Source organism: Pseudomonas rhizoryzae, from assembly GCF_005250615.1.
GTDB lineage: Bacteria > Pseudomonadota > Gammaproteobacteria > Pseudomonadales > Pseudomonadaceae > Chryseomonas > Chryseomonas rhizoryzae.
In genome coordinates, this window is sequence record NZ_SULM01000005.1 from 339,215 (window position 1) to 392,796 (window position 53,582).

Below are 53,582 nucleotides of genomic sequence, written 5' to 3' on the forward strand. Positions count from 1 at the left end.
CCTGGTACACCGGCAGGAAGCGGTGCGGCATCGGCATGTGGAGCTTCAGCACCGAGGGGTCGCGGCGGTAGGTCACCATCCGGGCGGTGCCGCCGGCTCCAGCGGAGTTCAGGCCGCGCAGAGCGCGGATGGTCAGCGGTCGGCCGGTGCTGGCGGTGTAGACGTTGTTCTGCAGCAGCCAGTTGAGGATGGTCTGGGTCGACAGCTCCGTTACCATGCGGGTGCTGATCGCGCTCCAGCGATCGTAGGGCAGCAACAGAGTGTCGGCGATGACGGTGAATAGCGTGCCCTGGGCCTGACCAACCAATGCGTTGTTCACGTCCTGGAGGATCTTGTCCGAGGTAGTGTTCAGCCAGTTACCGTTGGTAGCCGTACCGGCAACGACGTTCGGAGCGTTGGTTACCCCGTAGAAGCCCTTTTCGACATCGCCGTATAGAGCGACACGGTCAACCATTTCCTCGTTCGCGCGTCGGGCGGCTTTGGCGTCCTCGGCGTCGAGGTTGTAGCCCACCATCTGTGCCTGGCTGATCTCCTCGAGACCGTAGCCGTAACCAATAGCCGCCGTATGGACTTGAGTCTCGAATTTCGAGAGCTCGGTTCCGGCGCGCGGGATATCGTCTGCGTTGCCATTGATCCAACCGGCCTTACCGTACTTGTCCGAAGAGAAGTAGGTGACCGTTTTTGCCCAAGGCGCGGCTGAGGTATCCACCGGCACCAGGCCAGGATATTGGATGTCGGGATAGACGATCTCGTTGACCTGGCGCTCAATGTGCGCGGTCTGCGAGATCACGAACGCCAGGGCGGCCTGGGCGTCCAGTAGCTGAGTAGGGCGCATGTTCGTTCCTTACTTGATGAAGATGTTGGCGACGGCGCCGGCCGCGCCGCTGGTGTCCCAGCGTGCGTTCGGAACAGTGATGCCACCGGTGTTGCTGAACGTGCCGGTGGTGGTGACGGTGACCGGATCACCTGCCGCCACCGCAACGGCGGCGGTGACGCTGATCGGGCCAGTGAGCAGGATCCGCGCGGATTCGTACTGGACGTAGCCGTTGGGGCCACTGGCCGAGCGGTCCAGGACGGTGACGCCCACGAACTTGGCCGCGGTGTCACCACTGGCGAAGGCGCGAACGGCCTTGTCGGCAGTGCCCTGGAACACCGGCACGCCAAACGCAAGGCCGGCAGCGTCCTGGACGGTGCGGGACACCAGGTCGGCGTGAGTCATGTCCGGGATGTGGCCCGGTACGCTGGCGCGGATGTTCTCGGAATAGCTGGTCTGAATGGCGGGCATTACTTGGCACCTCCTTTCCAGGCATCAGCCAGGCGGGTCTCGTAGGCTGCCTGGCCGTTGTCGTTGGGATTCTTGATCTGGCCGTCCTGCGTCTTCAGGTGCTGACGCACCGGATCGCTGGAGTCCTCGACCAGGATGTCGAAGCGGGCGGTGATGTAGTCGGCGCTCTTGCCGGCCACAGCGGCGTCGCCCAGTTTGGCCACCACGACAGCCTTGCGGATCTCGTCGTCGCTCTTGCCGCTGTAGTCGGCGTCGGCGATGGACCTGGCCTTGCCGATCAGGTCGCCGCGCGCCTGGACGCGAGCATCGATCTGGGCGTCGGTGAGCAGTTGCCCCTTCAGCTTCTCGATCTCGTTGTCCTTGCCCGCCAACTCGCGGTCCTTGCCGGCGATGGCCGCGTTATGGGCGTCGGTCAGCGTCTTCACGTTGGCGCCCGCATCGGCCAGCTGCTTGGTCAGCTTTTCGATGGCCTGGGCGCCTTGGTCGGTGGTCAGCACGGACAGGCCATCGACCAAGACCGTGCGCAGAGAATCAGCCATGGGATGGCCTCCGTTGTGAGTGGGGTGCGCAGGGGTATTCGTACCGGGGCTGCGCTGGTCCCCGATCCGTAGTTGCTCGCCACCTCGCGCCCGATCCACGAGCGCCAGGTGATTCATCCGCATGCTTTCCACGCGGGCATCGTAGGGTTCGCCCTCGGGGGTGAATCCGTCCTCGAAGACGACGATGGCCTCTAGGCCCATGGAGAGCTCGCGGCGCCCGTTCTCGACGTCCTGGATCGCCGCGGCGTCCATGACAACCATCGGGACACGGACGAATTCGCCATCGCGCAGCACCTCGGCGCCGGTCTGGCCCACGGCGAGTTGCTTCCAGTTGGTGGCATTCACGTCGCCGTGGTGGCCGTTAGTCATCGGGCGGTAGGCGTAGGAGCGCATCGCGTCCTCGGCGAACACGGCCTCGGGCGGGCGGTACAGCCGGACAACGGGCATCTCAGGCTTGCCCACCTCGGTGCCGAGGTAGTCCTGGATGCCAGTGCGCGCTACCCGGGCCTCGGCCACGAGGTAGCCGTCAGTGGTTCGGCGGACAGCCGAAACCGACACGGAGTCGTGCAGGAGCATGGTTTGGTCCTTGGCGCTGGGCGCCTCTTCAGGGGGTGATTTCGGGCTCGGTATCGCCCTGGCCGCCTGGGTCCGGATCGCCCTCGCCGCCCTCCTCGTCTGGCAGCGCTGCGCCGTACTCCTCCATGGCCGCCTCCAGACCGGGCAGGACGCTGTTCTCCACCAGGGCATTCTCAGCGGCTCGCGACAGCGCAGCGTCCGGGAACAGCGCGGCGTCCCTGATTACCTTGATGGTGTCCGCCACGGTCTTGCCGATGGTGGCGCGCTCCGGCGCCGTGGGCTGCCAGAGGCTGTTCCAGATGTAGTGGATCTCGGCGGGGCGGCTGCCCAGCGCGGAGCGGATCAGGCACTCGTCGAGCACGGCCATGGCGGGGCCGGCGTCCAGCTCCTGGCCGGCCTGGATACGGTCGTAGTAGTTGCGGAGGTCGTTGTCCCCGGTGGCGTTCATGCCGGCGGGCGACTGGCCGAGCAAGCGCGTGGCAGGGATGTCTGCGGCGCCGGCCACGGCCTGGAGGAAGCGGTCCATGATGTCGGGGAGCGTGCCGAAGTTCGCCGTCTTGGACTGGTAGTCCTCCATGGAATCCAGCATCAGGGCGCCATTGATGCCCTTCGCCATGGCCGCCAGCCGGAGGCGCTCGAGCAGCTGCTGCTCGTACCGCGGGTCCTGAAGGCTCTGCATCAGGTCCGGGATCTTGATGATGTCGACCTTGGACTCGAACACCAGGCTTGCGACGTTGGCCATCGTGCCATCGCTCTGCTTGATCGCCTCCATGATGGCGGTGAGCACCGAGTCGCTCCAGCCGAAGGCCTCGCCCTGCACCATCTCGGGATCGGCATGCTCGGCACCCTGGAACACTACCAGCCGCGAGGGGTGGATAACGACATCCGAGCCAGCCAGCCGGTAGGCCTCGGGTTTGCCGAACAGCGGGGACATGACGTCCCGTTCTATCTCGGTGGCCTGCAGCTGGCGCCGGCTCATGACCGTCAGGTAACGCACGCCGCCCTTGCCGATGCGGTCCGGCCGCAGCTCGGTCGACGTGTCCCGGTCGCCGGTACCGATGAACACCGCGGCTCCACCGAACAGGCGACCCCGGATCATGGCGGTACGGATGCGCGCCACCAGGGCCAGGCGCTTCTCCTCGGCCTCGATGGCCTGGATCTGCTCCTTCGAGGCTTGCCACCCGCGCCAACGCCGGCAGGCGTCGAGCGCGGGGATGTCGACGATCTTCCTGGGCAGCCAGCTGCCGCGGTAGGCGGCGAGCAGCTGCTCGTCCGTCATGATCGGGAGTGCGTAGCCGGAGTGCGCAGCCTTGTCCCGCTCGGTGCCGAGGTTGGCCACGAGATTGACCAGCTTGTCGGTGAGGAACTGTTTGACACCCATCATGCGACGCCTGCGAGGGAATACTTCGTGATCGGGTATTCCTTGTGAATGAAGTAGCCGCCGGCATCGGGCCGGTGGTCGTTGCCTTGCTTCTTGTCGGGCTCGCCGTTCTCGGCCCAGACCTGCTGTTCCAGGTCGTCGGCATAGGTCGGGCACCGGTCCGCGTTCACGCGATAGCGCCGCTCGCCCGCTGCGTTGCGGAACATGGCGTTCATGGCGTTGATGCGGTCCTTGACCGGGGGGTTAGCGCCTGGCGCTACCACGATGAATCCGGCCTGCTTCAGCAGAGAGATGTCTGTCTCGCTGGCGCGCACCGACTTGCGCGAGTCACCGCTGGCGTCCGGGTAGATCCGGATCTGGCGGGTGTTGCGGTATTCGGTCCCGGTATAGAGCCAGTACCGCTCCTTGATCTTCTGGATCATGTCCGGCGTGTCGTAGCCGTTGATGATCTCGTCGACGGCGTGCGGCAGCCCCAGGCGCTTGACGTGGACGATGGCCGACATCTTGCCGACGTTGAAGTCCATCCCCACGAACAGCGGCTCCCCGGCCTGGATGGTCTCCTGGCTGCCGTTGAGCTTGCGGTCATAGGCGGTGTAGATCGTGCCCGAGGTCAGGTTCACGAACTGGCCATCGAGGTAGGCCATGATCAGCTGCTCGGGGTAGGACTCCATCAGCGAGGGGATGTAGTCGTCCGGCAGGTTGAGTTCGTTGTCGAAGGTGCTGGCCTGCACCAGGCCGTACATGCCGGCCATCGCCGGCTTCTCGCGCAGCTGCTTGACGAACTGCTGATAGACGAACTTGAAGCCCTCGGGGGTCGTGGTGACGTCCACCCCGTTTTTTAGCCCGTCCACCTTGTAGCGCATCCGCGCGATGATCTTGCGCCAGGCCTGCTGGGCCTTGGCCGCCGGCAATACGTCCAGCTCGTCCACCAGGGCATGGCCGACCTTGAAGCCGACGATGGTCTGGGGCTTCTCCATGGACCGGCAGATCGCGGTGCTGCGGTACTGGCCGCCGCTGTAGAACTCCACCTCCTTGTCGCTCTCCTTCGTCCGGACCTTGAGGCCCCAGTCGAAGGCGACTTCCTCGATGGTCGGGAAAAAGATGTCCCGGATCTGCGGGTAGGTCGGGGCGAAGTAGCCAGAGTTGATCCGCGGCCACTCCCAGACGTGTTTGCACAGCGCGGCGCAGCCCACCCAGGTCTTCCCCGAACCGAACCCCGCCACGAACCCGCGAAATTTGTGGCGCAGCTGCAGGAACCGCGCCTGGGGCACGTTAAGCGTCGGCATCGCGCACCCTCGCATCCACCACCTCGACCTGCACGCGGGTCGGCGGCAGATCGTCGTGCGGCATCTCGGCCTTGGTCTGGCGGTTGACGTAGACGTCGCCCACCTCCTTGGCCGCCTGCTCCAGCAGTTGGGCGGTCAGCGCCAGATTCCGCATGCTCTCCGCCTTCTCGGCCATGCGGCCCAGGGTGCGGAGACGGTGCGCGCGGTTGGCGATCGGGATGTCGGCGGTCTCCTCGCGGAACCGCTTCCGGGTGTCCTCGAACAGGACCCTCCAGCGCTTGGCCAGGTCCCGCCCGGCGTACTTCGTGGGGTCGTGGCTTTCGCACTGCTGGCGGCTGACCTCGATCCCGAATTCCTCTTTGACGGCTGCTGCCACCTGGGAGGGCGTGTCGAAACAGGCCAGGGCCTGAACGATGAAGGCTTTCACATCGTTGCTCAGGGTGGCCATGGTTCTACTTCCGTCAAGGGTCTGTCAGAGGTCAAGCCGACTTGAGCAGACAGGTTCCGCAGGCCCTCGCAATGTTGATCTTCTCCACCTCGGGACGACTGTTCGCGGCTTCCACCAGGCGCTGCACGTCTGGGCTGGCGCCATAGCGACGCACCACGCCGACGAACTCCTCGACGTCATGGCCGCGCAGCTTGAGCTTCGGCATGCCGTCCCGGGTGAATGCGGGAGCGCCGAAGCCATCCAGCTCCTGGGCAATGTGGTACAGCTCGTGCTCGACCAGGGCGCAGAACTCGGCGTCGCTGCATTCGGCGCAGTAGTCGGCGGCCAGGGTGATGATGAAGTCCGGGATGTCTCCGAACCACTCCACCATCTGCTGCTCTGCCCTCGCCTTCTGCCAGCCACCAGCGCGGAACGCGACCTGCTCAGCCTGGCCCAGTACCAGGCGGCTCGCCTTGACGAATCCCGTCCTGGCCCAGAGGAAACCGATGTCCGCATCGAGCAGGTGGATGTGGTCCTCGTTGCGCAGTCTCCCTCCCTCGCGGACGAAGGTGTCCATGGCCCAGTCGCGCAGCTCGGGCGCCGGGACAATCTCCGGCCAGTGCGCGGTGGGTGGCAACGGGCGGCGGACAGCTGTCACTGCGCTACCTCACAGATATTGCTGAAGCACCGCCAGCACGTCGCTATTGCGTGGGGCGGTGATGCTGTTGATATTGTCCCAGTCGTTGGCCTGGTACTCGCTCCACCACCAGAGGTAGACGTCACTACCACTCGCCAAGGCGTAGGCGATGCCGTTGGCCAGGGCGGCGACGGCATTGGGCGTTGGAACGTTGCTGTTCCCTACCCGCTTGCTCGCGGGAGCACCCATCTCGCCGAAGGCATGCTTGAACCCTGCCGCCTTGCACGCCGCGATCACGCCCTTCATGCGATCGATGGCCTGGATCGGGTCGATGGTGCTGTCGTCCTCGGCATAGTCGCCGCCGGCGTCCGCATCGAAGTAGCAGTGGGTGTGGATCTCCAACAGCTTCGACGGGTCCTTGAGCGTGAACAGCGCCTGGCCGTAGCTCGCGAAATCGCGCGTGGTGGCCCAGGGGTACGGCTCCACGGCAATGGCGCAGGTCTGGTCTACTTGGCGGATGGCGTCGATGCAGAGCTGATACTCCCGAACGATCACCATCGGGTCGGCCAGGTTGATCGGCTCGTTCATCAGGTCGTAGCCGTAGAGCGCGGCGCGGGCCTGGGGGTCGGCGGAAACGAACCGAGCGAGCTTGGCATACATGTTGGCCAGCGAGCCCTGGGGCACCTTGGCGGAACCCAATTGGTCGCGCTGGTCAGCCCGCGCGCCGGAGGCATAGCCGCCGTAGTCATGGGCACCGCATACCAGCGCGGTGATGCCGTACTTGCCGTACAACTTCAGCGCCTGGAGCAGCAGTGCGCCATAGGTAGGGTCGATATCACCGCCCAGGGTCCGGACGATCCGCGGCCAGAGCAGCGAGATGCGCACACGGGTGACGCCCTTGGACGCAAGCAGCTTGATGTCCACCTCGCTCGCGAAGCCGAAGTCGGTGCCCTGCTTGCCGGGTAGCACGTAACCGCCACCAGACTGACCGTGGTTGACGCCTATCACCGCCTTGGCCAGCCCCTTCAGCGAACCCTTGGCCTTGACCTGGAGCTTCTTCACCAGCTCCACGGCTGCCGGAGCCTCCACGGACGGGGGTGGCGTGGGCGATGTCTCCGCCTTGGCGTAGCGGTCCCGAACCGTGGCGGCCTTGCCGACCACCTTGCCCGGGTTCGCGATGTTCTGATCGGTGGTCACCTTCAGCACCGGATCACGGCCCGCCAGGGGCTGCACCTCGTCGACCTCGAGCACGTTAACGGCCTGGCCGGTGGCGAGCTGCACCACGACCTGGCCGGCGACAATGAGCGAACTCAGGGGCAGCAGCAGCGACTTGTCGTAGGCGTTGATCACCTCGGTGGTCAGCGGCAGGCTAGCGGCCGGCGTCTCGGGCTCGGGATCTGGAGCCGGATCGGTTGTCCCCGGCTGTGCTGCGGTAATCGCGGCATCAGCCACGGCCTGGGCGTACTTCAGAATCGCAGCGTCCAGCTCAGCGCGGGCTGCGGCAACGGTATCGGTCATGGTGCTCTCCGGGATATTGGGCGCCGGAATGCACAGCTCGGGCCGCAGGGATGTGATTTACCTTCTGATGCGGCGGCGCTCTGTCCGGCCATCCCAGCGCTCGAAGCCGGCCGGCCAAATCTTGGCGACGTTTCCGCCTGCGCGCATAACCAGGGCCAGGCTGAGCCCGTAGAACGCTGTGTTGTACCAGGACACCACCGGGATACGCTCCTCGATCAATATCCGGGCAACAATACTCATGAACTGCATGCCGGTCGTGGCGCATAGCGCGAACGCGATGACGGACACACCGAGTCGGTAGCGTGAGTTCTCATCGGGCCGGTAGACGAAGCCGATCATGGTGAAGATGCCGGCGCAGAAAAGCGCCTGCAGGATTGCGGCCATGGGTCAGCCCCCTTTGCCGAAGCGAATACTGAGCACCCAGCGCAGGAAGCGCGGCATAGTGCCCGTTTCAACCCATTCGACCAGGCCAGCGAGGAAGACCACGCACACCGCACCGCAGGCCATGGCCACAAGGCCGGTCGTTCTGGTCCATTCCTGACCGATAGCCTCGGCCGCTGCAAAGTAGCCGCCGATCCAGCCCACGAACAGGTAGCCCACACGCCGGAAGAACGGCATGTCCTTGGCGAATACCACGTAGAAGAAGGCGCCACCGAAGGCTCCCACCAGCGCAGCCAAGTCCAGATCGGGGAACACGGCACCCAGGCCCAGGCTGGCAGCAACGCCGGCCAGCCCGATGCTCGCGGATGACGGTTCGCCCATTTCGATACTCCAGAAACGAAAAAACCCGGCGCTTTGGCCGGGTTCGGGGTTTTGGGTGCTGCTTCACACAATGGACAAACCTTAAGGCCAGCCGCACATTTCAGTCAAGCGGCAATTTTCATGTCCCTCAGCAGTCTCGCGACTGGTGCCAGTGCCATCGCATCCAAGTCGTTGCAGGCAGCGAAACAGGCTTGGACGAACTCATCCCATTCCCGGTCCCAGTTTCGAGCATCCAGCTCCACCCCGTAGGTGTATTCCAGATACGTCCGGAAGGCCTCGGGCGTCGGCAGCGGATCGGGCGCCGCGCTCTGGCCACCCTGGTGCTGGCGACGGTACCGGTAGAGCACGGCCATGGCGACAAACTCCGCCTTGGCGTATTTCTTGGCGTACATCTTGGGCCCGCGCAGGTACGCCATCTGGAACACTGACCACTCCGCCACCTCGCGCCATAGGTCGTTGTTCTCCGGGTGGTAGAGGTGGTTCCCGAAGGCGAACAGGTCGGCCGGCAGCCGCTCGATGACCGAACGGATGTGCGCGCCGAAAGTATCGTTGACCAGGCCAGCCACGCCGCGCACACGCTCGGACGCCTGGATGCTGGTGCCGAGCAGCCAGAGCGACTCGCAGTGCCTGGCCGTTCCGTCGCCGGGAGTGTAGTAGGCGGCGTGCCAAATTTCTCGAGCTGATCCAAGGCGCATCAGGCCGTTCTCCTCTGGCCGTAGATGGCCAACATCAGGTCTTCGGGGTGTGGCAACAGCAGTTCGAGGTGCTCGGCGCAGTAGCGGTCGAGCAAGTCGAGGTATTCGGTCATCTGGGCCTGGGTGAACCCGCTGGTCTTGGCTCGGCCGACCTTGAACTCGCCACCGGCCGGCCCGGGCATGGCCACCTTGCGGACCTCGCAGGGCCACAGGCGCGCCACCAGGATCTCGTGCCACTCCTGGGCGCTGGCGAACTGGCCGAAGCTGTCGGCCAGGTGCTTCTGGATCGCGTTGTTCCACATCCAGAGCAGACGGTTCTGGGCATCGCTGCGCTGGCTGCGGATCTCAGTGATGGCGATCTTGCGAGGCTTGGTCAGGTCCAGACCGGCGAGGAATGACATCAGGCGCTCACGGTCGGCGGGCGTGCGGATCACGTGGTCAGTCATGACTGTGGTCCTCCACGTGGCCCAGCCAGTCGCAGACGGGTGACTTCCTGAATCCGCCGCTCAGATAGCGGTCGTGGTTGACCAGCTTTCTCGTCATCTCCTTGAGCCAGTAGCGGCGACAAGGAGCGTGCATCTGTGCTGCCCGGACCATGCGGATTGCGTCTACCTCGTCCAGGCAGGACTTGGCGAAACGGCTATTGAGGCCTGCCATCACTTCTCACCCCCTCGCCCTGGCTGTGCGGATAGGTCCCCTCGTAGCGGAAACTGCTCCACGAGGAAACGATCGTAGTGCTCGGCGTGCATACCTGCGGGATGCGCTTCGCCCCAGGCTTTCAGCTTTTGAATCGCCGCTTCCCGCTCTTCGATAGAGGCATCGTCAGCCCACCATCCTGGATGGGTGGCTCGATAGGCGCTGAGCTCGGTCGCCCAGTTCTCAGCTAGGTGCTGATCGAGGAACACGGCAAGTGCGTCGGAAGATTCGTGGTCTACAACCCCGATCACCACAAAAGCTTCCCGCCCACGCTCGTCATGGCCGACGCGGGGACGGTGGACGAGGGGCTGGATGGCGATCTCTCTGTTGTGGTTGTAGGACTCTGTGCCGATCCAGGCATAGCCCCGGCTAGCACCGTCTAGAGCTCCGTTTTTGTAGGCTTGGCGCAGCGCGTCGGCGAACTGGTCTTCGGTGAGATTGATCACGGCCGCTTCCTCCGCAGCTTCTGCTGGCAGCGCTGGCAATGCGGCCAGTTGCCCGCCCCGAACATGGGGATGCGTTCACTGGTAACGGCCTCAACCCCGCACAACGCTTTCCAATGCCGAACCCGACCATGCCCTTCCGGCCCGATTTGGTCGGCCTGGGTCTGCTTGAAGTAATGGGCGCAGTGCCAGGTGCCGGGCGCCTTGAGCCACCCCTTGTCGAGATCGGTGGGGCCGCCGCCCATGGTCACGCCTCTAGCGGTCAGCTCATCGAAACGGCCCTCGTCGACCATACGCATGTACTCGCCGAAGTCATGGCTCTTGGTCATGCCGCCACCTCCGTCATCAGCGGCACGATCCGCACCCGCACGCACGGCGTCTCGGCGTAACGCTTGCGCACGATGGCATCCACCACCTGGACGTCATCCCGCCAGACCACCCCGTTCAGGCCGTCGTAGATCGCCTTGATCACGTTGTCCATGTCGGGCTTCGTGGTCGGGAACACCTGGCCGGCCACGGCCTGGGCCTTCCACTTTTTCGACTTGGATTGAGGGATCGGCAGCAGGATCTGCAGCTCGACCATCACCGGGTGCGGGATCAGGTCGCGGCCAGCCATGGCGATCTCACCGGCCCTGGCGATGCTCTCCTCGTAGGCTTCGGTGCGCGCCGGGGTGATGTGCGCCGTGTAGGTGCCTAGCTGCCCAGTCGACTTGTCGCGTCGCTTGCGCGTTACCGCGCGTGGACGCCCCTTGCCGATGGGCTTGCCCGGCACCACGAACTCCACCACGGCGAACTCACGCATGATCCTGCTCCTTGGCCTTCTGGCGTTCGGGAGCGAAGTCGCCACCCAGCGGTATCAGCTTGTACTCACAGATAGGGCCATAGGCGGCGCCACCGTCGTAGAAGGTCTGTAATGGCTCATCACCGCAGACCTCAATCACCCAGATCGTCCCCCCCACTGGATTACTGAATGCAAGACCCTCCCAGGTGTATTCCGCAGGACTGCCGAGGCTTTCAATCAGCCGCACCATCCGCCCCAAGTTCGCTTGGCAACTTTGATTGGCGATGAGCGCCAAGGCGCCAGGAAAGAAATGCGCGCTCATGCCGGTATCTCCTCGGCTTTAGGCTGAACAACAGCGAAGTCACCGCGCAGCGGCATCAGGCGTCGCTCAGGCGCGGCGGCTGAGTACCCCTCGGGCAGGTCGTGATGAGCAAACTCCCATAGCGGCGAAGCGATCACGCGCTCCACCCTGTCTGCACACAGGATCTCCTCACCTGCGGGAAGAAGCCGAACGAGGGTGACGATTGAGCCAGCCACGACTGGGCCGACGTCTACCAGCAAGATGGCGAGGTCATTACGCTGAAATTCACGCATGGCTGTCTCTCCGGATGCCCATCTTCGCCAGCAGCATCGCCCTCGCCTGCTTCGGGTAGTTCGGGATGCCCTGGATCTCCATCAGCCTCCGCGCCTCCTGGTGGCTGTGCGCGAACTGCACCTGCATCGGCGACTTGTGCTCATGCTCCAGGCCGAAGGGGATCTCGTCCTCAAGCGGCTTGCCCATCACGGCGCGAGCACGCACCACGGCGAAGTTCCTCGCAAACACCTTGCGCATCGCCTTGTCGTCCAGGCGGGTCGTCTGCAGGTCGAACGTCCCCGTCAGCTTGGCCGCCACCTCGACGATCTTGTGCTTGTAGACCCCGCGCAGTGCCTGCTCCCAGGCTTCTTCCTCGGTGGGCAGGCCTGGCACCTGGAGGCACAGCGCCCGGAAAACCGGCGCCGGCGGCGGCCAGTCGAATTCGTCGCCCTTGTCCACCAGCAGGTTCAGACCGTTCGCCAGCTGCTGCCCGTTGAGGCCTGCCAGCACGGTCGCCCAGGCGCTGTCCTGATCAGCTTTCACGCCAAAACTCGACGTCCAGCGGTGGCCGTACATCTCCGCCATCTTCAGCCACAGCCGGTCCAGCAGCTGCTCGGGCAGCTTCTCGATCTGCGATGGCTGCTCGGACCTTGTCGACGGCTGAGAGAGGGCCTTGTCGACCAGTTGGGCCGCCGTGGGAGCGGTTCTGAGCGGCTTCTGCTTGGGCAGTTCGTCCGGGATTCGATTGGGCATGGCGGTTACCTCGGATGATTTTCTGGGCAAGCTCGTGCTCCCACTGGCCCTGGGACTGGAACTTGTCCGGGCGGTTGATCCAGTAGGAGCGGAACTCGAGGAGCTGGTCGGGGTGGACGGTGGTGTTCCCTAGGCCGTTGCGCATCGCCGTGGCCTTCCAGCCCCTGGCCGATGGCTCCCAGCCGTCATGCATGGCGAATCGGTCGTCAGCGCTCGTGCGCGAAGACGAAGAAGTAGGAAGATTCGGAGGAAGACCGGAGGTAGGCCCCACCTCTGGCCCCACCTGCGGAAAACCTAAGGCCCCACCTTCTCCATCTATCTCGCCAGAGGCCGCGTCGTTGCTGTGTTCTGGCGGAGTTTCGCTGGCCCCACCTCTGGCCCCACCTGGTGCCAACCTCTGGCCCCACCTCTCCGAGACGGATTGATCGTAGGAAGCCTGAGGCAGGGCGAAGACGAAGGGCCCAAGGGAAGGCATGGGGTCCAGAAGGCCGAGCTTCGCCAGGGTCTCCAGCGAGTAACGGACTTCCTTTCGGGTGGCCTGGTGTGCAGGCCGACCCGGTGACGCGGGGTTGCTGAGTACCTCGCGCAGCATCTGCTCACTTATGCGCCTGGATACCCCGGTGATGCCGGTCTGGTAGTCCATGTGCATACGAATCGAGGCGTACACCTTGAGCAGGTGGTGTGGAGCATCGAACAGCGCTCCCCACTCATCGTCGTTGATCTGGAATGCGGGCACAGCTCAATCCCAGCCCAGGGGTCCCGGGCGTTTCTTCTCGGCCTTCAGCCCCAGCTCTGCCAGGGTTTCGAGCGAGCGCAGATATTCGGCGTTGACCACCACCGCAGAAACCGGGACGACTTGCAGCCCCAGGAGCGCAAGCACCTTGCTCCAGCGCTCGATCTCGCCTTCCTTCCAGCGCGACACGGTCGATTCGGACAAGCCGATTGCGTCCGCGACGGTCTTCTGGCCCACCGACAGAAGTCGCTGCAAGACCAGGGACTCGATCTCCCGTGCCCTTGCAGATGGGTCTTGGCTTAATGCGGGTGTGCTCATGGTCAGGCCGCCGGTTGATTCACTTCCGGCTCGACGAAGCGCTCGGGGTACAGGATGTGGATCTCAGTGAGATCACCCTCGAATACCCCGCACAGCTTCTCGGCCAAGCCAGCGGATGGCCGCTGAACACCTCTTTCCACTCGGGACAAATTCCCGGTATCGATCGCCTCACCCGCAGCGCGAAGTCGATCAACCACATCTGCCAGTCTCCAGCCCTTCTGGACCCTGGCCTTTTTCAACGGAGTCATGGGATGACCTCTTGCCTGGACGTTGTTAATTTGCAGTCTGCGCAGTACGCAGATTATTTGCAAGCCAAATCTGCGCAGGACGCTTTGCGCGATACGCAGCAAAGGCCGAACAATTCCGGCATGGAAATAGGTGAGATCATCCGCCAGGCCCGGAAAAAACAAGGCCTGACCTTAGAGCAGCTCGCGCACCAGGTCGGAACCGATACTGGAAACCTGTCGCGCCTGGAGCGCGGCAAACAGGGGGCAAGCCAAGAGCTGCTGTCGAAGCTGCTCGGGGCGCTGGGTCTGTCCCTGGGCGCAATGGACGCGGACCAATCCAACGTCGGCCCGCCCGTGCCCATTACCTCCCCCTTCCGGCAGATCCCGATAGTCGGCATCGCGCAGCTTGGCGCCGAGGGCTATTGGACAGCCCTAAGCCCGAGCGAGGGCCACATCAACTTCCCAACCCATGACAAGGACGCTTACGCCCTTCGGCTGCGCGGCGACTCGATGTCCCCGGCTATCCGCTCTGGGTGGGTGGCGATCATTGAGCCGAACGGAGATCTAGTGCCAGGCGAATACGTCTACATCAAGCTTCACGGCGTCCACGACGAGGGCGAGAGCATGGTAAAGGAGCTGCTGCGTGCCGATGACTATGAGGTGAGCCTGATGTCGGTGAACGATGCCTTCGGGCGCAGGACAATCCCCTGGGAGCAAATCCAGCATTGCTACCCGGTGGGTGCCATCGTGCCGCCCAGCAAGATCGTGCAGTAGCAACCACGGGACAGGAGGTGCGCATGAACGCAATTCGATTCTGGAGAGACGTCTGGCATGGCAGGCCTGGCGCAAGGCCCATTGCCTGGTGCATCGCGGCATTTACTGCGGCTTCCGCTGCTTGCCAGATGGTCGGATGCCTGGACTAGGAGGATGGATGAGCGACGAAAAACGTTTTCTTGCCCTAACGGCAAGCGCAGCTGCTATGGGGACCGTGCTTAGCTCTATTGTGTCCTGTCAAATTACAGTGGCTACAAAAGTACTCAAGCTTATGCCGGAAAAGGAATTCGACGAGGCAAGGGAAGAAGTCATGTCTGAACTCAGAAACTCAATCGAGCAGATGTCTGACGTATATAAGTCTCTCGGCAGACTAAAGGAGCTGCTCGAGGAAGAAGAAAATGGATCCGATTAAGATCCCGGACTTCGCATCCAAGTCCCTTGACGTCCTATCGCGCAGAGTTGATAAGCTTGAATCCATGAGTCAGCCTCATGCTGAATTTGGCGGTGGCGGCGGAAAAGGTGGTGGCGAGATGGACGGAAGAATTAGAGCTCTCGAATCTGGAATGACTGACGTCAAGGTGGCGCTTGGCAAGATAGAGACGCGCCTGGACTTCATCGAGCGAAACATGATCACCAAAGGGCAGCTGGCCATCTATGCCTTGCTGACAGTCCTATCCATTGCAGCGGGCGGTTGGTGGATCGTTCAGCAGTACCTGGCACCCATCCTGAGAGCGATTCCGAAATAGCCTCAGCCTTCCACTAAAAGCCCGGCCCCGCGCCGGGCTTCCTGTTTCTACCGCCCGCCCCTCTAACCACGCAGCCCGTCACGTTCTCCGCCTAACTCTAATCCAGCGGCTAGAATGACGGCTCTATGACATGGAGGTGCATTGTGAAAACGATTCGATTGACTGTGGCAGCCTTGGCGCTGGCCGCCCTTGGTGGGTGTGTTGCGGTTCAGCCGCAAGCCAGATCCCTATTCCCAGCTGCTGAGTACAGCTACCTGCCGAAGACGGGCACTGGTAGCGTCCGCGGTCAGGTTTTCATGAGGACCGTGGGAGGTGACGTAAAGTATGGTGCCGGCTCGAACGTTGAGCTCACTCCGGTTACCTCGTACACCGAGGAGTGGTACAACGCGAGCTTTGTGCGAAAGGTACCGATAGCTGCTCCGGACAGCCGCCTACTGAGCTACATCCGGAACAAGCGCGCAGACGGTACGGGTAGCTTCAAATTCACCGACCTGCCCCCTGGCGAGTACTTCGTGGTTTCCGAGGTGCGCTGGCAGGCCCCCACGCAGTTTGGACTTGCGCCTCAGGGTGGTTTCATTGCCACCAGGGTCACAGTGGAAAACGATAAAGAAAGCGAAGTCATCGTCACCCAGTAATGTAATCGCCAGCAAAGCCCGCCTAGCGCGGGCTTTTTTGTGCCCGGAACCTTGCCGCTTCGCTTGGACTCAAATACTGTACATTTGAACAGTGTCACAGTAGGAGGTGTTCCGTGCCCCGTAGCAATGCCCAGGTCGTCAAGAAACAGGTTCAGGTGTCTAGCTATGAGCGTCTGTGCCACCGCATCAATGCTCATATCGCCGAGCCGCACGCGCAGATCGAGCACCGTTGCCGGGTCGAGCGCATGGACACAGACCATGACGACGACTGGGAGCGGGTGGTGGACGAGATGCGGGAGGTGGATGGCCTCTCTGTCGAGCGCAAGGACGATGGCTATGAATTCACCTGGAAGCGCATGCCCACGGAAGACTGACCCCGAGTGATACATGAAGCCCGCCGCGAGCGGGCTTTTTCATGCCCGGCAAAAAATCTAATCCCGACCAATCTGCGCTTGACGCAGATTCGTTTTCTGCGCATAGTGCAAACCATGAACTGCGCAAGACGCAGATTCGGGTAGCTCCACCGCCCCTGCTCTTTACCAATTCGACGCAACAAAGAAACCACAGACCGCATTGCCTCTACGGCGACCGGCAATCAGACAGGCCCGAAAGCCTGCCCACGCGAAGGCGACCCTGAGGGGCGACCGGGACGGCTGATTGAGGGCACCTGGCCCGCTCCGCGAGAGCGACCCGTATGCAATGCGCAGCAACACCGATTCGAATTAGCGCGCCTAGCCTCGGCAAAGGGCGCGCCGGACCTCTCGCCGTGTGCCTACACCACATCGGGCACCGGGGCTGTACGCGGCGAGTTGTAAGGCCCGATGACCATGGCGAAACGAACACGATGCCCACGGCGCCATGACCAGGGAAGCCCCAAGCCACCCAACCTGAAAGCCTTAGCTGCAGACATCGGCGGCGTGGCACCCAACGACATTGATGAGCATGCGGTCGCGCTAGAGCCCAGCAGGTGCGCGCGGCGGGAAAGCATCACTTCAGCACCTGGGCGACCGGGTGCTGCGGGATGACAACCAGGAGGCTCCATGAACAGAACCCTTTTCATCACGCACCGCGGCGAGCGGACAGTCTTCGAAGACGCAGACCTGGCCGCCTGCATCAGCGAGGCGAACAGGCTCAACACCGAGCGCGGATATCACGCTGGCGTGCATGTCGTTGAACGCCAAGACGGCCATCGGATGACGGCGGCTGAGTGCCGAGCAGCCTGAGCAGTTTTCCTCGCTGTCCTTGGCAACAGGGCCAGACGGGAAAACACCACCACAGCCCTGGAGGGCACTGAAATGACTGATCGACTGACTCAACTCGCCGCCTCCCTCACCGAAGCCCAGGAGCCTTTCAAGGTGGGCGACAAAGTGGTCTGGAAAGACGGGCTCAAACACAAGCGTTCGGAGGGGCCCTTCATTATTACCGAGGTTCTTCCTAAGACCATTTTCGCTGAAGGCGTAAGCGCTGGAAGCCCTTACTTCAGGGAGCCGATGACCGTCAAAGCTGCCTTCTTCGATAACGACGAAGACCTGGTGGAATGCCACTTCGACGCCCGCCGCTTCCGCCTGGCCTAACGCATCACTGAAGCGCCTTCCAACGAGGGCGCTTTGGGATGCAGAAGACGGGAAGTCGCGCCAGCCCATCGGTCAACAGGGGCCAGCACTGCATCACCCCTTTTCGCCAGCACGCATCGCCACCCCCAGCGGTGCGTTTGCGATTTTATCCAAACCAATGAGGCCGCAGAGACGCGGCGAGGGATCGTCATGTCCGAGAAAACAGAACCCGGCTACTGCGAAGGTGATATCTGCGGCCGTGATGGCTGCCAGGGCCTCATCAAGGACCATCCAGTTGATGGGTGCACCTGCTTTATCTGCGCGCCGTGCTCAGCCTGTACCGCTGAGCGTGGCTACTGCCCTCACTGTGGCTGGGAAGCCGCAGATGACCCGCTCATTCGGCGGGACATGGGACCGATCAGCCTGGGCGCTGGCTTCGCTTTCGTCGAGCCCGTTCGACGGGTACTAGACCCATCGAAGGTTGACTTCGTGATCAAGCTGCATACCGCAAGCTCAATGATCAAGGAAGGCGTCTACCCGCCCCACATGAGCCGGCAAGAGGTAGAGGAAAAGGTTCGCGGCACCTTCGGCGGACGCTTCAACAAGTTCAAAGACGGCTTCTTCGAATACGTCGCCTACACAGATTGACTCCCCGCGCCGTCCGGCGCACACCCGAGACCCACACCATGACCCTCGCCATCCAGCATGAGCGGGCGCTCGAGTGCGCCCACGAGCAGGTGCTGCAGCTCCAGCACGACATCGACACCGGCAACCCCGACACGATGCTGGCCTTCGCCATCCACTGCGACCTCCAGATCGACCCGGCGCGCCAGGTCGCGCTGCTGGAGACGCTGGCCGCCATGCGCGATCACCAGTTCAACGAGGCCTACATGACCCTCGCCAGCATCTGTCTCCCGCTGGCCAAGGAGCTGCTGGAGTGGCGCCGGGTACTGCTGGCCGAGCACGAACCTTTTTTCACCGCCGAACTGGCCAAGCGCCGCAAGGAGGCTGCATGAAAACCGATCAGGAAATCGCCCAACGCCTGGTGGAGATGTGGATCGCTCGCATCCCCGCCTTCGGTGACGGCATCGCCGAGGGCATGAACGAGATGGCCTATGCCCTGGGCGCCATCGACGACCGGGCCCACGACCACAACCGGGTTCGCATCTCGCAGGAAGTCGCGAAGCGCTGGGCAAAGGCGCAAGGAGCAGCAGCATGACCATTAACGACGGAGGTCGCGCATTCCCTCGCACCAGTGATGCCTACGGCCCTGAGTTCGGCATGAGCCTGCGCGACTACTTCGCGGCCAAGGCTATGCAGGGCTGCAATGCCAATCTGGACGAGCAGTTCACCAGGATGAACCTGACGGCCGTGGCGCAGATGGCATATCAGCAGGCTGACGAGATGCTGGCAGCGCGGGAGGTCCAGCCGTGACCACCTCCCCCGTCCCCGCCATCACCGACGACCAAGTCGCCGAGGCCGAAGCGCGCCACACCCTGCTGCTGCGCGCCAGACAGTCGCTGCCCGACGCCCTGGGCCTGCCGCCGGAGACCCGGCTGATCGATACCCCGATCCGCTCCCCAATGATGCGCCGGCCGGGTCGGCGCTGGTCGGTGGAGGTGGCGTCATGACGAAGCCTCTCGAAGCCATTGTTCGCCACGAGCGTGCGGCCCAGGAGGTCGCAAGGCTACGGCGCGAGATCGGCAAGGCTCTGGCGCTCTGTTCGGTCAGCGTTGAGCACCAGGACTGGAGCCTACCTGCAGCTCGCCGGAACGAGCTCACTGAGCCTGGCGGCCGGATCAAGACACACCTCTGGCAGGCTCTTCATCACCTTGAGCCCTCCTCTTGCGGCTACGGCATGGTCCGCCTTGATGACCACGATGTTGGTAACTTCCTAGCTGATGCGGAGTGCGAGCACTGCCGCAAAGCCTGGGAGCTGCACCTTAAGCGCAAGGTAGCGCGGCAGGAACTGGGTCGCGCCAGGGTAGCGATTCGAGCTATCGGGCGGGCGGCGCTGGCCAAGGTCGCATCGTGAAAGCCCAGTCCATGGCACGCGCCATCGCCGAGGGCGCTCTGGCCGCCGTCGCTCTCTACGCCTTTCTCATCATCGCCTGGCTTGCCTTCTGCTGAGCCCTGGAGCCCCCATGAACGCACTCATTTCGGTCGGCCAGCTCGACCGCCAGAAGTACCTCGGCAGCAGCGACGTTGCCGGCATCCTCGGCATCAGCCCCTGGCGCACGCCGCTGGACGTCTACCTCGACAAGGTCCAGGGCCGCCAGCCCGACGATCCGGCGAAGGCCAAAATCTTCGCCCGCGGCTCGCGGATGGAGCCCTACGTCATCGACCTGCTGGCCGAAGAGACCGGGATGGTGATCGTCCGCCGCGGCGAGCGGTACCGCGACCCGGTGCATACCTACATGGCCGCGGAGATCGATGCCGAGGCCGAGACAGGCGAGAACATCGAGATCAAGACGGTCTCCCCGTTCAAGGCCCAGGCATGGGGTGAAGAGCAGACCGATGCCATCCCGGTGCATTACACCGCCCAGGCCATGCACGGCCTGATGGTCACTGGGCGGCAAGTCTGCGTCTTCGGCGTGCTGATCGGCGGCGATGACTTCCGGATCTACCGGGTCGAGCGCGACGACGAGACCATCGAGGCGATCCGCGCCGCCGAGATCGAGTTCTGGGAGCGGATCCAGCGCAAGGAACCACCGCCGCCCTCGACCGTCACCGACATCCTGCGGCTCTTCGACAAGGATTCCGGCGCCAGTATCGAAGCGGACGGCACCACAGCTGCCATGGTTGCCGAGCTGTCCAGCATCAAGACCCAGCTAAAGCGTCTGGAGAACGAGAAGGAGCGTCTGGAAGAGCACATCAAGGTGTTCATGCTCGATTGCACCTCCCTGACGGTGCAGGGCCGGCCGGTGGCCACCTGGAAGACCCAGGAAAGCCGGCGCTTCGACCAGACCGCATTCGGCGAGGCGCATCCCGCCCTGCTCGAGCAGTTCAAGCGGACCAACAGGTCCCGCGTCTTTCGCCTCAAGTAAGGAAACCAAACATGTCCCAAGCACAGCTCAAGGCGGCCGCCCAGGGCGGCGCCGGCAATTCCCGCCAGATCCTGGCCCAGACCGCCACGGATGCCGGCGCTGGCAACGTGAAGAAATTCTTCGAGAGCCAGAAAGGCATGCTCAAGCAGGTGCTGCCCAAGCACCTGGACCCTGACCGGATGCTCCGGATCGCCCTGGGCGCCATGCGCACCACGCCGAAGCTCATGAACTGCACCGTCGAGTCCCTGCTGGGCGCCGCGGTCCAGTGCTCGATGCTCGGCCTGGAGCCGAACACACCGATGGGCCACATCTACCTGATCCCCTTCGACAAGCGGGAGAAGGTCGGCGGAGAGTGGCGGACCACGAAGACCGAAGTCCAGATCATCATGGGCTACAAGGGGATGCTGGACCTGGCGCGGCGCTCCGGTCAGATCATCAGCATCGGCGCCCACGAGGTCTGCGAGAACGACGAGTTCGACTATGCCTACGGCTTGGACGAACGCCTGCACCACAAGCCGGCCCTGGGTGACCGTGGCGAGGTCATCGCTTTCTACGCGGTGGCGAAGCTCGTCGGCGGCGGCCACGCCTTTGAGGTGATGAGCCGGCAACAGGTCGACCAGATCCGCGACAAGTCGGCCGAGAAGAACCGGGCGAAGCGCGATAACCGCGGCAACTTCATCATCACCGGCCCCTGGGCCGATCACTACGTTGAGATGGGCCGCAAGACCGTCACCCGGCGGCTCTTCAAGTGGTTGCCGATGAGTATCGAGATGGCCAATGCCGCCAGTCTGGACGAACGAGCCGACACCGGCGCAAGCCAGGCGCTGGATACCGCGCTGCATGGCGACTACACCGTGCTCACCCCGAGCGATCCCGAGCCGCAGGAGCCGGAAGGCGCCGGCGCCCAGGCCGAGCATCAGGACGAGCAGCCAGCCACCGACACCGGGTCGACCGAGCAGCAGCAGGTCGGTGACGACGAATTCAGCATGGAGTGATGGCCATGGCCAGCCGGACCGTAGAGGAGCTGTTCGACCGCGTCGAGCAGTTCACCGCCCTGCTGGCCGCCGCTGAGGACGGCGCGGATACGGACTGGGAGATCCAGTTCACCACGGACATCCGCGACCAGTTCGAGCGCTACGGCGCACATACCTACCTCAGCGACGCCCAGCTGCAGTCGCTCAACAAGATCGCCCACCAGTAGGAACCCACCCATGAAAATGGAACACCGCGCCATCATCGAAAGCGCCAAGCGTCACGGCTGCATGCCCTCGGAACTCGCTCACCAGCTGCTGGTACACGACCTGGTGGAGACCTGCCTCTTCGAGCTGCACAACCTCAAGGCGCCCTATCACAAGCTGAACGAGGGCCAGCAGCAGGAAGTGATCGACCGGATCACCGAGAAGGCCGAGGAAGCGGTGACGATCGCCGTCCGGATCATCAGCGCCCGAGGCGCTGCTGCGGTGCCGATCGAGGTGCGGTCAATCAAGGTAGAGGCCAAGGCCCTGACGGTAACGGCCAAGGTTGATGCCCTGGAACCGGGCAAGCACGAACTGACTGACTCGGCCGGCAAGCTCTGCCTGCTGGTGCTGGCGCCGGATGATTACCGCGAAGGCCTGGACGCCATCCAGCCCGACCGTGACCAGTCGGACCTGCCGCTGGCGGTCGGTGACCTGCTGGGCAGCCCGGAAGAGCTGGCCGAGCGCCTGGGCGGCACCGCCGAGGACCTGGCGCAAGCAGCAGACGGCGCAGCTACAGACGAAGCGCTCCAGCAGCAGGATGCCCAGCCCGAGGATGCTGGCGCCGCAGAGCCATATCCCGCGGCATACGGCGTCGTACCCTATTCCGACATCTGCGCCGTCCTGGCCCGCGCCACGCCGCCCGTGACCATCGACTACCTGCAGAGCCGGTTCGCTATTGGCAGCGACGCCGCCCGCGCCCTGGTGGTCCGCCTGCTCGATGACAAGGTCATCGCCGTGCAGAGCGAAGCGGAAAACCCGCTACACAACACCTACCGCGTCACCAAGGACCTCGACGAAGTCGTCTCGATGGAGTAACAGCCATGCGCATCACGAATATCACCGCTACCAACGTCCAGGGGCTGCGAAATGCAGCCCTTGTCGTATCTGAGCCCCTGCTACTGGTGTCCGGTGACAATGGCGCCGGTAAAAGCTCACTGCTCGACAGCATCGCCATGGCGTTCACCGGGCAGCCGCGCCGCGTTTCCCTGAAGAAGGAGCTTGACCGGCTGGTAACCGAGGGCGCGAAGAAAGGCGAGGCCCATGTCACCTACGTCGACGCCGCTGGCGAAAGCCAGACCGCCTGGATGATGCTGCCGGGTGGTAAATCGGTGGTAATTCCTGATGCGCCGTTTCTTCCCTTTGTCCTGGAAGCCGCGAGATTCGCGGCCCTGGATGGTAAAGATCGACGGAAGGTGCTGTTCGACCTGACCGGTGCGGGCGCCGGTGCCGCTGAGGTGGCCCGCCGCCTGGAAGCCAAGGGCGCCGACCTGGCGAAGTTCGAGAAGGTGAAGCCGCTGCTGCGCGGTGGCTTCCCTGCTGCCGAGGCCCAGGCCAAGGAATACGCCGCCGAGTCGCGCGGCGCCTGGAAGGCTATCACCGGCGAGAACTACGGCAGCCAGAAGGCCGAGGCGTGGGAGCCAGATTTACCGTCCACCACCGTCACCCAGGAGCAGATCGCCGAGGCCGCCAAGGCCTTGTCCGATCTCGACGGCGACCTGGCCGAAGCGCAGCAGACCCTGGGCGGCCACAAGGCCAATGTCCAGGCCGCCGCCCAGCGCCAGGCCCGCATGGCACAGCTGCGCGACACCGCTGACCTGCTGCAGCGCCGCCAGGAGAAACTCAGCGCCGACCAGGCCCGCGTCGCTGAGTGGGAGCCGAAGGTGGCCGAGGCCCAGCGCGCCGCGGCAGGCGAACCGGCACATGACCCGCTGGCCTGCCCGCACTGTCAGGGCCAGGTGCTGATGGAGCGCGGCCAGCTGGTGGCCTATGTAGCGCCGGAGAAGGTCGCCGACCCCGAAGCCGCCCGCCGCCTGACCGAATACCAGGGCTATCTGCAAAGCGCTCAGCGCGCAGTGGCCAACAGCCAGCGCGACGTCGACCAGAGCCGCGCTGCTACCGAGCAGCTCACCGATCTGGAAGCCCAGGCCGCTGCGGTACCGGATGCCCAGGCCATCGAGAACGCCGAGCAGGCCATCTCCGGGCTACGCCAGGAGCGCGACAAGGCCCGGGCCAAGCACCAGGCCCTGGTGGACGCCCATGGCGCCATCGCCGGTCGCGACGCTGCGATCGCCAACGCCGCTCAGCACCATGCCGATGTCGTGGCCTGGTCGCTGATCGCCGACGCCCTGGCGCCCACCGGCATCCCGGCCGAGATCCTCGCCGGCGCGCTTGACCCGTTCAACGAGCTGCTGGCGGCCCAGGCCGCGGTGGCCAACTGGCAACCGGTGGTGATCACCCCCGAGATCGACATCACCTACGGCGGCCGCCTCTATGGGCTGCTCTCGGAATCGGAGAAGTGGCGCGCCGACACCTTGCTGGCCGTCGCCATCGCGCGACTGTCCGGCATCCGCCTGGTTCTGCTGGACCGCTTCGACGTGCTGCAGCCCACCTCCCGCCCCCAGGCGCTGAAGCTGCTGCTGGCCCTGACCCGCTCCGGCGACCTCGACAGCGCCGTCATGGCCGGGACGATGAAGGAGCCCATGGCCAAGGTGCCGGCCGGCATCCAGCAGGTGTGGATCCAGGGTGGCGTGATCACCGAGACCGAAGCCAAGGCCGCATAAGCGGCCTTTCATCATTCAAGGATCAGACATGCAACCGATCATTTTCGATACCGAGACCACCGGCACCGACCACCAGAGCGACCAGATCATCGAGGCCGCGTGGCTGGTGCTCCCCGACACGCCCTCCGCCTTCATCACCACCCGGTCGCCCGATGAGTTCGAGCATTACCACGAGCGGTTCAAGCCCACCGTGGCCATCAGCCTCGGCGCCCAGGCCACCCACCACATCATCTGCACCGACCTGGTGGATTGCCGCGAGCACACCCAGTTTGCGCTGCCGCCCGGCGAGGTTCTGATGATCGGCCATAACGTCGACTTCGATTGGCGCATGGCTGGCGAGCCCAAGCGAGTGCGCCGCATCTGCACCCTGGCGCTGAGCCGGTTCCTGTTCCCTGACAAGGACAGCCACACCCAGTCGGCGATGATTTACATGATCGGACGCCGCTATGGCCGTGAGGCCTGGGCCCGCGACCTGCTGCAGAACGCCCACGCAGCGCTCGACGACGTCCGGAACTGCGCGATCCTGCTGCGCTTCCTGCTGATCAACGCCGCGAAAGACGGCCACGAGATCGACACCTGGGATCAGGTCTATGCCCTCGCCGAGCGCGCCCGGATCCCCACGGTGATGCCCTACGGCAAGCACAAGGGCACAAAAATCAGCCAGATACCCAGCGACTACAAGGCATGGCTGCTACGCCAGGCCGACGTCGACCCCTACCTGGTCCAGGCCCTGCGGGCTGGCTAGCTACGACAGCTGAAATAGGCGGCGGCATAGCCGCCTTGCTTCACCGCATGAATTAAATCCTGGGCGACGGGGCGACTTGCGAAGCTAGATAATTTCTCATGCGCGTAACTAGATACGCCGGATGGTACGCCTCAAATGTTTGAGAGGGATTGGCCGGACATACCCACTCGAAGAACTCAAGATGTTCTCCTAGTGTTTTTCCGAACAAACCAGTGAATAGCTCTTCCCCCTCTGCATACGAACTACTTTCGAAATCGTCGAAGTTATGCGCAGCAAACTTATTCCTAAGCCTGACCAGTTTTTTATCCGTGCAAAACCTTCGGAACAGACCAATTTGTTCCCTTATATCGCTGGGAAGCTCTCGGGTCTCGATTCCGTAATCCTTGAGAATATCGTGAAGTTTCACCAACGAAAGTACACAGGAGATTTTGCACATCCTGGCTATCCCAAGAAATGCAGCACTGTCAGGGCTCATATCTGAATTTTCAAGGTAGTCCCTGAATACCTTCCCAGGTGTAACCAAGTCATAGACCAGATCCACCAACAGCCAAATCAGGTGTTCTTTTCTATCCACTGACTTCTCCGCTTAAAGGGCTCGCCCGTATTCAGCGAGCTATGTGAGCAAAGATCAAACTCTACCTCACAAGGAAACCGAACATGACCGCATTCCAGCGGCGGGCCTCGCTCGACTTCAAAACGCAGTACGGCCTGGGCTTCAGCAGCCAGGACGACGAGATCATCGTGGACTTCTTCTGCGGTGGCGGCGGCGCCGGTACCGGGCTGGAGATGGGTCTGGGCCGCCCGGTCGCCGTGGCCAAGAACCACAGCGCGGCGGCGATCAGCATGCACACCGCCAACCACCCCACTGCCCGGCACTTCACCACTGACGTGTTCGACGGCGATCCGGATGCCGAGTGCGCGGGCCGCCCGGTCGGCTGGTTCCACATGAGCCCCGACTGCACCCACCACAGCCAAGCCGCCGGCGGACAACCGCGGAAGCGCGAGATTCGGAACCTGTCCTGGATCGGGCTGAAGTGGGCCGGCAAGAAGCGCCCCCGGGTGATCAGCTTGGAGAATGTGAAGCAGATCCTGCAGTGGGGCCCGCTGATCGCCAAGCGCTGCAAGGCGACCGGCCGGGTGATGAAGGTCGACGGCACGGTGGCCGCCCTCGGTGAGCGAGTGCCGGTGCACCAGCAGTTCCTGGTGCCGGACCCGAAGCGGAAGGGCCAGACCTGGCGCCGCTTCGTGCAGCTGCTGCAGGGCATGGGCTACCAGGTGGAATGGGAAGTCGGCCGGGCCTGCGACTATGGCGCGCCCACTAGCCGCGAGCGCCTGTTCATGATCGCCCGCTGCGATGGCCAGCCCATCGTCTGGCCGGCGCCTACGCACGCCAAGGCCCCGGCCAAGGGCCAGAAGAAGTGGCGCAGCGCCGCGGAGTGCATCGACTGGTCGATCCCCTGCCCCTCGATCTTTGAGCGGAAGAAGCCGCTGGCCGCCGCCACGCTGCGCCGGGTGGCCAAGGGCATGCGCAAGTTCGTGCTGGACTCAGCGGATCCGTTCATAGTGCCGATCGCCAATTGGTCGCGAGAAGCAGCCATCTCGGTAGACGAGCCACTGCACACCATCACGGCCTGGCCGCGTGGCGGATCCTTCGCGGTGGCCAGCCCGATCATCGCGCCGGCTACCCACCAGGGCGCCGATCGGGTGCACGACCCACGTGAGCCACTGCCGACCGTGACGTGCGCGAACCGCGGCGAGCAGATGCTGGTGAGCCCCACGCTGATCGGCCTGGGAGGCCCAGCCTACGCAGGGAAACCCGCCGACGCCGGCGCCCCGCTGGGTAGCATCCTGACCGAGAACCATCGCGCGGTGGTGGCGCCAACGCTCGTATCGGTGGGCTACGGTGAGCGCCAGGGGCAAGAGCCGCGCGTACCAGGCCTGGACAAGCCGCTGGGCACAGTGATGGCCGGCGGGATCAAGCACGCGGTCGCAGCCGCGCACCTGGTGAAATTCCGCTTCGACTCCGCCGGCGCCGCTGCAGATGAGCCGATGCCCACTATCACCAGTGGGGGCGACTGCCAGCGCCCCGCCGGCGCAGCACATGCGATGGGCGTCTGCACGGCGTTCCTGGAACAAGCGAACGGCGGCTTCAATACCACGCCAGCGCACAGCGTAGAGCGGCCGATGACCACGGTGACCAACTCGGGCAGCCAGCAGCGCCTGGCGGTGGCCACCCTCGCCCACCTCCGCGGCAACTGCGATGCGCGGGCGCCGCAGGATCCGCTGCACACCATCAGCGCTGCGGGCCAGCACCATGGTGCGGTCACCGCCTTCCTGTCCCGCCAGTTCGGCGCCTCCATCGGCCAGGGCTTGGAAGAGCCCGCGCCCACCGTCACCGCGGGCGGCGGCGGCAAGACCTCGGTGGTCGAGCTGCAGCTGTCGCCGGAGGTCGAGGCCGGCGCCCTGCGCGTGGCCGCCTTCTTGATGAGCTACTACGGCACCGACAACACCAGCCGGCCGGACGAGCCATCCCCCACAGTCACCACCAAGGACCGGCTGGCCCTGGTCACCGTCACCATCCAGGGCACGCCCTACGTGGTGGTGGACATCGGCCTGCGCATGCTGCAGCCGCGCGAGCTCTACCGCGCCCAGGGCTTCCCGGACGACTACCAGATCGACCGCGGCGCCGACGGCAAGGCCTTCACCAAGAGCCAGCAGGTGCACATGTGCGGTAACAGCGTCAGCCCTCCCCACATGGCCGCGATCGCCCGGGCCAATGATCCCTGGCGCGCCGCGGCAATGGCGCCGAGCAAGACAGTGGCCGCCTGATACTTCATCCGCGCTTCCGGCGCGCTCGAGTAAGGAACCCCCATGGACCGATACACCCTGCATCTGGGCGATTGCCTGGAGACCTTGCGGGCCATGCCCGCCTGCTCCGTCGATAGCGTCGTCACCGACCCGCCTTACGGCCTAGCGTTCATGGGCAAGCGCTGGGACTACGACGTGCCGAGCACCGAAATCTGGGCTGAGTGCCTGCGCGTACTCAAACCAGGCGGTCACCTGCTGGCCTTCGCCGGCACCAGGACCCAGCACCGCATGGCCGTCCGCATCGAGGACGCCGGGTTCGAGATCCGCGACATGATCGCCTGGGTCTACGGGTCGGGCTTTCCCAAGTCGCACAACCTGGCAGGCGATCGGGAAGGTTGGGGAACTGCCCTGAAGCCTGCACTGGAGCCGATCACTATTGCCCGTAAGCCCCTTGCCGGCACGGTCGCGGCAAATGTGCAGTTACATGGCACGGGAGCGATCAATATTGACGGATGCCGAGTTGAAACTCCTGATGACACTGCTCGGATATCCAACGGTGCCATACGCGGCGGAAACTTCGCGGCCGGCTCATCTGCACCAGGACCGATTGGGGGAGGACATGCAGCGGGCCGCTGGCCCGCAAACATGATCCACGACGGCAGTGACGAGGTGACCACGCTATTCCCATCCACGGGGGGCGCCGCGGCCCCAGTGCACAAGCGCAACGGCGACAAGTTCCGCAACAGTTACGGCACCTTCCAGGGAAACGTTGACGAGGCCGGCAGCACCTATCACGCCGACACTGGCAGCGCCGCCCGGTTCTTCTACTGCGCCAAGACCAGCCGCAAGGACCGCAACGAGGGCCTGCAGGACCCTGGGCCGCAGCTCCAGCGCGGCACCACCTTGCGCAAGGTCGAGAACGCCGACCTCAAGGGCAATAACCACCCCACGGTCAAGCCGACCGATCTGATGGCCTACCTGTGCCGCCTGGTGACGCCGCCCGGTGGGATCGTGCTGGACCCGTTCATGGGCTCTGGCTCGACCGGCAAAGCAGCCCTGCGCGAGGGTTTCCAGTTCATCGGCTGCGAGCTAGAGGAAAGCTACATGGCGATCGCCCGGGCGCGTATTGAGCACGAGGCAGCACGCCTAGATGCCATCGCTGCATCCCCCGTGCGCGTGCAGTTCGACATCTTCGCGTAACACTCCTCGCGCCGTCCGCTGGCGCGCTAACCCAGAGCACCCAGTAATGAATGCCCCGATCTACTGCCGCACCAGCGGCCAGCGCGTCGGCACCTGCGAGTGCCTGCGCTGCAATCCTCCACCAGCACGAGAGGACGGATAGCCATGGCAGCCCTCACGAAGATCGACCAGACCTTGCCCGGGCGAATCATCGATCTGCTCATCCAGCGCGGCACCACGGCCACCGACCGGCAGATAGCCGACGAGGTCGGGTGCAGGCCGATGACTGTCCACTACTACCGCCGCCAGCTCGACATGCCGGTACCGGGCCGGCGCTACCTAAGCGATGAACAGCGCCGCGCGGCCCGGCATCTGGAGCGAGCCACGGACAAGGCGATTGCCAAGCGCACGCAGTACCTGGCCGACCGCCGCCTGGGCTTCGTCGTCCCCGTCGAGGTCCACAGCGCAGGGCTGGTGTCCATCATCTCAAGCCGTGGCTCTTCGCTGACTTCTACTGTCGCCCGCGATGACCGCTGGCGCCGGCTGTTCACGACCGAGATGGCAGCCAGCAATTGGCTGACCACGGCGCCGAGCCACGCCCGCGCCTGATCCCTCCTAAACCCTACCCCCACAAGCCTGCGCCCCGGCGCGGGATGAGAGAGCTATTGCCATGAAGGAACGTCCGATTCTATTCAGCGGGCCGATGGTGCGCGCGATCCTCGAAGGGCGGAAGACCGTCACCCGTCGTGCTATCAAGCGAAGGAAGCGGAGCGCCGACACTAATTTTTCATTGGTCCAGCAGCAGGATGGATCTTGGCTTCCGTATCACACCTTTGATGAAAGCCTCATTGACGAACAGGGCTCAGAACATCCCATCGCCTGCCCGTTCGGCCAGGTCGGCGACCGGCTGTGGGTGCGCGAGACCTGGGCCGGCGTTGGCAACGTAGATCCGGGATACCTGACCTATCGCGCCACGTACCCAGCTTGTCTGCCTCCGAACCTCGAAAACGTGCCCGCTGATCTCCGGGCTGTTGGGGAGCGCTGGCGCCCTAGCATCCATATGCCGCGTGCAGCCTCACGCATCCTCCTGGAGATCACCGACGTGCGCGTCGAGCGCCTGCAGGACATCAGCGGCGACCAGGCGGAAGCCGAGGGCGTCGATTCAGCACTGTGTAGGCAGTTCTTCGAAACCTCGCCGAGCCGGCATGAATGCAAAGAGGCGGTGATTCACGGCTTCGCTGGTCTATGGGCCTCCATAAACGGCGCCGAGTCCTGGCACGCGAACCCGTGGGTATGGGTCGTCGAGTTCCGGAAGGTTCTGCCCTGACCACCCTATTTCAGCAACTGATCCCCTCCCGTTAGACCCGCCACTCCCTATCACCCCGCACCGCTGGCCCTGGCCGGCGAGGAGCCCCCATGTCTGCAGCTGAGGAACTGATCGACGACCGCGACAAGCTCAACGAGGCCCAATTCGCCCAGTACCTGGGCATCACCGTTCGAGCGCTACGAACGCGGCGCGCCCGCAACCAAATCCCCGCCGGCGTCTGGATCAAGCAGGGCCGCGAGACCATCTACAGCAAACGGAGGTATGAGGAATGGCTGGAAGCGCAATGGATATGCCCCGCGGAGTCGAAATCTTCCGCAATTCGCTCCGCATCCGCTTCACCTGGAACAAGCGGCGATTCAGCGAGACGCTCCCCTATCCCATCACGAAAAAGGGCATCGCGGCTGCATCCCGACTGCGTTCTCAGGTAGTCGACCTGATCAAGCTCGGCCTGATGGACGACGCCAAATACGCCGAGCTCTTCCCGGGCTCGGCCCTGGCCGCCAGCAGCAACACCTTCGGCGAATACGCCCAGCTCTGGTTGGACAGCCGCGGGATGGCCAAGGGCACCAGGAACAACTACCTAAGCGCCCTCAACATCTATTGGCAGCCGCATCTGGCACGCACCCGGATCGACCTGATTACCCCGGCCCTGCTGCGGCGGATCGTCGCCGAGACCGAATGGACCTCGCCGGCGGTGAAGCGTAACGCGATGACGCGACTGTCGACGCTGCTGAAATCGGCGGTCAGCGATGGGCTGATCGAGAAGAACCCGGCCGAGGCGCTGGAGCTGCCCCGCCGGACGAAGAAGGAGGTGGACCCGTTCAGCCAGGCCGAGGCCGACCGAATCATCGAGGCGATGTATGCCCGCGATCACTGGCCCACCAGCATCTATGCCGCGCTCTATGAGTTCATGTTCTACAGCGGCGTCCGGATCGCTGAGGCCCTGGCGCTGCAGTGGGATGCGGTGGATCTAGAGAGTGGGCACGTCCGGATCTTCCGGGTGGTCGCCCTGGGCGAGGTGGAGGAGCGGACCAAGACCCACAAGTCGCGGACCATCCTGCTCAACGAGCGATCGATCCATGCTCTGCGCTTCGCCCAGCAGTACGCCGAGCGGCGCCGGAAGGGATCGGGCAAGATCAAGGAGACGCCGTTCGTCTTCCCGCCCTCGAAGAACGCGGAGCACGTGAAGCAGACGTCGGACATCCACCACCAGTGGCGCCCTACCCTGGTCGCACTCGGCATCCGGTACCGGCGCCCTTATAACTGCCGTCACACCTATGCGACAATGTGCTTAATGTCCGGCATGAACATCGCCTTCATCGCCCAACAGCTGGGAAACACGATCCAGATACTCCTTTCCACCTACGCTCGCTGGATCAACTCAGGTTCAGACTGGAGCGAGATAGCCAAGCTCGGTATTGGTATCAAATCGGTATCAGCGAATCCGGCGACGCTGTAAGTCCTTGATAGGTAACCCCCTTGATCTCCACCGCTAACATCACCATGCAGTTTGGCGCCAAGCCGCTGTTCGAGAACGTGTCCGTCAAATTCGGCAACGGCCATCGCTACGGCCTGATCGGTGCCAACGGCTGCGGCAAGTCCACCTTCATGAAGATTCTCGGGGGCGATCTCGAACCCACCGGTGGCCAGGTGATGCTCGAACCCAACGTGCGCCTGGGCAAGCTGCGCCAGGACCAGTTCGCCTATGAAGATTCCACCGTCATCGACACGGTGATCATGGGCCACGCCGAACTGGCGAAGGTCAAGGCCGAGCGCGACCGTATCTATTCGCTACCGGAAATGAGCGAAGAGGACGGCATGGCCGTGGCCGAGCTGGAAGTCCAGTTCGCCGAATTCGACGGCTACACCGCCGAAGCCCGCGCCGGCGAATTGCTGCTTGGCCTGGGCATTCCGCTGGAACAACACTTCGGCCCCATGAGCGCCGTCGCTCCCGGCTGGAAACTGCGGGTCCTGCTGGCCCAGGCGCTGTTCTCCGACCCGGAAGTGCTGCTGCTGGACGAACCGACCAACCACCTGGACATCAACACCATCCGCTGGCTGGAAGGCATCCTGGTCGCGCGCAACAGCACCATGATCATCATTTCCCACGACCGCCACTTCCTCAACAGCGTCTGCACCCACATGGCCGACCTGGACTATGGTGAGCTGCGTCTCTTCCCGGGCAACTACGACGAGTACATGACCGCCGCGACCCAGGCCCGCGAGCGCTTGCTGTCGGACAACGCCAAGAAGAAGGCCCAGATCGCCGAACTGCAGCAGTTCGTCAGCCGCTTCTCGGCCAACGCCTCCAAGGCCAAGCAGGCCACCAGCCGCGCCCGCCAGATCGACAAGATCCAGCTGGAAGAGGTCAAGCCGTCCAGCCGCGTGAGTCCCTTCATCCGTTTCGAGCAGTACAAGAAGCTGCACCGCCAGGCGGTGACGCTGGAAAACGTTACCCAGGGCTTCGACGGCACCCCGCTGTTCAAGCGCCTGGGCCTGCAGATCGAAGCCGGCGAGCGGGTCGCCATCATCGGCCCCAACGGTATCGGCAAGACCACCCTGCTGCGCACCCTGGTGGGCGAGCTGGCGCCGCAGAGTGGCGAGGTGAAATGGACCGACAGCGCCGACGTCGGCTACTTCGCCCAGGACCACGCCGATGACTTCGCCGACGATACGACCCTGTTCGACTGGATGGGCCAGTGGACCCAGGGCGGTGAGCAACTGGTGCGCGGTACCCTCGGCCGCATGCTGTTCTCCAGCGACGACATCCAGAAGTCGGTCAAGGTCATCTCCGGTGGCGAGCAGGGCCGCATGCTGTTCGGCAAGCTGATCCTGAAGAAGCCCAACGTGCTGGTGATGGACGAACCCACCAACCACCTGGACATGGAATCCATCGAAGCGCTGAACCTGGCGCTGGAGAACTATCCGGGCACCCTGATCTTCGTCAGCCACGACCGGGAATTCGTCTCTTCGCTTGCGACGCGCATCCTCGACATGAGCGAAAGCGGCGTGGTGGATTTCAGCGGTAGTTACGATGATTACCTGCGCAGCCAAGGCATCAACGGCTGAGCCAGGGTTCGTGTAGTGGATCTCAAGACCCACTACACGAACAAATAGAGGGTGCCCTGCGCGGTTACCGAAGGTATCATTTCGCACCGAAACGGGTACTCGACCAGGATCGCCGCGATCAACACCAACCGCTTGCGCTGGGAGACCGACAGGTCTCCTGCCACGTCTCGCACAACGTGGCGCCCCCTCCGGGCGCGCTCGACGGTCCCCGCGTCGCAGCCTGCCGGACCCGCTCAGGGCGCCTGGCCACTCCGGTACGCCAGTCCAGCCTGCTCTCTTTCATCCCATCAGAACATTGCCGGACGGCCGCTGTCGCAACTGACTGCTGTGCCCTACCGGTTGCTTGCCCGTGCCCGGTCGTTACCGACCGTTGCCGGGTCGCCCAATCAGAGACCGGGCTCCGACGCCCGTTCTCCCTCAGGTGTAATGCGAGACACTGTCTCAGGAGTACGATGAATGCACAGTGGTAACGAAGAGTCGGATTTCGTTTTCGTCGGCGCGGGTATCATGAGCGCGACCCTGGCGGTCATGCTCAAGGAGCTGGAGCCCACGAGTACCGTCGAGGTACTCGAACTGCTCGACGTAGGCGCGGCGGAGAGTTCCAACCCCTGGAACAACGCCGGCACCGGCCATGCGGCCCTCTGCGAATTGAACTACACGCCCGAAAAGGCGGACGGCAGCATCGACATCACCAAGGCGCTGAGCATCAACGCGATGTTCGAGGCGTCCAAGCAATTCTGGTCCTACCTGGTCGAGGAAGGCCACTTCGGCTCGCCGCGTGCCTTCATCAGCCCCGTGCCGCACATGTCCTTCGTCCATGGCGCCAAGGACATGGCCTTCCTGCGCAAGCGCTACGAGGCGCTCAAGGATCACGCCTGCTTCGACGGCATGGAGTATTCCGAGGATCATGCCAAACTGCGCGAGTGGATGCCCCTGGTGATGGAAGGCCGGCCAGCCACCGAAGCCGTGGCGGCCACCTATGTGGGCGGCGGCACCGACGTCAACTTCGGCGCCCTGACCATGAGCCTGCTGGGCCACCTGCAGACCCGTAGTGGCACCAAAGTCAGCTACAACCAGAAGGTGGTGGACCTGAGCCGCCAAGCGGATCAGCGCTGGCGCCTGACCATCGAAGACAGCCGCTCCGGTGCCACCCGCACCCTGATCGCCAAGTTCGTCTTCCTCGGCGCGGGCGGCGCGGCCCTGCCGCTGCTGCAGAAGTCCGGCATTCCGGAAGGCGCCGGCTACGGCGGCTTCCCGGTCAGCGGCCAGTGGCTGCGCTGCGACGATCCGCAGATCGTCGAACGCCACCAGGCCAAGGTCTACGGCCTGGCCGGGGTGAACTCCCCGCCGATGTCGGTCCCGCACCTGGATACCCGCGTGGTGGACGGCAAGAAATCGCTGCTGTTCGGCCCCTTCGCCGGCTTCACCACCAAGTTCCTCAAGCGCGGCTCCTTCCTCGACCTGCCCAAGTCGATCAAGTCGGGCAACATCGGCCCGATGCTGGCCGTGGCGCGAGACAACATGCCGCTGACCCGCTACCTGGTCGGTCAGGTGCTGCAATCCTTCGACCAACGCGTCGAAGAACTGCGCAGCTTCTACCCAGCCGTGCGCAAGCAGGACTGGCGCCTGGAAGTGGCCGGCCAGCGGGTGCAGATCATCAAGAAGGATCCGCAGAAAGGTGGCGTCCTGCAGTTCGGCACCGAGATCGTCGCGTCTGGCGACGGTACCATCGCCGCCCTGCTGGGTGCCTCGCCGGGTGCCTCCACCTCGGTGTCCATCATGCTGACCCTGGTCGAGCGCTGCTTCCCGAGCCGCTTCCAGAGCGAGGAATGGCAAGCCAAGCTGCACAAGATGTTCCCCGCCTTCGGTCACAAGCTGGCGGAAGAACCCGAGCTGCTACGCGAAGTGCGCGCCCGCACTACCCGCGTGCTGCAACTCGATCAGCCGGCCTGATCCCTCCGGCTGACCTCCCCCACTCCGCCCCCTCTCCCTTTGGGAGAGGGCTGGGGTGAGGGTTGCTGGACATCATCCTAATCCCCTAGGGCCGCTCCTTCCCGCCGCGGATCGGCACCGCCCTGCCAGCCTGATCCCACTCGGCGTATCACCTGGATGCCACTGGTCATCTCATCCTCGCGCACCTCGTGCCCACGCGCTTCCAGCGCCTTGCGCAATCCCGTCGTGGTCTCGCCCCGTTCGAGCTCCGTAGGGCCGTTGCGGCTGCCGAAGTTCGGCAATCCCGCCGCAGCCTGGGCATCCAGCTGCCAATCCAGCAAGCCGACTAGGGTCTTGACCACATAGCCGGCGATCTGCGAGCCGCCCGGCGAACCCAGGGCGGCCACCAGGGCCCCGCTATCGCGATCGAACACCAGGGTTGGCGACATGGTCGAGCGCGGTCGCTTACCCGGCTCCACCCGATTGGCGACGGGCAAGCCCTTTTCCCGGGGCACGAAGGAGAAATCCGTCAGTTGGTTGTTGAGCATGAAGCCCTTCACCATCAGGTGCGAGCCGAAGTAGCTCTCCACCGTGGTGGTCATGGACAGCGCCCCACCCCAGGCGTCCGCCGCCACCACCTGGGAGGTGGAGATGCGCAGGGGCGAGCGATCCGGCGCCCAGGCGAGCGTGGGGCCGGGCGGGGTTCCAGGTGCGGCCTTGCCCATGCTCCGGTCGCCCACCAGCAGGGCGCGACTGGCCAGGTAGCCCTGATTGAGTAGACCACTTACGTTGACCGGCACCCGGTCCGGGTCCGCCACGTACTGGGCGCGGTCGGCATAGGCCAGCCGCTCGGCCTCGGCGATCAGGTGCACCGCCTCCGGGCGCGGCTCCTGGCCAGCCGGTAGCGACGTAGGGACGGGGCGCAGCGGCGCCAGGGCCCAGGCCGGGTCGCGCGCTTCCAGGGCCTGCAGGATCCCCAGGGTCTGGGCCACGGTGATACCACCGGCTGGTGGCGGCATGCCGCAGACGCGCCAGCGTCTGTAGTCGGTGCACAGCGGCGTGCGGGTCTTGGCGCGATACCCGGCGAGATCCTTGAGACTTAGGCTGCCCGGATTGGGACTCTGCTGGACCGCGGTCGCGATGGCCCGGGCGAGGTCACCGCGATAGAGCGCCCCCGCGCCCTGCTTGGCGATCAGCGTCAGGGTGTCCGCCAGCTCCGGATTGCGCAGGCGCGTACCCACCGGCTTCACCCGGCCCTGGGCATCCAGGTAGAGCGCCGCCATGGCGGGCGAACCCTTGAGGAAGGGATCATGGAGCAACTGGTTATGCAGCCGCGGCGACAAGGGAAAGCCTTCGCGCGCCAGGCGAATGGCCGGCTCGAACAGGCTCTGCCAAGCCAGGCGGCCATGGCCACGATGCGCCAGCTCCAGGGCACGCAACACCCCCGGCACGCCGACCGAGCGCCCACCGATCCGGGCCTCCTCGAAGGCCATGGGGCTGCCATCCGGGCGCAGGAAGAGTCCTTCGGTGGCGCCGGCTGGCGCGGTCTCGCGCCCGTCGTAGGCCTGCACGCGCTGGCCGTCCCAATAGAGCAGGAAGGCACCGCCGCCGATGCCGGAAGACTGTGGCTCGACCAGGGTCAGGACGGCCTGCATGGCGATGGCGGCATCGATGGCGCTGCCGCCCTGGCGCAGGATTTCCCGACCCGCCTCCGCAGCCAGCGGATTGGCGGCCGCCGCCATCTCCCGCTTGGCCTCGCTGGCCACCAGCCCGGTACGGTAGCCGGACCCGGCTTCCGGGGCCTTGGGCAGCGCCGCTTTTTGGCTGGGAGCGCAGGCGGCGAGGGTCAACGACAGCAGCAAGGGGGTGAGGATCGACGGAGGAAGGCGCAACGGATATCTCCTGGGCAAGGGGCGGCGTTCGCTGCCAAGCCTAGCCCATCGCCATCGCCCGTGTTGCCCTGAGCCCCTAGAAGAGCGGCAACTGGCGGTGCAGGACGCCGCCACACAGCACATCGAGCCAGAGCAACTGGTGTAGCGCGACGATGGCGAAGAACACCAGGCGGAAGCTCAGCTTGACCGTCTTGTGGCGGAAACGCTGCTGGGCGATCAGAGCGCCGGGCCAGCCACCCAGCAATTCACCCAGGTGCAGGACGCGCTCGGGTACACGCCAACCCTTGTCACGGGCGCGCTGCTTGTCGTGCCGATAGAGGAAGAAGGTGACGACGCTGGCCAGCAGGTACCAGGCCAGGGGCCAGAGCACCCCGCGCCCGAAGGCCAGGGACAGCATGCCGACCAGGGGCAGGATGAACACGCCGATCTGCAACAGCAGCAGCACGTCCTGGCGGGCGATGGCCGCGCGCTGCTGATAGGGCGTCTGCGCCGAGGCACGCTTTGCGGTTTTGCCAGGAGCGGCCTGCGCAGACGCACGAGCCGGCTTGCGCCGGCTCTGCTGTTCGCTATCGGGTTTCACCCGGCCGCCTTGGCCGCGTGCCAGTCGATCCAGCCGAATTGCCAGGTGGCCAGGATGAGTAGACCGAAGACGATGCGATACCAGCCGAACACCTCGTAGCTGTGCTTGCCGATGAACTTGAGCAGCGCCTTGACCGCCAGCATGGCGAAGATGAAGGAGGTGATGAAGCCAACCCCGAAAACCAGCACGTCGTTGGCCGTGAACAGGTGGCGGTACTTGTAGACCGAGTAGACGGTCGCGCCGACCATGGTCGGCATGGCCAGGAAGAAGGAGAACTCGGTGGCTGCCTTGCGCGACAGGCCGAACAGCAGACCGCCGATGATGGTCGAGCCGGAACGCGAGGTGCCGGGGATCATCGCCAGGCACTGGGCGCAACCGACCTTGAGCGCGTCGTGCCAGCGCATGTCGTCCACCTCTTCCACGCGGATGCGATGGGTACGCTTTTCCGCCCAGATCATGATCACGCCGCCGATCACCAGGGCGAAGGCCACGGTAATGGGGTTGAACAGGTATTCGTGGATCAGGTCACCGAGGATCACGCCCAGCACCGCGGCGGGCAGGAAGGCAATGATCAGATTGCCGGTGAAGCGTTGCGCATAGGACTTGCGCGGCAGGTCGGTGACGATCCCGAAGATCTTGGCGCGGTATTCCCAGACCACGGCCAGGATGGCCGCCAGCTGGATGATGATGTTGAAGGCGATGGCCCTTTCTCCGCCGAAGCCGATCAGATCGGCGACGATGATCTGGTGGCCGGTACTGGAAATGGGCAGGAACTCGGTGATGCCCTCGACGATCCCCAAGATCAGCGCCTGCAAGGCACTCCATAGGTCCATGGTATTACTCCATCCAAGTGAAACGTTTGCAGGTAGCCAGGCCTTGACGGCTCCGGCGGCAACGGGGTTCGAACCGTGACGCTCCGCGGGGCTTGGCCCTTCGCGGTACCCAAGACAACAAGCGCTGTGGTGGCCGCCCGGCACCTTACCAGAGCGAGACCGGTTGAAGAGACCGATGAACGGCCATTAGGTGCCGTACAATGCCGAATCGAATCTCTCCGGATGTGAAGCATGTCGTTTCTGGAAACTCTCACCACCTTCATGGGCATGTCCACGGTGGAGCTGGTAGCCGCCGTCCTGGGCATCGTCGCGGTCTGGCTCACGGTGCGGCAAAACATCTGGGGCTGGCCCATCGGCCTGGTGATGGTGGTGCTCTACGTCTGGATCTTCTACGACGTGAAGCTCTACTCGGACATGCTGCTGCAGTGCGTCTACGCGGTACTGCAGCTCTATGGCTGGTGGCAATGGCTGCGCGGCGGCCAACAACATCAGGGCCGTGAGGTCACCTCGCTCGGCGGCGCAACCATATTGAGCGGGCTCGCCGTTGGCGCGGTGGGCAGCCTGGCCCTGGGCTACCTCATGGGCACCCATACCGACGCCGCCCTGCCCTGGCTCGACGCGGCGCTCACGGCCTTCAGCCTGGTCGCCCAATTCTGGATGGCGCAGAAGCGCCTGCAGTGCTGGGCGCTGTGGTTCGTCCTGGATGTCATCTACGTGGGACTTTTCTACCACAAGGGCCTCTACCCCACCGCAGTGCTCTATGCCGTGTTCGTCGGCCTCGCCGCCTATGGCTGGCTCGACTGGCGCCGTGCGCTGGCAGGCTCGCGATGAAGGTGGTGGTGCTGACCGGTCCGGAATCGAGCGGCAAGTCCTGGCTGGCGACCACCCTGAGCGACAGCTTCGGCGGTGTGCGGGTGGACGAATACGTACGTGAGTACTGCGCGCAGCATGGCACCGATACCAGTCTGGCGGACGTGGAAGTGATCGCCCGCGAACAGCTGCGCCGGGAAGACGAGGCGCGCGCCGCCGCACCGCCGCTGTTGCTGCTGGATACCCATCTGCTGAGCAATCTGCTGTGGAGTCGGTTGCTGTTCGGCACCGCCCCCGCCTGGCTGGAGCCCGCCCTGCTGGCGCGCCGCTACGATCTGCACCTGCTGCTCGATCCCCGCGGCGTCGACTGGCAGGACGATGGCCAGCGCTGTCAGCCCGATCCGGACGAACGCCTCGCCTTCTTCATGGACTGTCGAGACTGGTTACAGGCGCACCGGCAACCCGTGCTGGAAATCGCCGGCGACTGGCATGAGCGGCAAGCTGCCGCGCTGGCGGCGGTGCGGCGATTGCTGCACGAGGCCTGAGCCGCCGGTAGAATGTCGTCCTGTACCGGAGAACACCATGCACGACGACGATGCCTCTTTCGCCGACTTTACTCGCGGGATCCGTCCGCTCAAGCAGGATCGCGCCGACACCGGCAAGCCCCGCGCCGACCGTGGCCAGATCGCCCAACGCCGCGCCGATGCGACCAAGACCACGATCAGTGTCCGCGTCGATGGCCTGAGCGATGCCTTCGTCATCGACGTGGGCGCCGAGGATGAGCTCTATTGGGGGCGCGACGGCGTGCAGGACACCCAGCTACGGCGCCTCAAGGGTGGCCAGATCCCCTTCGAAGGCAGCCTGGACCTGCACGGCATGACCGTGGAGAAGGCCCGGGAAACCCTCTGGGACTTCCTCGCCGAAGCGACCCGCCTGGAAATCCGTTGCGTACGGATCACCCATGGCAAGGCCGCGCGCCTGGATGGGCGCCGCCCGCTGATCAAGAGTCACGTCAATACCTGGCTCCGCCAGCATCCCCAGGTGCTGGGTTTCACCTCCTGCCTGCCCCGCCATGGCGGTACCGGCTCGCTTTACGTCTTGCTCAAGCGCACCATGCTCGAAGGTCGCGACGAGTGAGCCTGTGACTCGGCTGACGTCTCATCCGAGCGCCTTCTTCCTTATCGATAAACAGGAACCCAAATGTCTCTCGAACAGCACTACTCCTCGATTCTGACCGGACTCGGCGAAGACATCGGCCGGGAGGGGCTGGTGGACACGCCCAAGCGGGCCGCCAAGGCCATGCAGTACCTCTGCCGCGGCTACAACCAGACGCTGGAAGAGGTAGTGGGCGACGCCCTCTTCACCTCGGACAACAGCGAGATGGTGCTGGTCAAGAACATCGAGCTGTATTCGCTGTGCGAGCATCACATGCTGCCCTTCATCGGCAAGGCGCACGTGGCCTACATGCCCAATGGCAAGGTGCTGGGCCTGTCCAAGGTCGCGCGTATCGTCGACATGTTCGCCCGCCGCCTGCAGATCCAGGAAAACATGACCCGCCAGATCGCCGAGGCCATCGAGAAGGTCACCCAGGCGGCCGGCGTGGCGGTGGTGATCGAGGCGCAGCACATGTGCATGATGATGCGCGGCGTGGAGAAGCAGAACTCCTCCATGGTCACCTCGGTGATGCTGGGTCAGTTCCGCGCCAGCGACGCCACCCGCGCGGAATTCCTCGGCCTGATCAACCGCTGAAACCGACGCGACGTCCGCCATCCTGGAGGGTCGAATCCCGAAACCTCCAGGAGCCCCGCCCATGCCCGACGTCCATAGCCTCACCCCTGCTCAGGGCTCAGCCCGAACGCTCGCCGGCCCTAGGCGCCCACCTGCTGGATCTCGCGGCCCTGGCCGTGAAGGATACGGGTTGCCTGGAATACCGGGTGTTCCAGGGCAGTGAAGACGGCGATCTCTGGGTGATCCAATCCCGCTGGACCTCGGTCGCGGCCCAGGACGATCACTTCAACCAGCCGCACACCCTCGCCTTCCTGGACGAACTGCCCAAGTTGGCGGACGAGGTGGATCTCTATCCGTTGGCGCCAAGGAGTCCTTCAGCGGAGCTTTGACAAAGCCCGGTGCAGAAGACTATCGAGGCCATGGCTGGGCTATATACCGTAGGTTGGGCTGAGACGGCTCCATCGTCGAAGCCCAACAGCGCTAGCACCGCGGCCAGATCTGTTGGGCTTCGCTGCGCTCAACCCAACCTACGGCCGCCTCTAGAGACGGCTGCATCGGTGGACCGCAATCAATACTCCGACAGCGCAAAGCTCGTCAGGGCGAAGGTGGGGATGCCGGCGGCTTCCAGGCGCTTGGAACCGCCCAGCTCCGGCAGGTCGACGATGGCCGCGGCTTCATGGACGCGCGCGCCCAGGCGCTGGATCAGGTTGCCAGCGGCGACCAGGGTACCCCCGGTGGCGATGAGATCATCCACCAGCAGGACCGAATCGCCCGCGCCGACGCTGTCCTTGTGCACCTCGATCACGGAATCGCCGTATTCGGTGCTGTAGACCTCGGTCAATAGCTCCGCCGGCAACTTGCCCTGCTTGCGAAACAGCACCAGCGGCTTGCCCAGCTCGTAGGCCAGGATCGGGCCGATGAGGAAACCGCGCGCATCCAGCGCTCCCACATGGGTGAAGGACGCCGAGCGATAGCGCTCGAGCAGCGCCGTCATGACCGCCCGCAGCCCTTCGGGCGATTGGAACAGCGGCGTGATATCCCGAAAGATCACCCCCGGCTTGGGAAAATCGGGCACGGCGCGGATGAGGGGTTTCAGGGCAGATTCGGAAAAGGACATGGCAAGACTCTTCGGCGCTTGGCGCCTGTTGGCAGACAAAGGCTCCAAGTATAGCGATCCACGCCGGCCGCGGGCCAACCGAGTGTCCGCCGCACCGCTGAATCGATTCATGTAGTGGAAGCCGATTGACAGCTACCGGCTCTAGGAACATCCTTTTGCCGACGCAAACGTTTGCGCGCACACAACAACCATAAAAATCGGAGATCCCCTATGCTGGCCTTCCGTCCTGCCCGCCTGCTGGCGGCTATCGCCCTCGCTTCCGCCTCGCTGATCCTGCCGTTCACCGCCAGCCATGCCATGGCCGCGGAAAAGCCCAAGGTCGCCCTGGTCATGAAATCCCTGGCCAACGAGTTCTTCCGCACCATGGAAGACGGCGCCAAGACCTACCAGAAAGAGCACGCCGGGGAATTCGACCTGATCTCCAACGGGATCAAGGACGAGACCGACACCTCCGCCCAGATCCGCATCGTCGAGCAGATGATCGTCTCCAAGGTCGATGCCCTGGTCATCGCCCCGGCCGATTCCAAGGCTCTGGTCCCCGTGCTCAAGAAAGCCAGCGACGCCGGCATCAAGGTGGTCAACATCGACAACCGCCTGGATCCGGACGTCCTCAAGAGCAAGGACCTGAACATCCCCTTCGTCGGTCCCGACAACCGCAAGGGCGCCCGCCTGGACGGCGAGTACCTGGCCAAGCGACTCAAGGCCGGCGACCAGGTCGGCATCATCGAAGGCGTGCCCACCACCACCAACGCCCAGCAGCGCACCGCTGGCTTCAAGGACGCCATGGACGCCGCCGGCATGAAGATCGTCAGCGTGCAGTCCGGTAACTGGGAGATCGATCAGGGCAACGCGGTGGCCGCCGCCATGCTCAACGAATACCCCAACCTCAAGGCGCTGCTGGCGGGTAACGACAGCATGGCGCTGGGCGCCGTCTCGGCGATCCGTGCGGCCGGCAAGAAGGGCCAGGTGCTGGTGATCGGCTACGACGACATCCAGGCCATCCATCCGATGCTCAAGGACGGTCGCGTCCTGGCGACGGTGAATCAGTTCGCCGCCAAGCAGGCGGTGTTCGGCATCGAAGCCGCGCTCAAGCTGGTCAAGGGTGAGCCCACCGGCGCCAAGGACGGGGTGATCGAGACGCCGGTCGAACTGGTCACCCAGTAAGGAGAGGCCCCATGTCGTCCGAGGTCATCCTCAGCGCGCGAGGTATCGGCAAGACCTATGCGCAGCCGGTGCTCGGCGCCGTGGACCTGGAATTGCGCGCCGGCGAAGTGCTGGCGCTCACCGGGGAGAACGGCGCTGGCAAGAGCACCCTGTCCAAGATCCTCTGTGGCCTGGTGCAGCCCACCACCGGCGAGCTGAGTTTCCTCGGCCGCCCCTATGCCCCGGGCAGCCGCCGCGAGGCGGAGGCCCAGGGGGTGCGGATGGTCATGCAGGAACTCAACCTGCTGCCCACCCTCACCGTGGCGGAAAATCTCTTTCTCGATCGCCTGCCCCGGCGGCTGGGCTGGATCGACCGCCGCCAACTGCGCGAACAGGCGCGGCTGGCGATGGCCCAGGTCGGCCTGGAAGCCATAGACCCGGATACCCCCATCGCCGAACTGGGCGTGGGTCACCAGCAAATGGTGGAAATCGCCCGCAACCTGATCGGCGACTGCCGGGTGCTCATTCTCGATGAGCCCACCGCCATGCTCACCTCCCGCGAGGTGGAGTTGCTGTTCGAGCAGATCGAACGGCTGCGCGCCCGCGGCGTGGCCCTGGTTTACATCTCCCACCGCCTGGAAGAGCTCAAGCGCATCGCCCAGCAACTGGTGGTGCTGCGTGATGGCCGGCTGGTGGCGGACGCACCCATGGCGCGCTACGACACCGACGAGATCGTCAGCCTCATGGTGGGCCGCGATCTCGGCGAGCACCTGGACATGGGCGAGCGCCGCTTCGGCCCGCCGTTGCTGGAGGTCAAGGGCCTGACGCGTGCCGACAAGGTGCGCGACGTCTCCTTCAGCGTCCGCGCCGGAGAAATCTATGGCATCTCCGGCCTGATCGGCGCCGGGCGCACCGAGCTGTTGCGGCTGATCTTTGGAGCCGACCGTGCCGATTCGGGCACCGTACAGCTGGCTGGCAAGCCTGTAGATCTCGGCTCGCCGACCAAGGTGGTGCGCCAGGGGATCGCCCTGATCACCGAGGATCGCAAGGGCGAAGGCCTGCTGCTCAGCCAGCCGATCAGCGCCAACCTGGCCCTGGGCAACATGGACAAGGTCGCCCGGCAGGGGCTGGTCAGCAGCACGCGCGAAGCGGCGCTGGCCGAGCGCCACATCAAGAGCCTGCATATCCGCTGCAACGACGGCGCCCAGCCGGTGGGCGAGCTGTCCGGCGGCAACCAGCAGAAAGTGGTGATCGGGCGCTGGCTCGAACGCGACTGCCAGGTGCTGCTGTTCGACGAGCCCACGCGCGGTATCGACGTTGGTGCCAAGTTCGAAATCTATGGCCTGCTGGCCGAATTGACCCGCCAGGGCAAGGCGCTGGTGGTGGTCTCCAGCGACCTGCGCGAGCTGATGCTGATCTGCGACCGCATCGGCGTGCTCTCCGCCGGTCGCCTGGTGGAGACCTTCGAACGCCATGACTGGGATCAGGAGCGGCTGCTGGCCGCGGCCTTCGCCGGCTATCGCTCCCGCGAAGCCCTGCTGGAAGATCCTATACCGCCGTTGCAACCTCTTTCTTCTCAGGATGCCCTCCGATGAGCAGTCTTCCCCTCACCTCTTCCCGGCGCGCCTTCGGCCTGGGCCTGGGTACCTACCTGGGCCTGGCCGGCGCCCTCCTGGCCATGATCGTGCTGTTCTCCGTGCTGAGCAGCCATTTCCTGTCGTACAGCACCTTCACCACCCTGGCCAACCAGATCCCCGATCTCATGGTGCTGGCCACCGGCATGACCCTCATCCTCATCATCGGCGGTATCGACCTGTCGGTGGGTTCGGTGGTGGCCCTGGCCGCCGCCGTGGTCAGCGTGGCCACCCTGCAATGGGGCTGGGGCATCCTCTCCGCCGCCGCCCTGGGCATGCTCTGCGCGGCCATTACCGGCGGCATTACCGGCAGCGTGACCGTGGCCTGGCGCATCCCCTCCTTCATCGTCTCCCTGGGCGTGCTGGAGATAGCCCGCGGCGCCGCCTACCAGCTGACCGATTCGCGCACCGCCTATATCGGCGACGCCTACGACTGGCTGTCCACGCCCGTCGCCTTCGGCATCTCGCCCTCCTTCGTCCTTGCCCTGCTGGTGATCGTCGTCGCCCAGTTGCTGTTGACCCGCTCGGTATTCGGCCGCTACCTGATCGCCATCGGCACCAACGAGGAAGCGGTGCGCCTGGCCGGTATCAATCCCAAGCCCTACAAGGTCATCGTCTTCGCCCTGATGGGCCTCTTGGCGGGTCTCGCCGCCCTGTTCCAGATCTCTCGCCTGGAAGCGGCCGATCCCAATGCCGGCGTCGGCCTGGAGCTGCAGGTGATCGCCGCCGTGGTGATCGGCGGGACCAGCCTGATGGGCGGCCGTGGCTCGGTGATCAGTACCTTCTTCGGTGTGCTGATCATCTCGGTGCTGGCGGCTGGCCTGGCGCAGATCGGTGCCAGCGAACCCACCAAGCGCATCATCACCGGCGCGGTGATCGTGGTCGCGGTGATCCTCGACACCTACCGCAGCCAGCGGGCCAAGCGGAGCGCCTGATGGCCACCATCAAGGACGTCGCGGCCCGCGCCGGCATCTCCTACACCACGGTGTCCCACGTGGTGAACAACACCCGCCCGGTGAGCCCGGGGGTGCGGGAGAAGGTCGAGGCCGCCATCGCCGAACTGGGCTACGTGCCCAGCGGCGTGGCCCGCTCCTTGCGCAGCCAGGCCACCGGTACCTTCGGCGTGCTGGTGCCCAATGCGGTCAACCCCTACTTCGCCGAGCTGGCCCGTGGCATCGAGGATCACTGCGAACGCCAGGGCTATAGCGTCATCCTCTGCAACTCCGATGACGATGCCGAGAAGCAGCTGCGCTATCTGCGCGTGCTCAGGGAACGGCGCATCGACGGCCTGGTGGTCGCCACCGTCGATGGCGATCCGCGCTTCGCCGAGGCGCTGGCGGGCCTGCGCATCCCGCTGGTGCTGGTGGACCGGCCGCTGGAAGGTGTCCAGGCCGGGCACATCCGCATCGATCACCACCAGGGCGGCCTGCTCGCCACCCGGCACCTGCTGGAGCTGGGCCATCGCCGGATCGCCTGTATCGGCGGCCCGGCCGACTCGCCCGTGGTCCGCGAGCGGGTGACCGGTTACCAGCAGGCCCTGGCCGAAGCGGATGTCGCTCCCGGTCCCGTCCGCCACTGCCCCTTCACCGCCGCGGCTGGCCATGCCGCGGCGCGTGAGCTGCTGGCCCAGCCGGATCGCCCGACCGCGATCTTCGCCGGCAACGACACCATCGCCCTGGGCGTGCTGCGCGCCGCCGCCGAAGCCGGTCTCGCGGTACCTGGCCAGCTATCGGTGGTGGGCTTCGACGACATCGAACTCAGTCGCTATCTCTATCCGGCGCTCACCACCATCGGCCAGTCGATCCGCGACCTGGGCGAACGCGCGGCCCAGTTGCTGCTGGCCCGCCGCGAGGCGGTGGACGGCCCCTCCACCCACGACATCGCCGTACCCCGGCTGGTGCTGCGCGAATCCACCGCGGCGCCTTCTGCTCTGGAGATTTCCCATGCACCCTGACGTCATCGTCATCGGCAGCCTCAACATGGACCTGGTGGTGCGCGCCCCGCGCCTGCCCAAGGGCGGCGAAACCCTCGCCGGCCATAGCTTCGCCACCGCGCCCGGCGGCAAGGGCGCCAATCAAGCGGTAGCCGCCGCGCGCCTGGGCGCCACGGTCGCCATGATCGGTTGCGTCGGCGCCGATCCCTATGGCGATTTCCTCACCCGTAGCCTGGTCCAGGAAGGCATCGACTGCCGGGGCGTCTCGGTGGCGGCCGAGGTGCCGACCGGGATCGCCTCCATCCTGGTGGACGCTGAGGGCCAGAACGCCATCGTCATCGTCGCCGGTGGCAACGGCGAGCTGTCCGCCGCACACCTACAGGCGCAGGAGTCGCTGCTGGCGGAGGCGAAGATCGTCATCGCCCAGCTGGAAGTGCCGCTGGAAACCGTGGGCGACGCCCTGGCCCGCGCCCACGCCCTGGGCAAGACGGTGATCCTCAATCCGGCACCCGCCACCGGGCCCTTGCCGGCCGAGTGGTACGCCCATATCGACTACCTGGTACCCAACGAAAGCGAAGCCAGTCTGCTCACCGGGCTGCCGGTAGGGAATCTGCAAGAGGCCGAAGCCGCCGCCCGCCAACTGATCGCCGCCGGCGCCCGCCAGGTGTTGCTGACCCTCGGCGGCCAGGGCCTGTTGCAGGTCACCGCCGACAGTTGCCGTCATCACCCGGCCACCCCGGTCAAGGCGGTGGACACCACCGCCGCCGGTGATACCTTCCTCGGCGGTTTCGCCGCCGGCCTCGCGGAAGGCCTGGACGTGGAAGCAGCCATCGCCCTCGGCCAGCAGGCCGCCGCCATCGCCGTCACCCGCCCGGGTGCCCAGCCCTCCATCCCCACCCGCCGGGAGCTCACTCGATGAAAAAGACGTCCCTGCTGAATATCGCCCTGTCCCAGGCCGTCGCCAGCCTCGGCCATGGTGATCTGGTGGTCATCGGCGACGCCGGCATGCCGGTCCCAGCCGGCACGCCCCTGGTCGATCTGGCCGTCACCCCCGGGATTCCCGACTTCCACAGTGTGCTGCGCGCCCTGCTCAGCGAGATGCAGGTGGAAAGCCATCTGCTCGCCGAGGAAACCCTCGCCGTGCAGCCACCGGCCCTGGCCGAGCTGGAACGCCTGACCGCCGACGGCGCCCTGGGTGAACGCCGGTTGGTCTCCCACGAAGAACTCAAGACCCTGTGTCGCCAGGCCCGGGTACAGATCCGCACCGGGGAGTGCCAGCCCTATACCAATCTGATCCTGGTGGCGGGCGTCACCTTCTAGGCTCTGTACGAAAAATGCCTGCGCATCGGTGATGCTTCGTTGAAAAAGGCCTGGATCGCCAGCCCCACCTAGGCGGCCCCGTCGGAATGCTCATTTACCATTCGTAAACTCGTTCGCGAGCCCGGTCGAGCGCGAGTCCGATCCGCTTCCTCAGCCTTTTTCGCGGGGCCGCCTAGGCCTCGCCTGACCTTCGCTCGGCGACTTTTCGTACAGAGCCTAATCACTCCCCGCCAGCAGTCGCCGAGTCGCCGGCAGATCCAGCGGCCGCGCGAAGTGATAGCCCTGGGCATGGCGCGCGCCCATGTCCTTGAGCAGTTGCAGCGCCTGGGCGTCCTCGACGCCCTCGGCGACCACATCCAGCCCCAGGGATTCGGCCATGCGCACGATGGCCCGGACGATGGCGGCGCTGCGGGTGCTCTCGGCCAGGCGCAAGACGAACGACTTGTCGATCTTGAGCCCGCGAAAGCGATATTCGTGGACGTAACCCAGCGACGAGAAGCCCGCGCCGAAATCATCCAGCACCACCGAGACGCCCTGGCGATCCAGGGCTTCCATCGTCGCCTTGGCCCGTTCCGGTTCGGCGACCAATGCCCCCTCGGTCAATTCCAGGCAGATCCGCGACGGCGCCACGCCATGGGCCGCCAGGATGGTCAGCACCTCATCGGCGAATTCCGGCCGCACGATGCTGTAGCTGGAGCAGTTGACGTGCACCACGGGCCACCCGGCCTGGGCCGGCTCGGCCAGGATGGCGGCGATCCGCGTCAGCATGTAGGTGTCCAGCCGTCCGATCAGCCGCAGGCCCTCCACTTCCGGCAGGAAGGCGCCTGGCGCCAGGACACTGCCGTCTGGCTGCCGCCAGCGAACCAGGGCTTCCAGCGCGACGATCCTGCCCGTCAGCACCTCGACGATCGGCTGGAAGAACGGCTCCAGTTCCCTGCCGTCCTTCAGCGCCTTGCGCAGCGAGCCTTCCCGTAGCACCTGGTCGCATACCACCTGGCGCAATTCCTGGTTGAACACCGCGAAGTTGTCGCGGCCACCCTGCTTGACCTGATACATGGCCGTGTCGGCATCGCGCAGCAGATCGTCCGGCTGGTGGTGCAGACTCGGATCGGCGACGACGATGCCGATGCTGCAGGAGGCAAATAGGCTGTGATCCTCGATCACCAAAGGCCGGTCGAAGGCTTCGATGACGCGCTGGGCGATGGCCACCGGTGACTCCAGCCCACCACCGGGCACCAGGATGGCGAATTCATCCCCGCCCAGACGCGCCAGCAGGTCGCACTCCCGCAGGCAGCCGGACAGCCGTGCCGCAGCGGCAACCAGCAATCGATCACCGAAGGGGTGGCCGAATTGATCGTTGACCCGCTTGAAGCGATCCAGGTCGAGAAACATGACGGCGAGCCCGGCATCGCCATCCGCCAGCGCGGACCAGAGTTCGCCGAGGCGCTGCTGGAAGAAGCTGCGATTGGGCAGGCGGGTCAGGGCGTCATGATTGTTTTCGTACAGCAGCCGGGCATTGGCTTCGTCCAGCGCCTTGGTTCTTTCCTGAACCCGCACCTCCAGGGCCTGGCGCGATTGCTCAACCGCCTCGGCCGCAGTGCGCCGCGACAGCGCGGTATCGATATGCCGGGAGACAAAGGTCAGTAGCTCCTGATCCCGCGGGCTGTAGCAGACGTCCTCACGATAGCTCTGCACCGCCAACACGCCCCTGACGTGCGTACCGTCGTAGAGCGGCACACCCAACCAGGAGAAGGCCTCGGGCGTCCCCTCGACCGGCGTGATCTCGCCCTGCCTGATGAGCTGGTGCGCGCGCTCGCGATCGATGATGCAGGGCCGGCGCTGGCGGATGGTGTACTCGGTGTAGCCGCGGGTCCGGCGCCGCTTGTTCGGCGCCACCTTGCGGCGCTCATCGACGAAGTAAGGAAAACTCACCTCGCCGGAGGCATCGTCGTAGAGTGCGATGTAGAAATTCCGCGCATAGAGCAATTCACCGACGACCCGGTGCAAGCCACCCAGCAGATCGGGCATGTCGGCGCTGGCACTGGACAACTCGGCGATGCGAAACAGCGCCGCCTGCAATTGCTCGGCCCGCTCCCGTTCGGCGATCTGCTCGCGCAGTCGGGTATTGAGCTCGGAGAGCTCCTGGGTGCGCTGGCTGACGGTCGCTTCCAGATCTTCCCGTCGCAGGATGCGATCCAGCGCCATGGCCACATCGCGGGCGATGACTTGGAACAACGCCTGATCTTCGCTGCCGTAGCGCCGCTCGCGTTCGTACACCTGCAGGCTGAGCACCCCAAAGGTACGGTCGGTACCATCCTTGAGCGGTATGCCCATCCAGAACTCGGGTACGCTGCCCTGGCAATAGTAGGGTCCCGCGACCAAGGCGGCCTCGATGGCTTCCTTGGACAACAGCAGCGGCTCACCCTGCAGCAGCACATGGGCAGTCAGGCTCGGACGCGCGCGATCCAGGAGTTCGAAGGAGCCTGGCTCGGGCGGACTCTCGTCGCGTTGGTCGAAATAATAGGGATAGTGGATTCGCTCGAAATCCGGGTCCGACAGGGCCAGACAGAGGTTTTCGGCATCGATCAGGGTCACCAGCAGCTCATGGGTCCGCTGCATGAACAGCTGGCGATCCACCGTCGAACTCGCCAGGTAGGTGATGTCATAGAGCACCTGCTGGATGGCTTGCACCCGCTGCAGCTGTAAACCTTGCAGCACGAAGCCGAAGCGTAGCGCCAAGGCGGCGAAGTCGGTGTGTTCATCGGACCTGGCGAGCAACCAGCCGAGTGCGCCAGGGCCGAGACCAGTGGGGTAGCAGGTAACCGCGGCCTGATCGCACCAGACCGCCAGTCCATCGTCATCGAGTAGCAGCGGCCAGCCGGTCGCCTGGTTACCCTGGGCGATCCGGCACCAACTACCCCGACGCTGGTACCAGGCCCAATCGGCTTCGGCGGCAACCTCGCGTAATTGCGCGATGACCTGATCCGCGTTCAGCCCCGGCACATTCGGATCCGGCCAGGGCAAGGGCTGGGGTCGCGCTCGATCAGCCAAGTCTGAACCTGGCGTGTGCTCCTCAGGCACCTTCATGCTGACTCCTTCCCATGCATCTTTTCAATCGTGACACAAATACCCCAGGCCCTACCAAGCAGAGGGTAAACGGTTCACTTGGCCGGTCGAACGGTAAACATATGACTATATTGGGCATGTGCCTGGGACAAGCCTTGTACAGCCAGAGCCTGCCTGTCCAAGAATTGTCCAGGCCAGACGCCCAGCTGCCGCTGGGGTTGTAGAACAAATCCCGGCAGTCGTCCCCACCGATCCGAAAGCCCTCCGCCGCGCGAATCTCTCGCTCACTGCAGCCCACTAATAATCAGACATAACGCAGTGTGACGACGCCTATCAGCGGATCGCCACCTCTTTCCCCATCAGGAGTTCTGCCGTGACCGCCTCCAAAAAAGACAACCTTATCGATTGGCTTCGCGATGCCCATGGCATGGAAGAACAGGCCGAGAAAATGCTCTCCGCCCAGTCCGCTCGCCTGGAGCATTACCCGCAGCTGCGTCAACGCATCGAGCAGCACATCAAGGAGACCCAGGAACAGCGGCAGGTGATCGAAGGTTGCCTGAGTCGTCTTGGCAGCAGTCCGTCCACCCTGAAGGACATGGGCGGCAAGTTGATGGCGCTGGGTCAGGCCATCGGTGGCGCACCGATGAGCGATGAAGTCATCAAGGGCGCCATCAGTGGCTATGTCTTCGAGAACATCGAGATCGCCACCTACACCGTGATCATCGCCGCCGCCGCCGACCTCGGTGATCGCGAAACGCAGCAGGCCTGCGAACGCATCCTCGAACAGGAGAAGGCCATGGCGGCCTGGTTGCTCAATGACCTGCCCGCCACCACCCGAGCCTTCCTGGAGCGCTCCGCGGACCCCGACCTGACCGCGAAGCGCTGATAACACCGTGATTTACCGTGACTAGCCCCTGGAGGTTACATGTTCGTCCATAACAAGCGACTGCAATACACCGTGCGCGTGTCCGAACCCAATCCTGGCCTCGCCAACCTGATGCTGGAACAATTCGGCGGTCCCCAAGGCGAACTCGCCGCCGCCATGCGCTACTTCACCCAGGCGATAGCCGAGCTCGACCCGGGTCGCAAGGACATGCTGTTCGACATCGCCACCGAAGAACTCAGCCACCTGGAAATCATCGGCTCGCTGATCGCCATGCTGAACAAGGGCGCCAAGGGCGACCTGGCGGAAAAGACCCAGCAGGAGGCGGACATGTATCGCTCCCTCACCGGAGCCGGCAACGATTCCCATGTCACCCAGATCCTCTATGGCGGTGGCCCGGCCCTGGTCAACTCGGCGGGGGTACCCTGGACCGCGGCCTACATCGATACCATCGGTGAACCCACCATCGACCTGAGATCCAACATCGCCGCTGAAGCGCGGGCCAAGATCGTCTATGAGCGGCTGATCAACGTTACCGATGATCCGGGCATCCAGGACACCCTGAGCTTCCTGATGACCCGCGAGATCGCCCACCAGAAGTCGTTCGAAAACGCGCTGCATTCGATCCAGCCCAACTTCCCCCAGGGCAAGATCCCGCCGCGTCCGGAGTTCGCCAGCGTCTACTACAATATGTCGCAAGGCGAAGGCGACCTGCGTGGCCCCTGGAACCAGGGCCAGGACTGGGAATATGTCGAGCAGCCCGGCCCGGCAGTGGATGGTGGCGATGGCCTGCCGGCGGTCACGCTACCGGCGTCACAGGCCAAGGCGGTGGAGCAACTCGCCACCCGGACCCTATCGGATCCAAGCGCCGCACCGGTAACCGGTGCCGACCTGGGTGCGGGTCTGGCCAAGAAACTCGACAAGAACCGTCTGGAAGAGTGATTCCCTTCGACGGCGCCGTTCGCGGCGTCGTCGACTACCCCGCCGCCCGCCCTACCTTTCGTCGGACAACTAGCTAGCACTTGCCACCCCCACGAACCTGGCCAATAGCCATCGGTCCTACTGGCTGCATCGCAGTAGGGGAAACCTTGATGGAAGATTATTTGCTGGCCTTCGCCATGGTCGTTCTGACCGCCCTGTTCATAGGTCTCACTACCGTCGGTCTGGTGGAATTCGCCTAATGGCGTTTTGCCCCCTCTTGCGCTGAACATTCGCACAAAGGCGCAGTCTGCCGCTGTGCATTGATGCCATCACGTTGCACCGACGTAGTCAGGGACGCCACCATGAAACGCCACGCTTATGCCCTCGCCGCAGCCGCTGCCTTGACCTGCAGCAGCTCCATTTTCGCCATGGATCAGGATGCCCTGCTCTTCGAACAGGCGACCATGAACGCCTTCA

At 64.6% G+C, this 53,582-nt stretch carries 67 protein-coding genes and 1 pseudogene (2 of these 68 running past the window's edge); 40 read left to right on the forward strand and 28 right to left on the reverse strand.

The annotated features are described in order from the left end of the window. The 22 genes and pseudogenes from FAZ11_RS10190 to FAZ11_RS10295 all read right to left on the reverse strand — a co-directional run. Positions 1-835, reverse strand: partial view of a DUF2184 domain-containing protein gene (locus FAZ11_RS10190; protein ID WP_137279233.1) — the 5' portion only. The gene continues 95 nt to the left of window position 1, outside the view; only the first 835 of its 930 coding nucleotides appear in the window; its start codon is at positions 833-835; its stop codon lies off the left edge, out of view. 9 nt (positions 836-844) lie between these two features. Continuing rightward, positions 845-1,285, reverse strand: a complete 441-nt coding sequence (locus FAZ11_RS10195) for a structural cement protein Gp24 (protein ID WP_137279234.1) — start codon at positions 1,283-1,285, stop codon at positions 845-847. Continuing rightward, positions 1,285-2,400, reverse strand: coding sequence for a DUF2213 domain-containing protein (locus FAZ11_RS10200; protein ID WP_137279235.1), 1,116 nt, complete (start codon positions 2,398-2,400; stop codon positions 1,285-1,287). Before FAZ11_RS10200 ends, FAZ11_RS10195 begins: the two co-directional genes overlap by 1 nt. Positions 2,401-2,428: 28 nt before the next feature. After that, positions 2,429-3,784, reverse strand: coding sequence for a DUF1073 domain-containing protein (locus tag FAZ11_RS10205; protein WP_240043573.1), 1,356 nt, complete (start codon positions 3,782-3,784; stop codon positions 2,429-2,431). Beyond that, positions 3,781-5,067, reverse strand: a complete 1,287-nt coding sequence (locus FAZ11_RS10210; RefSeq protein ID WP_137279236.1) for a terminase large subunit domain-containing protein — start codon at positions 5,065-5,067, stop codon at positions 3,781-3,783. The genes FAZ11_RS10205 and FAZ11_RS10210 overlap by 4 nt, the downstream gene beginning before the upstream one ends. After that, positions 5,054-5,515, reverse strand: coding sequence for a DUF2280 domain-containing protein (locus FAZ11_RS10215; protein ID WP_137279237.1), 462 nt, complete (start codon positions 5,513-5,515; stop codon positions 5,054-5,056). The genes FAZ11_RS10210 and FAZ11_RS10215 overlap by 14 nt, the downstream gene beginning before the upstream one ends. 31 nt (positions 5,516-5,546) lie before the next feature. Next, on the reverse strand, positions 5,547-6,152 hold the full coding sequence (locus FAZ11_RS10220; RefSeq protein WP_137279238.1) for a putative metallopeptidase: 606 nt from the start codon (positions 6,150-6,152) through the stop codon (positions 5,547-5,549). Positions 6,153-6,161: 9 nt separating this feature from the next. Next, positions 6,162-7,649 (reverse strand): cellulase family glycosylhydrolase, encoded by a 1,488-nt coding sequence (locus tag FAZ11_RS10225; protein ID WP_137279239.1) that lies wholly within the window; start codon positions 7,647-7,649, stop codon positions 6,162-6,164. Positions 7,650-7,706: 57 nt separating this feature from the next. Then, positions 7,707-8,033 (reverse strand): phage holin family protein, encoded by a 327-nt coding sequence (locus FAZ11_RS10230; protein ID WP_137279240.1) that lies wholly within the window; start codon positions 8,031-8,033, stop codon positions 7,707-7,709. 3 nt (positions 8,034-8,036) lie between these two features. Then, on the reverse strand, positions 8,037-8,411 hold the full coding sequence (locus FAZ11_RS10235; protein WP_137279241.1) for a putative holin: 375 nt from the start codon (positions 8,409-8,411) through the stop codon (positions 8,037-8,039). Between the two features lie 104 nt (positions 8,412-8,515). Next, positions 8,516-9,106 carry a hypothetical protein gene (locus FAZ11_RS10240; protein WP_240043574.1) on the reverse strand — a complete coding sequence of 197 codons (591 nt, stop codon included), beginning with the start codon at positions 9,104-9,106 and terminating at the stop codon, positions 8,516-8,518. After that, a complete protein-coding gene (locus FAZ11_RS10245; protein ID WP_137279242.1) occupies positions 9,106-9,552 on the reverse strand; it encodes a recombination protein NinB in 447 nt (148 codons plus the stop codon). Before FAZ11_RS10245 ends, FAZ11_RS10240 begins: the two co-directional genes overlap by 1 nt. Continuing rightward, entirely contained in the window at positions 9,545-9,763 is a 219-nt protein-coding gene (locus FAZ11_RS10250) for a hypothetical protein (RefSeq protein ID WP_137279243.1), read from the reverse strand. The genes FAZ11_RS10245 and FAZ11_RS10250 overlap by 8 nt, the downstream gene beginning before the upstream one ends. After that, complete coding sequence (locus FAZ11_RS10255; protein ID WP_137279244.1) at positions 9,763-10,248, reverse strand: hypothetical protein; 486 nt, start codon at positions 10,246-10,248, stop codon at positions 9,763-9,765. The genes FAZ11_RS10250 and FAZ11_RS10255 overlap by 1 nt, the downstream gene beginning before the upstream one ends. Beyond that, positions 10,245-10,574, reverse strand: a complete 330-nt coding sequence (locus FAZ11_RS10260; RefSeq protein WP_137279245.1) for a hypothetical protein — start codon at positions 10,572-10,574, stop codon at positions 10,245-10,247. Before FAZ11_RS10260 ends, FAZ11_RS10255 begins: the two co-directional genes overlap by 4 nt. Beyond that, the gene (locus FAZ11_RS10265; RefSeq protein WP_137279246.1) at positions 10,571-11,047 is read right to left on the reverse strand and encodes a RusA family crossover junction endodeoxyribonuclease; all 477 of its coding nucleotides are present in this window, start codon (positions 11,045-11,047) and stop codon (positions 10,571-10,573) included. The genes FAZ11_RS10260 and FAZ11_RS10265 overlap by 4 nt, the downstream gene beginning before the upstream one ends. Next, a complete protein-coding gene (locus FAZ11_RS10270; RefSeq protein WP_137279247.1) occupies positions 11,040-11,348 on the reverse strand; it encodes a hypothetical protein in 309 nt (102 codons plus the stop codon). The genes FAZ11_RS10265 and FAZ11_RS10270 overlap by 8 nt, the downstream gene beginning before the upstream one ends. Continuing rightward, on the reverse strand, positions 11,345-11,620 hold the full coding sequence (locus FAZ11_RS10275) for a hypothetical protein (RefSeq protein WP_137279248.1): 276 nt from the start codon (positions 11,618-11,620) through the stop codon (positions 11,345-11,347). The genes FAZ11_RS10270 and FAZ11_RS10275 overlap by 4 nt, the downstream gene beginning before the upstream one ends. Further along, positions 11,613-12,353 (reverse strand): hypothetical protein, encoded by a 741-nt coding sequence (locus FAZ11_RS10280; protein WP_240043582.1) that lies wholly within the window; start codon positions 12,351-12,353, stop codon positions 11,613-11,615. The genes FAZ11_RS10275 and FAZ11_RS10280 overlap by 8 nt, the downstream gene beginning before the upstream one ends. A 46-nt stretch (positions 12,354-12,399) precedes the next feature. Then, positions 12,400-13,002 (reverse strand): annotated as a pseudogene (locus FAZ11_RS25255) (DnaT-like ssDNA-binding domain-containing protein); the annotation flags it as partial. A gap of 90 nt (positions 13,003-13,092) precedes the next feature. After that, complete coding sequence (locus FAZ11_RS10290) at positions 13,093-13,404, reverse strand: CII family transcriptional regulator (protein WP_137279250.1); 312 nt, start codon at positions 13,402-13,404, stop codon at positions 13,093-13,095. Positions 13,405-13,406: 2 nt separating this feature from the next. Further along, on the reverse strand, positions 13,407-13,652 hold the full coding sequence (locus FAZ11_RS10295) for a helix-turn-helix domain-containing protein (protein ID WP_137279251.1): 246 nt from the start codon (positions 13,650-13,652) through the stop codon (positions 13,407-13,409). A 3-nt stretch (positions 13,653-13,655) separates the two neighbouring features. Here FAZ11_RS10295 and FAZ11_RS10300 point away from each other — a divergent pair, with 3 nt between their 5' ends. The 19 genes from FAZ11_RS10300 (at position 13,656) to FAZ11_RS10390 (ending at position 24,930) form a co-directional block, all read left to right on the forward strand. Further along, positions 13,656-14,405, forward strand: coding sequence for an XRE family transcriptional regulator (locus FAZ11_RS10300; RefSeq protein ID WP_240043575.1), 750 nt, complete (start codon positions 13,656-13,658; stop codon positions 14,403-14,405). Between the two features lie 157 nt (positions 14,406-14,562). Then, positions 14,563-14,817: a hypothetical protein gene (locus tag FAZ11_RS10305; RefSeq protein WP_137279252.1), complete on the forward strand. Its 255-nt coding sequence runs from the start codon at positions 14,563-14,565 to the stop codon at positions 14,815-14,817. After that, positions 14,804-15,151, forward strand: coding sequence for a hypothetical protein (locus FAZ11_RS24850; protein ID WP_193557145.1), 348 nt, complete (start codon positions 14,804-14,806; stop codon positions 15,149-15,151). Before FAZ11_RS10305 ends, FAZ11_RS24850 begins: the two co-directional genes overlap by 14 nt. A 143-nt stretch (positions 15,152-15,294) precedes the next feature. Continuing rightward, a complete protein-coding gene (locus tag FAZ11_RS10315; RefSeq protein ID WP_240043576.1) occupies positions 15,295-15,786 on the forward strand; it encodes a hypothetical protein in 492 nt (163 codons plus the stop codon). A gap of 113 nt (positions 15,787-15,899) precedes the next feature. Beyond that, entirely contained in the window at positions 15,900-16,160 is a 261-nt protein-coding gene (locus FAZ11_RS10320) for a DUF1654 domain-containing protein (protein ID WP_137279254.1), read from the forward strand. 666 nt (positions 16,161-16,826) lie between these two features. After that, positions 16,827-17,009 carry a hypothetical protein gene (locus FAZ11_RS10325; protein WP_137279255.1) on the forward strand — a complete coding sequence of 61 codons (183 nt, stop codon included), beginning with the start codon at positions 16,827-16,829 and terminating at the stop codon, positions 17,007-17,009. 72 nt (positions 17,010-17,081) lie between these two features. Then, complete coding sequence (locus tag FAZ11_RS10330; protein ID WP_137279256.1) at positions 17,082-17,360, forward strand: hypothetical protein; 279 nt, start codon at positions 17,082-17,084, stop codon at positions 17,358-17,360. 189 nt (positions 17,361-17,549) lie between these two features. Next, positions 17,550-17,987 (forward strand): hypothetical protein, encoded by a 438-nt coding sequence (locus FAZ11_RS10335; RefSeq protein ID WP_137279257.1) that lies wholly within the window; start codon positions 17,550-17,552, stop codon positions 17,985-17,987. A 38-nt stretch (positions 17,988-18,025) separates the two neighbouring features. Then, positions 18,026-18,355, forward strand: a complete 330-nt coding sequence (locus FAZ11_RS10340) for a hypothetical protein (RefSeq protein ID WP_137279258.1) — start codon at positions 18,026-18,028, stop codon at positions 18,353-18,355. Then, positions 18,352-18,558 carry a hypothetical protein gene (locus FAZ11_RS10345; RefSeq protein WP_137279259.1) on the forward strand — a complete coding sequence of 69 codons (207 nt, stop codon included), beginning with the start codon at positions 18,352-18,354 and terminating at the stop codon, positions 18,556-18,558. Before FAZ11_RS10340 ends, FAZ11_RS10345 begins: the two co-directional genes overlap by 4 nt. Beyond that, on the forward strand, positions 18,555-18,773 hold the full coding sequence (locus FAZ11_RS10350) for a hypothetical protein (RefSeq protein ID WP_137279260.1): 219 nt from the start codon (positions 18,555-18,557) through the stop codon (positions 18,771-18,773). Before FAZ11_RS10345 ends, FAZ11_RS10350 begins: the two co-directional genes overlap by 4 nt. Then, positions 18,770-18,970, forward strand: a complete 201-nt coding sequence (locus FAZ11_RS10355) for a hypothetical protein (RefSeq protein WP_137279261.1) — start codon at positions 18,770-18,772, stop codon at positions 18,968-18,970. The genes FAZ11_RS10350 and FAZ11_RS10355 overlap by 4 nt, the downstream gene beginning before the upstream one ends. Continuing rightward, entirely contained in the window at positions 18,967-19,374 is a 408-nt protein-coding gene (locus tag FAZ11_RS10360) for a hypothetical protein (RefSeq protein ID WP_137279262.1), read from the forward strand. The genes FAZ11_RS10355 and FAZ11_RS10360 overlap by 4 nt, the downstream gene beginning before the upstream one ends. A gap of 109 nt (positions 19,375-19,483) precedes the next feature. Beyond that, positions 19,484-20,386 carry a YqaJ viral recombinase family nuclease gene (locus FAZ11_RS10365; protein WP_137279263.1) on the forward strand — a complete coding sequence of 301 codons (903 nt, stop codon included), beginning with the start codon at positions 19,484-19,486 and terminating at the stop codon, positions 20,384-20,386. An 11-nt stretch (positions 20,387-20,397) separates the two neighbouring features. Then, positions 20,398-21,381 carry a recombinase RecT gene (locus FAZ11_RS10370; protein WP_137279264.1) on the forward strand — a complete coding sequence of 328 codons (984 nt, stop codon included), beginning with the start codon at positions 20,398-20,400 and terminating at the stop codon, positions 21,379-21,381. 5 nt (positions 21,382-21,386) lie between these two features. Next, entirely contained in the window at positions 21,387-21,587 is a 201-nt protein-coding gene (locus tag FAZ11_RS10375; RefSeq protein WP_108582189.1) for a hypothetical protein, read from the forward strand. A gap of 10 nt (positions 21,588-21,597) precedes the next feature. Further along, positions 21,598-22,440, forward strand: coding sequence for a DNA translocase FtsK (locus tag FAZ11_RS10380; RefSeq protein ID WP_137279265.1), 843 nt, complete (start codon positions 21,598-21,600; stop codon positions 22,438-22,440). 5 nt (positions 22,441-22,445) lie between these two features. Continuing rightward, positions 22,446-24,185, forward strand: coding sequence for an AAA family ATPase (locus tag FAZ11_RS10385; RefSeq protein WP_137279266.1), 1,740 nt, complete (start codon positions 22,446-22,448; stop codon positions 24,183-24,185). Positions 24,186-24,213: 28 nt separating this feature from the next. Beyond that, positions 24,214-24,930, forward strand: coding sequence for a putative quorum-sensing-regulated virulence factor (locus FAZ11_RS10390; RefSeq protein ID WP_137279267.1), 717 nt, complete (start codon positions 24,214-24,216; stop codon positions 24,928-24,930). 52 nt (positions 24,931-24,982) lie between these two features. Here FAZ11_RS10390 and FAZ11_RS10395 read toward each other — a convergent pair whose 3' ends face one another. Further along, positions 24,983-25,504: a hypothetical protein gene (locus tag FAZ11_RS10395; RefSeq protein ID WP_137279268.1), complete on the reverse strand. Its 522-nt coding sequence runs from the start codon at positions 25,502-25,504 to the stop codon at positions 24,983-24,985. Positions 25,505-25,587: 83 nt separating this feature from the next. On the opposite strand from FAZ11_RS10395, the gene FAZ11_RS10400 reads away from it, so the two are divergent. From FAZ11_RS10400 to mqo, 7 genes are all read left to right on the forward strand, one after another. Next, positions 25,588-27,759 carry a DNA cytosine methyltransferase gene (locus FAZ11_RS10400; protein ID WP_137279269.1) on the forward strand — a complete coding sequence of 724 codons (2,172 nt, stop codon included), beginning with the start codon at positions 25,588-25,590 and terminating at the stop codon, positions 27,757-27,759. Between the two features lie 42 nt (positions 27,760-27,801). Further along, the gene (locus FAZ11_RS10405) at positions 27,802-28,938 is read left to right on the forward strand and encodes a DNA-methyltransferase (RefSeq protein WP_137279270.1); all 1,137 of its coding nucleotides are present in this window, start codon (positions 27,802-27,804) and stop codon (positions 28,936-28,938) included. Positions 28,939-29,082: 144 nt separating this feature from the next. Then, on the forward strand, positions 29,083-29,526 hold the full coding sequence (locus FAZ11_RS10410; RefSeq protein ID WP_137279271.1) for a LexA family transcriptional regulator: 444 nt from the start codon (positions 29,083-29,085) through the stop codon (positions 29,524-29,526). A gap of 61 nt (positions 29,527-29,587) precedes the next feature. Then, on the forward strand, positions 29,588-30,244 hold the full coding sequence (locus FAZ11_RS10415) for a hypothetical protein (RefSeq protein WP_137279272.1): 657 nt from the start codon (positions 29,588-29,590) through the stop codon (positions 30,242-30,244). 268 nt (positions 30,245-30,512) lie between these two features. Further along, on the forward strand, positions 30,513-31,703 hold the full coding sequence (locus FAZ11_RS10425; RefSeq protein WP_137279273.1) for a tyrosine-type recombinase/integrase: 1,191 nt from the start codon (positions 30,513-30,515) through the stop codon (positions 31,701-31,703). Positions 31,704-31,723: 20 nt separating this feature from the next. Next, positions 31,724-33,313, forward strand: a complete 1,590-nt coding sequence (locus FAZ11_RS10430) for an ABC-F family ATPase (protein WP_058771942.1) — start codon at positions 31,724-31,726, stop codon at positions 33,311-33,313. Between the two features lie 456 nt (positions 33,314-33,769). Beyond that, positions 33,770-35,266, forward strand: a complete 1,497-nt coding sequence (gene mqo / locus FAZ11_RS10435) for a malate dehydrogenase (quinone) (protein ID WP_058771943.1) — start codon at positions 33,770-33,772, stop codon at positions 35,264-35,266. A 77-nt stretch (positions 35,267-35,343) separates the two neighbouring features. Here mqo and FAZ11_RS10440 read toward each other — a convergent pair whose 3' ends face one another. From FAZ11_RS10440 to FAZ11_RS10450, 3 genes are all read right to left on the reverse strand, one after another. Beyond that, entirely contained in the window at positions 35,344-37,137 is a 1,794-nt protein-coding gene (locus tag FAZ11_RS10440) for a gamma-glutamyltransferase family protein (RefSeq protein WP_081319940.1), read from the reverse strand. Between the two features lie 76 nt (positions 37,138-37,213). After that, positions 37,214-37,717, reverse strand: a complete 504-nt coding sequence (locus FAZ11_RS24990; RefSeq protein ID WP_058771945.1) for a DUF1294 domain-containing protein — start codon at positions 37,715-37,717, stop codon at positions 37,214-37,216. Beyond that, on the reverse strand, positions 37,714-38,550 hold the full coding sequence (locus FAZ11_RS10450) for an undecaprenyl-diphosphate phosphatase (protein WP_058768452.1): 837 nt from the start codon (positions 38,548-38,550) through the stop codon (positions 37,714-37,716). Before FAZ11_RS10450 ends, FAZ11_RS24990 begins: the two co-directional genes overlap by 4 nt. A 267-nt stretch (positions 38,551-38,817) precedes the next feature. Here FAZ11_RS10450 and pnuC point away from each other — a divergent pair, with 267 nt between their 5' ends. From pnuC to FAZ11_RS10475, 5 genes are all read left to right on the forward strand, one after another. Next, positions 38,818-39,381: a nicotinamide riboside transporter PnuC gene (pnuC, locus tag FAZ11_RS10455; RefSeq protein WP_058771988.1), complete on the forward strand. Its 564-nt coding sequence runs from the start codon at positions 38,818-38,820 to the stop codon at positions 39,379-39,381. Then, complete coding sequence (locus tag FAZ11_RS10460) at positions 39,378-39,905, forward strand: AAA family ATPase (RefSeq protein WP_058771946.1); 528 nt, start codon at positions 39,378-39,380, stop codon at positions 39,903-39,905. The genes pnuC and FAZ11_RS10460 overlap by 4 nt, the downstream gene beginning before the upstream one ends. 37 nt (positions 39,906-39,942) lie before the next feature. Then, positions 39,943-40,497, forward strand: coding sequence for a Smr/MutS family protein (locus tag FAZ11_RS10465; RefSeq protein WP_058771947.1), 555 nt, complete (start codon positions 39,943-39,945; stop codon positions 40,495-40,497). 63 nt (positions 40,498-40,560) lie between these two features. Continuing rightward, on the forward strand, positions 40,561-41,109 hold the full coding sequence (gene folE / locus FAZ11_RS10470) for a GTP cyclohydrolase I FolE (RefSeq protein WP_058765170.1): 549 nt from the start codon (positions 40,561-40,563) through the stop codon (positions 41,107-41,109). A gap of 86 nt (positions 41,110-41,195) precedes the next feature. Continuing rightward, positions 41,196-41,477 (forward strand): putative quinol monooxygenase, encoded by a 282-nt coding sequence (locus FAZ11_RS10475; protein ID WP_275078151.1) that lies wholly within the window; start codon positions 41,196-41,198, stop codon positions 41,475-41,477. 179 nt (positions 41,478-41,656) lie between these two features. Here the strand turns inward: FAZ11_RS10475 and FAZ11_RS10480 are convergent, their stop codons facing one another. Beyond that, complete coding sequence (locus FAZ11_RS10480; RefSeq protein ID WP_058771948.1) at positions 41,657-42,205, reverse strand: adenine phosphoribosyltransferase; 549 nt, start codon at positions 42,203-42,205, stop codon at positions 41,657-41,659. Between the two features lie 210 nt (positions 42,206-42,415). Here FAZ11_RS10480 and FAZ11_RS10485 point away from each other — a divergent pair, with 210 nt between their 5' ends. From FAZ11_RS10485 to rbsD, 6 genes are read left to right on the forward strand one after another with little or no spacing between them, the layout of a single operon-like run. Beyond that, positions 42,416-43,369 carry a sugar ABC transporter substrate-binding protein gene (locus FAZ11_RS10485; protein WP_058765175.1) on the forward strand — a complete coding sequence of 318 codons (954 nt, stop codon included), beginning with the start codon at positions 42,416-42,418 and terminating at the stop codon, positions 43,367-43,369. Between the two features lie 11 nt (positions 43,370-43,380). After that, the gene (locus FAZ11_RS10490; RefSeq protein ID WP_058771949.1) at positions 43,381-44,943 is read left to right on the forward strand and encodes a sugar ABC transporter ATP-binding protein; all 1,563 of its coding nucleotides are present in this window, start codon (positions 43,381-43,383) and stop codon (positions 44,941-44,943) included. After that, positions 44,940-45,917 (forward strand): ABC transporter permease, encoded by a 978-nt coding sequence (locus FAZ11_RS10495; protein ID WP_058768448.1) that lies wholly within the window; start codon positions 44,940-44,942, stop codon positions 45,915-45,917. The genes FAZ11_RS10490 and FAZ11_RS10495 overlap by 4 nt, the downstream gene beginning before the upstream one ends. Then, entirely contained in the window at positions 45,917-46,936 is a 1,020-nt protein-coding gene (locus FAZ11_RS10500; protein ID WP_058771950.1) for a LacI family DNA-binding transcriptional regulator, read from the forward strand. Before FAZ11_RS10495 ends, FAZ11_RS10500 begins: the two co-directional genes overlap by 1 nt. Next, on the forward strand, positions 46,926-47,834 hold the full coding sequence (rbsK, locus tag FAZ11_RS10505) for a ribokinase (protein ID WP_058771951.1): 909 nt from the start codon (positions 46,926-46,928) through the stop codon (positions 47,832-47,834). Before FAZ11_RS10500 ends, rbsK begins: the two co-directional genes overlap by 11 nt. After that, positions 47,831-48,235 carry a D-ribose pyranase gene (rbsD, locus tag FAZ11_RS10510; protein ID WP_058765185.1) on the forward strand — a complete coding sequence of 135 codons (405 nt, stop codon included), beginning with the start codon at positions 47,831-47,833 and terminating at the stop codon, positions 48,233-48,235. Before rbsK ends, rbsD begins: the two co-directional genes overlap by 4 nt. 216 nt (positions 48,236-48,451) lie before the next feature. On the opposite strand, the gene FAZ11_RS10515 is transcribed toward rbsD, so the two are convergent. After that, a complete protein-coding gene (locus FAZ11_RS10515; RefSeq protein ID WP_081323442.1) occupies positions 48,452-51,322 on the reverse strand; it encodes a sensor domain-containing phosphodiesterase in 2,871 nt (956 codons plus the stop codon). 406 nt (positions 51,323-51,728) lie between these two features. Here FAZ11_RS10515 and FAZ11_RS10520 point away from each other — a divergent pair, with 406 nt between their 5' ends. The 3 genes from FAZ11_RS10520 to FAZ11_RS10530 all read left to right on the forward strand — a co-directional run. Then, on the forward strand, positions 51,729-52,187 hold the full coding sequence (locus FAZ11_RS10520) for a ferritin-like domain-containing protein (RefSeq protein WP_240043581.1): 459 nt from the start codon (positions 51,729-51,731) through the stop codon (positions 52,185-52,187). A gap of 39 nt (positions 52,188-52,226) precedes the next feature. Further along, the gene (locus FAZ11_RS10525; RefSeq protein ID WP_058762795.1) at positions 52,227-53,126 is read left to right on the forward strand and encodes a manganese catalase family protein; all 900 of its coding nucleotides are present in this window, start codon (positions 52,227-52,229) and stop codon (positions 53,124-53,126) included. A gap of 341 nt (positions 53,127-53,467) precedes the next feature. Further along, positions 53,468-53,582, forward strand: partial view of a hypothetical protein gene (locus FAZ11_RS10530; protein ID WP_240043577.1) — the 5' end (the start) only. Its footprint extends 308 nt past the window's final position; the window shows 115 of its 423 coding nt (coding positions 1-115); the start codon lies at positions 53,468-53,470; its stop codon lies off the right edge, out of view.

What these genes read in the sequence shown, in the direction of transcription:
- FAZ11_RS10195 (WP_137279234.1), bottom strand. Translation starts at nt 1,285, where the DNA reads ATGCCCGCCATTCAGACCAGCTATTCCGAGAACATCCGCGCCAGCGTA.
- FAZ11_RS10200 (WP_137279235.1), bottom strand. Translation starts at nt 2,400, where the DNA reads ATGCTCCTGCACGACTCCGTGTCGGTTTCGGCTGTCCGCCGAACCACT.
- FAZ11_RS10205 (WP_240043573.1), bottom strand. Translation starts at nt 3,784, where the DNA reads ATGATGGGTGTCAAACAGTTCCTCACCGACAAGCTGGTCAATCTCGTG.
- FAZ11_RS10210 (WP_137279236.1), bottom strand. Translation starts at nt 5,067, where the DNA reads ATGCCGACGCTTAACGTGCCCCAGGCGCGGTTCCTGCAGCTGCGCCAC.
- FAZ11_RS10215 (WP_137279237.1), bottom strand. Translation starts at nt 5,515, where the DNA reads ATGGCCACCCTGAGCAACGATGTGAAAGCCTTCATCGTTCAGGCCCTG.
- FAZ11_RS10225 (WP_137279239.1), bottom strand. Translation starts at nt 7,649, where the DNA reads ATGACCGATACCGTTGCCGCAGCCCGCGCTGAGCTGGACGCTGCGATT.
- FAZ11_RS10230 (WP_137279240.1), bottom strand. Translation starts at nt 8,033, where the DNA reads ATGGCCGCAATCCTGCAGGCGCTTTTCTGCGCCGGCATCTTCACCATG.
- FAZ11_RS10235 (WP_137279241.1), bottom strand. Translation starts at nt 8,411, where the DNA reads ATGGGCGAACCGTCATCCGCGAGCATCGGGCTGGCCGGCGTTGCTGCC.
- FAZ11_RS10240 (WP_240043574.1), bottom strand. Translation starts at nt 9,106, where the DNA reads ATGCGCCTTGGATCAGCTCGAGAAATTTGGCACGCCGCCTACTACACT.
- FAZ11_RS10245 (WP_137279242.1), bottom strand. Translation starts at nt 9,552, where the DNA reads ATGACTGACCACGTGATCCGCACGCCCGCCGACCGTGAGCGCCTGATG.
- FAZ11_RS10250 (WP_137279243.1), bottom strand. Translation starts at nt 9,763, where the DNA reads ATGGCAGGCCTCAATAGCCGTTTCGCCAAGTCCTGCCTGGACGAGGTA.
- FAZ11_RS10260 (WP_137279245.1), bottom strand. Translation starts at nt 10,574, where the DNA reads ATGACCAAGAGCCATGACTTCGGCGAGTACATGCGTATGGTCGACGAG.
- FAZ11_RS10265 (WP_137279246.1), bottom strand. Translation starts at nt 11,047, where the DNA reads ATGCGTGAGTTCGCCGTGGTGGAGTTCGTGGTGCCGGGCAAGCCCATC.
- FAZ11_RS10270 (WP_137279247.1), bottom strand. Translation starts at nt 11,348, where the DNA reads ATGAGCGCGCATTTCTTTCCTGGCGCCTTGGCGCTCATCGCCAATCAA.
- FAZ11_RS10275 (WP_137279248.1), bottom strand. Translation starts at nt 11,620, where the DNA reads ATGCGTGAATTTCAGCGTAATGACCTCGCCATCTTGCTGGTAGACGTC.
- FAZ11_RS10280 (WP_240043582.1), bottom strand. Translation starts at nt 12,353, where the DNA reads ATGCCCAATCGAATCCCGGACGAACTGCCCAAGCAGAAGCCGCTCAGA.
- FAZ11_RS10290 (WP_137279250.1), bottom strand. Translation starts at nt 13,404, where the DNA reads ATGAGCACACCCGCATTAAGCCAAGACCCATCTGCAAGGGCACGGGAG.
- FAZ11_RS10295 (WP_137279251.1), bottom strand. Translation starts at nt 13,652, where the DNA reads ATGACTCCGTTGAAAAAGGCCAGGGTCCAGAAGGGCTGGAGACTGGCA.
- FAZ11_RS10300 (WP_240043575.1), top strand. Translation starts at nt 13,656, where the DNA reads ATGACCTCTTGCCTGGACGTTGTTAATTTGCAGTCTGCGCAGTACGCA.
- FAZ11_RS10305 (WP_137279252.1), top strand. Translation starts at nt 14,563, where the DNA reads ATGAGCGACGAAAAACGTTTTCTTGCCCTAACGGCAAGCGCAGCTGCT.
- FAZ11_RS24850 (WP_193557145.1), top strand. Translation starts at nt 14,804, where the DNA reads ATGGATCCGATTAAGATCCCGGACTTCGCATCCAAGTCCCTTGACGTC.
- FAZ11_RS10325 (WP_137279255.1), top strand. Translation starts at nt 16,827, where the DNA reads ATGAACAGAACCCTTTTCATCACGCACCGCGGCGAGCGGACAGTCTTC.
- FAZ11_RS10330 (WP_137279256.1), top strand. Translation starts at nt 17,082, where the DNA reads ATGACTGATCGACTGACTCAACTCGCCGCCTCCCTCACCGAAGCCCAG.
- FAZ11_RS10335 (WP_137279257.1), top strand. Translation starts at nt 17,550, where the DNA reads ATGTCCGAGAAAACAGAACCCGGCTACTGCGAAGGTGATATCTGCGGC.
- FAZ11_RS10340 (WP_137279258.1), top strand. Translation starts at nt 18,026, where the DNA reads ATGACCCTCGCCATCCAGCATGAGCGGGCGCTCGAGTGCGCCCACGAG.
- FAZ11_RS10345 (WP_137279259.1), top strand. Translation starts at nt 18,352, where the DNA reads ATGAAAACCGATCAGGAAATCGCCCAACGCCTGGTGGAGATGTGGATC.
- FAZ11_RS10350 (WP_137279260.1), top strand. Translation starts at nt 18,555, where the DNA reads ATGACCATTAACGACGGAGGTCGCGCATTCCCTCGCACCAGTGATGCC.
- FAZ11_RS10360 (WP_137279262.1), top strand. Translation starts at nt 18,967, where the DNA reads ATGACGAAGCCTCTCGAAGCCATTGTTCGCCACGAGCGTGCGGCCCAG.
- FAZ11_RS10365 (WP_137279263.1), top strand. Translation starts at nt 19,484, where the DNA reads ATGAACGCACTCATTTCGGTCGGCCAGCTCGACCGCCAGAAGTACCTC.
- FAZ11_RS10370 (WP_137279264.1), top strand. Translation starts at nt 20,398, where the DNA reads ATGTCCCAAGCACAGCTCAAGGCGGCCGCCCAGGGCGGCGCCGGCAAT.
- FAZ11_RS10375 (WP_108582189.1), top strand. Translation starts at nt 21,387, where the DNA reads ATGGCCAGCCGGACCGTAGAGGAGCTGTTCGACCGCGTCGAGCAGTTC.
- FAZ11_RS10380 (WP_137279265.1), top strand. Translation starts at nt 21,598, where the DNA reads ATGAAAATGGAACACCGCGCCATCATCGAAAGCGCCAAGCGTCACGGC.
- FAZ11_RS10385 (WP_137279266.1), top strand. Translation starts at nt 22,446, where the DNA reads ATGCGCATCACGAATATCACCGCTACCAACGTCCAGGGGCTGCGAAAT.
- FAZ11_RS10390 (WP_137279267.1), top strand. Translation starts at nt 24,214, where the DNA reads ATGCAACCGATCATTTTCGATACCGAGACCACCGGCACCGACCACCAG.
- FAZ11_RS10400 (WP_137279269.1), top strand. Translation starts at nt 25,588, where the DNA reads ATGACCGCATTCCAGCGGCGGGCCTCGCTCGACTTCAAAACGCAGTAC.
- FAZ11_RS10405 (WP_137279270.1), top strand. Translation starts at nt 27,802, where the DNA reads ATGGACCGATACACCCTGCATCTGGGCGATTGCCTGGAGACCTTGCGG.
- FAZ11_RS10410 (WP_137279271.1), top strand. Translation starts at nt 29,083, where the DNA reads ATGGCAGCCCTCACGAAGATCGACCAGACCTTGCCCGGGCGAATCATC.
- FAZ11_RS10415 (WP_137279272.1), top strand. Translation starts at nt 29,588, where the DNA reads ATGAAGGAACGTCCGATTCTATTCAGCGGGCCGATGGTGCGCGCGATC.
- FAZ11_RS10425 (WP_137279273.1), top strand. Translation starts at nt 30,513, where the DNA reads ATGGCTGGAAGCGCAATGGATATGCCCCGCGGAGTCGAAATCTTCCGC.
- mqo (WP_058771943.1), top strand. Translation starts at nt 33,770, where the DNA reads ATGCACAGTGGTAACGAAGAGTCGGATTTCGTTTTCGTCGGCGCGGGT.
- FAZ11_RS10450 (WP_058768452.1), bottom strand. Translation starts at nt 38,550, where the DNA reads ATGGACCTATGGAGTGCCTTGCAGGCGCTGATCTTGGGGATCGTCGAG.
- pnuC (WP_058771988.1), top strand. Translation starts at nt 38,818, where the DNA reads ATGTCCACGGTGGAGCTGGTAGCCGCCGTCCTGGGCATCGTCGCGGTC.
- FAZ11_RS10460 (WP_058771946.1), top strand. Translation starts at nt 39,378, where the DNA reads ATGAAGGTGGTGGTGCTGACCGGTCCGGAATCGAGCGGCAAGTCCTGG.
- FAZ11_RS10465 (WP_058771947.1), top strand. Translation starts at nt 39,943, where the DNA reads ATGCACGACGACGATGCCTCTTTCGCCGACTTTACTCGCGGGATCCGT.
- folE (WP_058765170.1), top strand. Translation starts at nt 40,561, where the DNA reads ATGTCTCTCGAACAGCACTACTCCTCGATTCTGACCGGACTCGGCGAA.
- FAZ11_RS10480 (WP_058771948.1), bottom strand. Translation starts at nt 42,205, where the DNA reads ATGTCCTTTTCCGAATCTGCCCTGAAACCCCTCATCCGCGCCGTGCCC.
- FAZ11_RS10485 (WP_058765175.1), top strand. Translation starts at nt 42,416, where the DNA reads ATGCTGGCCTTCCGTCCTGCCCGCCTGCTGGCGGCTATCGCCCTCGCT.
- FAZ11_RS10490 (WP_058771949.1), top strand. Translation starts at nt 43,381, where the DNA reads ATGTCGTCCGAGGTCATCCTCAGCGCGCGAGGTATCGGCAAGACCTAT.
- FAZ11_RS10495 (WP_058768448.1), top strand. Translation starts at nt 44,940, where the DNA reads ATGAGCAGTCTTCCCCTCACCTCTTCCCGGCGCGCCTTCGGCCTGGGC.
- FAZ11_RS10500 (WP_058771950.1), top strand. Translation starts at nt 45,917, where the DNA reads ATGGCCACCATCAAGGACGTCGCGGCCCGCGCCGGCATCTCCTACACC.
- rbsK (WP_058771951.1), top strand. Translation starts at nt 46,926, where the DNA reads ATGCACCCTGACGTCATCGTCATCGGCAGCCTCAACATGGACCTGGTG.
- rbsD (WP_058765185.1), top strand. Translation starts at nt 47,831, where the DNA reads ATGAAAAAGACGTCCCTGCTGAATATCGCCCTGTCCCAGGCCGTCGCC.
- FAZ11_RS10515 (WP_081323442.1), bottom strand. Translation starts at nt 51,322, where the DNA reads ATGAAGGTGCCTGAGGAGCACACGCCAGGTTCAGACTTGGCTGATCGA.
- FAZ11_RS10520 (WP_240043581.1), top strand. Translation starts at nt 51,729, where the DNA reads ATGGAAGAACAGGCCGAGAAAATGCTCTCCGCCCAGTCCGCTCGCCTG.
- FAZ11_RS10525 (WP_058762795.1), top strand. Translation starts at nt 52,227, where the DNA reads ATGTTCGTCCATAACAAGCGACTGCAATACACCGTGCGCGTGTCCGAA.